The sequence below is a fragment of the Thermoactinomyces daqus genome (assembly GCF_000763315.1).
GTDB lineage: Bacteria > Bacillota > Bacilli > Thermoactinomycetales > Thermoactinomycetaceae > Thermoactinomyces_A > Thermoactinomyces_A daqus.
The window spans coordinates 1-56,924 of sequence record NZ_JPST01000030.1; the positions used below are offsets into that span (position 1 = coordinate 1).

The following is a 56,924-nucleotide window of genomic DNA, read 5'->3' on the forward strand; positions in this document are numbered from 1 at the left end:
CCTTCCTTCTGAATGTTTTTTATACCTTTTCAACAAAAAAGGCTGTTGACCTTCTTTGTCAACAACCTCAGGCGAACATCTCGTTCGCCTCAACGTCCTTTGAAGGAAGGAGCGCGTTTGCTGAAGAAGGCGGCCACTCCTTCAATGGCATCTTCCGTTTGCGCCACTTTCAGCATATTTTCCTTTTCGATCTCAAGCCCTTGCTTCAGTAATACTTCCTCTCCGCGAATCGTGGAATCCAAGATTGCTTTGAGCGCAATCGGGGGGCCGGCTGCCAACTGTTTGGCCTGAGAGAAAGCTTCCTCGTAAACCCGTTCTGCCGGCACCACCCGGTTGATCAACCCGTACTCTGCCGCCATTTGTGCGGAAATCCTCCGTCCGCTCAGCAAGAGTTCCAAAGCACGCCGTCGTCCGATCAAGCGGGGAAGGCGCTGGGTTCCCCCATAGCCCGGGATCAGGCCCAGGCGGACTTCGGGCAATCCCAGTTCGGCCGTGTCGGCGGCGATGGCCAAATGACAGGCCATTTGCAATTCATTTCCGCCGCCCAAGGCATTGCCGTTGATGCAAGCGATGACCGGTTTGGGGAACCGTTCGATCCGATGAAACAGCTCATGGGCGCGGCGCAGCGTTTCTGCTGCGGTTTCCGGATGCCCGATGTCACCGAACTCGGAAATATCCGCGCCGGCGGAAAACATCTTGTTTCCGGCGCCGGATATGATGAGACATCCGACCGATTCATCCGTTTCCATCCGGTTCAAGATTTCTTCCAATTCCCTTAATGTTTCCCGGTTTAAGGTGTTCATCGGGGGACGGTTTATTTTCAGGGTGCAGACGCGATCCTTAATCTGAACCAGCCAATTTTTGTTCCCCATCATTCGCCCTCCCGCTCGATGATGATCGCGGACGCCATGCCAAAGCCGATGCACATGGCAATCAGGCCGAAGCGTTTTTCCTGCCGTTCCAGCTCGTTCAGCAACGTTGCGACGATTCGGGCTCCGCTGGCTCCAAGCGGATGGCCCAGGGCGATTGCACCGCCGTTGGGATTAATTTTATGGGATGGAACCCCCAATTCGCGCTGCCAGGCCAGAACCACGGAAGCAAATGCTTCATTCACTTCAAACAGGTCAATATCATCCAGGGTTAACCCCGCCCGTTTCAGCACTTTTTGTGTGGCCGGAATAATGCCGGTTAACATGATTTCCGGGTCTACACCGGCAATGGCGGTGGCTCGGACTTTTGCCCGGGGTTTCAATCCCAGCTCTTCCGCTTTTCTCCGCGAGGCGAGCAAAACGGCGGCAACGCCGTCACTGATTTGGCTCGAATTGCCCGCAGTGATTTTCCCGTCGGGGAGAAAGGAGGGAGGCAGGGATAACAAGGCTTCAAGATTCGTGTCCGGTCTTGGCGTTTCATCAGTCTGAAGCTGTATGGTTTCTCCGGAGGGGGTTTGTGCCTTTACCGGAATAATTTCATTTTGAAAACGGTTTTCGGACTGGGCTTTCAGCGCTTTTTGATGGCTGCTGAGGGAAAACTGATCGAGTTCTTCCCGGGAGAGCTGCCATTTTTCCGCGATCAGTTCAGCTGAGATGCCTTGCGGGACAATGTTGAAACGGTTTAACAGTTGGTCGCTGAAGCTGCCTCCGTCGCTGCCCATCGGAACCCGGTTCATGCTTTCGACACCGGCGGCAATGACGCAATCGGACATACCGGCCATAATCGCATGGGCCCCCTGAGCCAATGTTTCCAGGCTGGAGGCACACATGCGGTTGACGCTCACTCCGCATACTTCCACGGGAAATCCGGCAATCAGGCCGGCCAGCCGCCCGATGTTATACCCTTGTTCACCTGTTTGTGTCACACAGCCCATTTTGATATCCTCAATTTCCGCAGGATCGAGTTGATTTCGTTCAACCAGTTTTTGAAGCAGGAAGGCGGCCAGCTCGTCCGGCCTTATTCCGGAGAGGGAACCTTTCTTGCGTCCGATCGGCGTCCGGGCGGCATCAATGATAACCGCATCCTGTTCGTTCATCGGCTTCCCTCCCTTTCAGAAAGTGAATAAATCGAGGCCGCCCGTGACGGGAAGGCCGATCCCCGTGATGTAGCTCGCATAATCGGAGGCCAGGAATACGACAGCGTGAGCGATATCTTCCGGCTTACCGGGTCTTTTCAGTGCTGTTCGCCCAATCATGCGTTCACGGAGGTCGGGCTTGGTCATTTGAAACGATTCAGTATTGATGATGCCCGGAACAATCGCGTTAACGGTGATCTCATAGCGTGCTCCCTCCAGGGCAAGGGTCCGCGTAAGCCCCAAAATGCCCGCCTTGGTCGTGGCATAGCTCGATTGCCCAAAGCCCCCCATGATGCCGGTGATCGAAGCCATGTTGATGATCCGGCCCCCTTTTTGTTCCTGCATGTAAGGCCACACAGCCTTGCAGCAGTTATAGGTGCCGGTCAAATTGATCTGCAGATCCCGCTCCCAAAATGCATCGTTTTGATGTTCGAGACGCGCTGTATGATCGACCGTTGCCGCATTGTTTACCAAAATATCGATTCGCCCGAACTGTTCGATGACTTTGGCCATGACGGATTTGACTTCTTCCCGGTCGGTCACATCCATGCGAAACGCGGCGGACCGGCGTCCCATCGCACAAATTTCCTTAGCTGTCGACCGGGTGTAGATCTGCTTCGATTGTGCCATGATCTGCGCCAATGGTCCCATTTTCTCCGTTGTCTCTTCCAGATTGCCGTCTTCCTCCAACAGAATGTCGGTCACGATCACATCGGCACCGGCTTTGGCCGGCATCAAGGCATCCATCCGGCCCAAGCCGCGGGAAGCCCCTGTGACAAGGGCCACTTTTCCGGCCAGGGGTAAATTCATCTTTTTTCCTCCCCCTTTTTTTGAATTTCGATGGCAACAGCTGCTTCATCCTTGTCCAGGTTCCATTCGCTTACCCCGGTATCCCCGTAAAGCTGATCGAGCAGCGCTTCATACTTTTCTTCAACCCGTTTGGCCCGCACTTTCAAGGTGGGGGTGAGTTCTTCCGCTTCAATGGTCCATTCCCGGGAAAGAATGATTGCTTTTTCGGCTGTTCATGAGGAGGGAAGGGGGAAATGGCTTGCTTGATCTCGCTCCGGATCAGGTTTTTGACGGGGGGTTGCCGGATCAGACGGGATGCAGGACCCGCCGGTAAGCGATTTTGCCCGGCCCATTCCGATAATACTTGGAAATCCGGGACGATAAGAGCGGTTACATATTTGCGCCGGTGGCCGACCAGAACAGATTGTTCGATATACCGGCTTTGGTTGATGGCGTTTTCAACAGGTTGCGGAGCCACATTTTTTCCGGTGGTTAAAATGAGAAGGCGTTTTTTTCGATCGATGACACGCAGATAGCCCTCTTCATCAAGTTCACCCAGATCGCCTGTGTGCAGCCACTCCCCGCTTAATTGGGCTGCGGTGGCTCCTTCATTCTGATAATACCCTTGCATCACATTGGGTCCGCGGACCAGAATTTCACCGTCCGCAGCGATTTTGACTTCGAGATTGGGGAGCGGTTTGCCCACGGTGCCAATTTTGACCCGCGCCATCGGGTTGGCGGAAATGACCGGAGAAGTTTCTGTCAATCCGTACCCTTCCAGAACTGGGATATTCACAGCCCAGAAGAAGCGTGCGATTTCGGGATTAAGAGGGGCTCCGCCGGAAATCAGACCGCGAAGCCGGCCGCCAAACGCAGCTTTGATTTTCCGAAATACCAGCCGTTCGGCGATGTTCCATTGCCAGCGGAGTTTGAGTGGCCATTGATGAAGGAGCAGTTGATCCAGCGGCATCTGTGAATAGTAGTCATAGCGTTTTAAGCCAACGTTGACGGCCCAGTTTGCAATCTTTCTCCTTAAGGAGGTACCTGCAAGGATTTGGCTTTGAATGCGGGCATACACTTTTTCAAACAGCAGAGGGACACTGGTCATGACTGTCGGTTTGATTTCCAATAAATTTTCCGGAATTTTCTCGATGCTCTCGGCATAAGCGATCGTGGCTCCGACGGATAATGGCATGAAGTGTCCGGCCATCCGCTCAAACACATGGGAGAGCGGAAGATAGGAAAGCAGGCGGTCATCGGCGCGGGCTTCCAAACACCAGAATTGAACGCCTTCGATATTGGACAAAAAGTTTCCGTGGGTCAGCATGACGCCTTTCGGTTCACCGGTCGTTCCCGATGTGTGGATAATGGTGGCGAGATCACTGCGCTTCAGCTGCCGCCATGTCTGTTCCCAATCAGGGAGAGGGTGTTCCCGGCCGAGATTGGTCAGTTTTTTCAGGGTCAGGCTCATCCCCGATTTTTCATCTGTTTCATCGGGTTGCATGATTATCGCGAGGATGTCTGCGCCGGCTTCCGTTACTTTGGCAAGCTGTTTTCCATTTTGCACGGCGATCGCTTTACAGTCGCTTTGGCGCAAAATCCAACCCACCTGTCCGGCGGGAAGGGTGGGGTAGATGGGAACGGTAACCGCTCCCAGACTGCAAATGGCGAAATCGAAAACCGCCCACTTCGGATTGTTTTCAGAGAGGATGGCCACTTTATCATCGCGGCCGATCCCCAGATGTGCCAGACCGGAGGCAACCAGTCGGATTTCCTCCCAAAACTGGCGGTAGGTGATTGGTTCATAACAATCGGTTTTTTTCCATAAGAAAGCAGCTTTATCCGGGTAACGCTCAACGGATTGACACAGCATTTCCACCAAATTATTTGGTTTCATCGCGATCACCCCGGAAGAATTACTGTTGGGCCCGGACGGATTATGATAGGTATTGGCTCGGATCATACTGGCGCAAAATGTTTTCCAATTTCAGCGCCAGTCCGATATTTCCCTTCACTTTCAATTTGCCGGTCATGAAAGCGGCTGTTCCGCTGAGATTTCCCAACAGCAGTTCTTTGAAATTGTCGACGCTCATCTGCAAAATGCAATCAGCCTTGGCTGAAGCTCCTTTTTCGACTTTGGCTGTACCGTTGTTCAGATGAAGCTGGTAGGTTCCGCCATCATCCCCTGACAGATCAAACTGGTAAACCACGTTCAGATCCTGCACGGGCTTGGGATTGTCTTTTAAAGCCTTTTCGACCAATTGGAAAATTTCATCCACAGAAATCGCTTTTGTCATATAGATTCTCCTTTCATTTTTGGAAAATGCAGCGCTTTCCGTTTACAAACCGGCTGCAATCGTTCTTTTTTGGATTTGCGTCGTCCCTTCGTAGATCGATAAAATTTTGGCGTCCCGCATCCATTTTTCGACGGGATGATCCCGCATGTAGCCGTATCCGCCGAGGATCTGGACAGCATTGGTGGTCACTTCCATTGCAACCTCTGCCGCAAATGCTTTGGCCATGCTTCCTTCCACCACACATGACTCTCCCAGATCGGCCAATTCCGCTGCTCTCCAAGTTAACAGGCGCGCTGCGTCGATTTTGGTTTTCATATCAGCCAGCATGAATGAAATGGCCTGGTTTTTGATGATGGGACGACCGAATTGCACACGTTGTTTCGCGTAATCAAGCGCATACTCGTAGGCGGCGCGGGCAACGCCGACCGCAGCTGCGGCAACAGCCGGGCGGGAGTACTCCAGCATCTTAAGAGCGCCAAAATATGCCATGTTTTCCTCGCCGAGCAAGTGGTCAAGCGGGACGCGCACATCTTCCAGAATGACATCGCCCGTATGGGAGGCCCGGATGCCCATTTTGCGTTCTTTTTTGCCTCCCGAAAGGCCCGGTGTGTCTCCCGGAACGATAAATGCAGATACGCCTTGAAATCCTGCCGCGGGGTCGGTTTTCGCGAACACGATATAGAGATCGGCAATCCCGCCGTTGGTGATAAAACATTTGCGCCCGTTGATCACCCAATGATCTCCGTCGCGGACCGCTTTTGTCTGAATCGCTTTCACATCCGATCCGGCGTTTGGTTCTGTCAGTGCCATTGCTCCGAGGCGGGGGTGATCCGGATCACACAGGTAGGAGATCCATTTCCGTTTTTGCTCTTCATTTCCCATATAGTAGATCGGCAACCCGGCCAGGCCGACGGCGGAAAGGGAAGTGGCGATACCGGCGCAACGCCAGAACAGCTCTTCGCCGATCAGGCAGGCGGCCATGACGCTGGTAAGACCGCCTCCGCCGTATTCCTCCGGGGCGGCATAACTGGTCAGGCCCACTTTTGCTGCTTTTTTAAGGACTTCCATCGGAAATTCCTCTTTTTCGTCGTATTCTGCGGCTACGGGACGAATCTCTTTTTCAGCAAACCCGTGGGCCCATTTGCGCAATGCTTCCTGTTCGTCGGAAAGCCTGAAGCATAATCCTGATGTCGAGGGGGGGTTTTCCGGCATATCGATCCCTCCTTAATACTGATACGTATCGGTACTCTGCGTTAAGCCTTCAACAGGGACAGATTGACAAAAGAGCCGACTACGATCCGATTGAGCAAGCGGGCGAGCGCATCGATTTCCACGCTCTTTTCGGAGGAAAACAGGTTTTGCACAACCACTTCGTTAATCGCTCCGACCATCGCTTGGGATATGATGCGGATTTCCTCTTTGGAGAGAGATTCCGTGACCACGCCTTGCACCGTTTGAAAAATCTGCCCGGCAAAGATCTGGTGAGCTTCGCGCCGCACCTTTTCCACCGTCCGGCTGATTCCCACGGATTCCACCAGCAGCAATTTGGCGGCCCGGGATTGGCTGATGCAGATTTCGAGATAACGGCGGATTCCGGCGTACGCTTTATAAGTGATTTTTTCTTCCCGCTCTACCGCGTCTGCAATTTCTGCGATGATTTCTTCGGCCAGTTGTTTAAAGAGGTGGACGAGCAGTTCTTCTTTACTGTTAAAATGCTGGTAAAACGTCGTTTTTGAAACGCGGGCCAGTTCGACCACTTCAAGAATCGTCGTGTTTTTGTACCCTTGTGAAGTGAACAGTTCAAGAGCGGCAAACAAGATTTTGTCCCGTGCTTCAAGCGGCATTTCCTGCAAAAATAACAAGTTCATCATTCCATTCAGATCAGTATGAGTACCAATTGGTACTCTGGAACAATTATATTTTACAACATAATAGAATGCTAATTCAATATTTTTTGTCAATTTTATTTAAAATGAATTGCTTTCTTTGCGCTGGTATTCTACATATAAAAGATTGATTTTTTTAGAATTAAACGAATACAATACAAAATAGAGGGAGTATTCCATCATTTTAGCTTTAACGAATCCGTAGGAGGATGATACATGAAATTAATCCCTCGCATCGACAGCATTTTGATGAGAAGGCGTGAAGAAGGATGGAAGATCGCGGGGAAGAAACCGAGTCAGACTTCATTGGCGAGGGCGCTGGGAGTGCGCAAGCAACAAGTCTCTTTATGGGCTCGTGGAGGGGCGATCCCAAGGCCGGAGACGATTTTTCATATGGCCTTGCTCTTGGGGGTAAAGCCGGACGAGCTTTATGAGTTTGTTGCGCCGACCGAAGCAGAGCAAAAACGCCTGATTGAAGAATTTGATAAAAAGGAAAAGGAAGATATTTTGCGCCGTAAGGAAAATAAAATCAAGGAATTGCGGGAAAAAGGATTTACTGAGGAAGCCATTTACGAACAGATCCGGATTATGGGATTGACGAAATATGACCGGAGATAATGGATCCTGTTTCTTTCATCTGTGCAAAACCAACCACCTTCCTGATGCGGGGTGGTTGGTTTTGCTTTGTTGTTCCATTCTTAAAATAAGATGCTTGCTCCGACGGCAAGGAGATAAATTCCGGTGGCTGCGGCCAGCCCCAACAGCCAGGGCAGGATGGGCCGATCAAGCAGGACGGCGCGAATGGCCAGCACGGTAAAAATGAGAATAGAGAGGAGAACCAGGAGATAGAGTACGCTAAAAAACATGAAAATACCCCTCTGCTAATGACTTTTTCTGTGAAAGTGCCGTAGGACGGGGCGATGGGCATCCTTCGCTCTTTGCGTTTCGGATGGTTGCCCGGTGCTCCCGCACGACCCTCACCATTTTGCTGAGTTTCACCCCCAGATCGTGCCGACATGATGTCAGGGCAGCAGACTCAGTAGCAGCAGCTTTTCATTCAGCTCGTGCAATTCAGCGATCGAGGTGGTTGTTAATTTGCCAATGGCGTTGATGGTTCTGTTTTCCTGGTCAGTCTGGCTGGCCATCGACTGGGTGAGCGGGTCCAATTCCTGATTGGCCAAGGAAATTGACCGGAGCCGTTCAAGAACTTCGGAGGTATCTTTGTTTAACTGGTCCAGCCCGGAGATGATTTTCTGCTCGCTGTTGTTGATACTGGCAACGCTTTGATTCATCCGGATCAGCAAATGATGGGTGGTTTCCAGTTTATGATTCATCTCACCGATGGTGGAGGCGCTTTCTTCCAACGGTTTTAGCTGTTCATTTGTTTGCTGTGTCAGCCGGTGAGAGACGGTGATGTTTTGGGACACCTCTTCCATCAACCGGTTTGTTTCCTTCTGATTGTCAATCTGCTGCCACGTGCCGTATCCGAAGAGGGCGAACAAGGTCAAATTGACGATGAGCCAGGTGATTTTCACTTGTGATTTCCCCCCTTATGGCAACAAAAAGTCCAAGAGACCTTTCTTGTCTTTTTCTTCAGTTTGCCCCTGTTTCGATCGCTCCGTGCCGGAAATGATTTGTTTCGGCAGCCCGGTGACACCATTGACGATTTTCTTCACGGGTGATGGCTCCCCGCCGGTGGGAGGTTCCTGTTGCGTGCCCCTTGGAAATGGAAGATGAATTCCGATGAGCCGTTGCAAGCTGTCAAGCAAGCTGGTGATATGGCCCAGGAAGCGAAAGTTTTTCTCCGATTGGCTGAGTTCGGCCAGAAGCTGGTCCAACAGGCCATTTACCTGATTGCTGTTTTCACCGATCTGACCGGTGGTGTTCGCTACATCCTGAAGATGGGAGATGGTGGAATTCATTTGGCCTGAGATGGCGGAAGCCGTGGAAGCGACATTGCTCGTTATTTGATAGGTATCGGCCTGACGGGACAAAATTTGTTCCATTTTCTCACGGGCGGAGATGTTCCCGTCCAATTGTTTGCCCAATTCTGTTTGAATGGATCCGCTGGTTGCGATTTGCGCGTCCAGCAAGCGCTTTTGATCATCCAGAGCGGACAGTGATTGGCCTGCTTTCTCCACCTGTCCCTTCAACTTGTCTGTTTCGCTGATCATATCGTCAGTCAAAGTAACCAATTGGCTGGTGATGGAAAAAATATTCATATTGGATAAAGCCGGCAGAACGATTCGGTCGCTCCAGGAGGCCAAGGTGGGAATGAACAGGATAAAGATGAGCAATCCGAATGCAACCAGCAAGAGCCGCCATTTCAGCAAGAGGTTTTTCCAACAGCCTTGCACTGGTGTTTCCCTCCCAGCCGCCGATTGCTGTTTTGCATGGATTGAAGCGCCTTTGTACTAAGATTGACCGAATTGAGGATGCTTTCCAGCGATTTTGTCGTCGCTGCCGTGTTGCGGTCGATGGAGGCCACATGGCTGGCAATCGAGGCAACCACGTAATCTAACCGGGCAAGTTGCGCCTTCAGCCCGTTGGTATTGGATTCCACTTGAGAGATTTTAAGATTTAACGCCGCTGTTTTCTTGTTGATCGTCCGGATTTGAGCAAGCTGTTGATTCATGGTCTTTGATTTGGCCGCTGATTGTTCCAGTTTTTCCTTCAGTTGGTTCGATTTTGCGGCGATTCTGTCCTGAATGGCCAGTTGCAGCCAGGTATTCCCGACCAGAACAATGAGAAGCATGCAAATGATGGCAGAGAAACTGGAGGCGATTTTGGTCACGGCAATTTCACCCCCGGCGTTTTTTGGTTCAGTTCTCTTGTTGAATGATAGATATCGTTCAAATGCTGCTCATCTTTTTTGGCGGTGGCCGCCAATTGTTTCAAAAGTTGATCGAGATCGGACAGATATGGGGCTAACGCCGACATTGACGAATCGACGGCGGAAATTTGAGTCCCGGCGTTTTTTGATGACTTTTCCATCTGTTCATTAAGGGCTAAACTGCCGCTGTTGTACCGGACGACTTCGGTTAAAAGGGCAAGGGTTTCTCCGGTCTTGCCGATCACTTGATCCAGATTTTGATCCAGCTTGTTCAGGGTGTTGCTCATTTGTCCCAGTTCTTCATTTTTTCGGATGATGCTGGCCTGAACCTGATTCAGTTTTTGAATTGATTCCAGATTGTCTTCCAGACTTGCTTCGATTTTTTTCATTTGCTGGGTCATCGTGATGGAATTGATTAAAAGACCGCTTAACACCAAAATAGCCAAAATTTTGAGAAACTTCAAAGTTCACCCTCCTTTACGGCATAGAACGGTTGACCTTCTCGGCTTTATCGGCAGCCTGTTTTAATTTTTGTTCCAACAGGTCGTTCTGTTTGAGGACTTCCGCCAATTTGGATCGGGTGGAGGTGGTGACCGATTTCAAGTCTGCCGCTTGATCCACTTGCTTTTGTCCTGAATTGGAGATCAGCTCCATCTGTGTGGACAACTGTTTGCTCAAACGGTTCAGGTTTTGGCTTAAAGTCACTTGTTGGCCGGTAACCCGGCGGATCTCCTCCAGCGTGGTTCCCTGCTTTCGGACGCCTTGGTTCACTTCAATCAACTCCTGACTGACTGTTTGGGTTTTGCCCGATTGTTCGTCCAGCTGAAGCAGTCCGTTGTAAATATCCTTGTTGAGCAGCCCCAGTGTTTTTGTCTTTTCATTGATCTCCTTCAACATTCCGTTCAGGTCAAACTTTTTCAACTGCCCGGGGGTGAAACTTTCCGGATGGGTGAAGATGTAAATTCCCGGTACAGCAACCAACAAGATCGGGACGAGTGCCGTCACCGCTTTGCGCTTTAGACTCACAAGATCACCGCCTTTTTTACGTTCAACTGTCAAACTCGGATTTTTCGCGCAGAAGTTTGCTCATCATTTTTTCCAGGACGCCGGCGAGTTCGACCGGGGATGGAAGTTCTTCTTCCAAAAGGGAGCGGATCACGATTTGGTTGATCGCTCCCACCATGGCATGGGAGAGAATCCATTGTTCTTTTGTCAGCCGATGGCAAGTGAGGGAAGATAACTCCCTTTGGAAGATGGAAGCGAATTGATCAATTACCGCTTGCCTCTTTTTTTCAAGTGAAGGAACCAATCCCACAGTATCCACCATTAACAATTTTGCCGCATCCCGGTGAGTAAAACAGGTATCGATATAGGTTTTGATGGCTTGAAAGGTGCGTTTGGAAGTGGGAGGAACTGAGCGGAGAACATCTTCCACTTTTCGGATGAGTGCAGTTGACAGCAAGTCGAACAGATGGATTAAAATGGATTCTTTGTTTTTGTAATGTTTGTAAAAGGTCGACTTCGAAGTGCGGGCGTTTGCCACGATCATGCTGACGGAGGTGGACGGGTAACCGCTCTTCGAAAACGCTGCCAAAGAGGCGGACAAAAGACGGTATTGCTGATTGGACAATGGAAAATCCTCTTGCAAAAGAGAGAAGAGCGGTAACATGGCTTGCATAATCACCCCTCCATCATTTGGTACGCTGACGTACTCTCTTTAATTATAATGGAAAGTATGAATAATATAAATAATATTAAGAATAATATTACGAAATGTTGGGCGGAAGAATATTTTAACTTTCGATGAATCCATGTGAAGATAGTCGGAAAACGCAAGGTAAAGAAAAAACGGGATCTTCCGTTGCCGCCGGCAAAGAAAGAACCCCGTTTGTTTCAGCCGCATCATCTTATGCATTTATTGATTTTGAAGCCGGTTATTCCGTTTTCGGACAAACTGGTAACTGATGGCCAGAATGCCGAACCAGACCGGTGCGACATACAAAGCAATCCGCGTATCCGGACTAAATGCCAGCAGGACGGCCACCATCACGAGGAACAGGATGGCAATCCAGTTGGTGACGGGATAACCCGGCATTTTGAAGGAATCGTTCTTTGTTTGTTTGCTTTTCCGGTATTTGAGATGCGCATAAACGATTACTCCCCAAACCCACAGGGCCCCGATCGTTGCCACACTCGTGATGTAGGTGAAGGCCTGCTTGGGAATGAAATAGTTAAGCAAAACGCCGATCAACAGAACGATAAATGAGGCGGTAATCCCGCGGGCGGGAACTTTTCGCTTGCTCACTTCCTTAAAGGTGCCGGGAGCCTGGTTTTGATGGGCCAGCGTATAGAGCATGCGCCCGGTGCTGAACATGCCGCTGTTGCATGACGACAAAGCCGCCGTCAGCACGACAAAGTTGATGATCCCGGCAGCTGCGGGAATTCCGATTTTCGCGAAGGTGAGGACGAACGGGCTTGTCTTTCCGTCAAGCTGATCCCACGGATACAGGGACATGATGATGACCAATGCTCCGATATAGAAAATCAGAATTCTCCATAAGATCTTATTGATGGCCGAAGGCAAGGTTTTCTCCGGATCGCTGGCTTCACCGGCCGTCACTCCGACCAGCTCCACACCCAGAAAGGCAAACATCACCATCTGGAGGGCAAACATGACTCCACTGAATCCATGCGGCATAAATCCGCCGTGGGTCCAGAGATTTGAAAATCCGACCGCTTGCCCCTGGTTGCCCCAGCCGGTTGTGATGATCACGAGGCCGATGACGATCAGTGCGATGATCGTCACGATTTGACCGCTATGAGATTGACGAGGTAAACGGCGATCAGCGCGATCAGAGCCGGCAGCCATTGGGGAACAGACGGGAACCAGTAGCGCACATAAACACCCACGGCCGTGATTTCCGCCATACCGGTAACCACCCACATGAACCAATAGGTCCAGCCGGTGATAAAACCGGCCCAAGGCCCGATATATTGCGTTGCATAAGTGCTGAATGAACCTGTGACAGGCTGATCCAAAGCAAGCTCTCCCAATGCGCGCATTATGAGAAAAATGATGATTCCTCCCAATACATAGGAGAGGATCAAGGCAGGTCCCGCGGCTTGAATTGCTTGAGCCGAACCCAAAAACAAACCTACTCCGATCGCTCCTCCGATGGCGATCAATTGAATATGCCGATGACCCCCTTGCAATTATTCGCCTAGACGCATTTTCATTAAATCAATAATAAAGAACCAACTCTATATTACTGAAGAGGTGATAGCGTTTTCAAGTTCAAGAATGTTCTTATTAATGAAAATGATGTAGAAAATCCCCTTTTGAACAGGGGACAAGCGGCCGGGACGAAGCCGCTCTCCCGGTTTATTTAACTGCATACATGCCATTAATCGAATAATGGATTGCGCAATGCACCTGATTTAACGGGATGAAGTTGCTTTTTTCAGCATTTCGATTTCTTCATCCGATAATTCCCTGTATTCGCCCGGTTCCAGATCCGGATCGAGGCTTAAGGGGCCCATTGCAATCCGTTTGAGGAACTTGACCCGTTTGCCTACAGCTTCAAACATGCGCTTAACCTGATGATATTTCCCTTCATAAATGGTTACTTCCACTTCGGAGACCGGACCGGAATTGAGAATGCGGAGTTGGCCGGGCAAGGTTTCATATCCATCGTCAAGCGTAATTCCGCTTGCAAATGCTTCGCGATCCGCCTCGGTAACTGCTCCCTCAACCAAAGCATAGTAGACTTTGGGAACGTGTTTCTTCGGAGACAGAAGCTGGTGCGAAAGTTTTCCGTCATTGGTCAAAAGGATTAACCCTTCTGTGTCCTTATCCAGCCTGCCGACCGGGAAAGGATCGAAAACGCGATGTTCGGGCTCGAGCAGATCGCTGATCACCTCATTGAAGCGGTCTTCGGTGGCGGAAATGACTCCCTGCGGCTTATTCATCATTAAATAGATATGTTCCCGATAGTGAATCGGGATCCCGTCCACAGTCAGTTCATCCTGGTCAGGATAGACATGGATGCCCGGGTCGTTTGCAGTGATTCCGTTGAGGCGAACCCGTCCGGCCCTGACCAGTTTTTTGATCTCTTTGCGTGTTCCGATGCCCATATGAGCCAATATTTTATCCAAACGCTGGCTTTTTTGTGTTCCCATCTTTTGTTACACTCACTTTCCGTTAAGTTCAAATGACATCATAGCACAAGAGAGGGAAAAAGATAATGAAAATGCCTGATTTTATCAATAAGAAAAACTAGTTTGCAACACAAACGAGGAGTTTTCAGATCGGGAAGCCACAGGCGGAGTTGATGGATGAACAGAATGGCGGGTGCGAATAAGATCAGAAAACACCGATGTATTTTCAGTCAAACCCGGAGATGAAAAGAAAGGCGGAAGAGAGGGGATGGAAAAAAGTTTGATTTCATATTTGAAGGGGAATGATAAAATTCGTCATTACCCTCAAGTTTTATCCACTTGTCTGTTTTCTATTCTGGGTATATAAAATATAAAGACAGAACTGGTTATTTTTTATTTACATAGACCGGTATCGTCTTAACTTAATGGAGGTGTCAACATGGAGAAAGTGATTGTATTGGGAACGGGACCTGCTGGTCTGACCGCGGCGATTTATCTGGCACGGGCCAATATGGAACCTTTGGTGGTGGAAGGTCCGGAGCCTGGCGGACAGTTGACGACCACAACAGAAGTTGAAAACTTTCCGGGATTCCCGGATGGCATCATGGGACCGGAACTGATGGACAACATGCGCAAACAGGCGGAGCGTTTCGGGGCCAAATTCAAGCGCGGATGGGTACAAAATGTTGATTTGTCCGGTCGCCCGTTTAAGCTTTATATCGGGGAATCCGAGGTTCTGGAAACGGAAGCCCTCATCATTTCCACAGGTGCTTCGGCGAAATTGCTGGGGATCCCGGGAGAAAAAGAGAATATCGGCATGGGTGTGAGCACTTGTGCCACATGCGACGGATTCTTCTTCCGCGGAAAGAAAATCGTCGTGGTAGGCGGCGGGGATTCGGCGATGGAAGAAGCAACATTCCTGACGAGGTTTGCCACCGAGGTGACGATTGTCCATCGTCGCAATGAGTTGCGCGCATCGAAAATCATGCAGGAACGTGCACGTGAAAACGAAAAAATCAAATGGTGCCTGAATCGCACACCGGTTGAAGTGATCCGAGGGGAAAACGGCGTAACCGGCCTTAAAGTGAAGAATAATGAAACCAACGAGGAAGAGATTCTGGAAACGGACGGTATTTTTGTTGCCATCGGCCATAAGCCGAACACCGACTTTTTAAGCGGACAATTGGAAATGGATGAATTGGGCTATATCAAGGTACAGCCGGGTTCCACCCGAACAAGTGTCGAAGGGGTATTCGCTTGCGGGGATGTACAGGATCGTGTTTACCGTCAAGCAATTACAGCAGCGGGAAGCGGATGTATGGCTGCCCTTGATTGCGAACGTTTCCTCGAAGGAAGCACGACACAGGATTGGAGCAAAACATTGTAATACAGAATGAGGCAACCCCGGAGAGCAACCGGGGTTGTTTTTTATTCGGGGCGAACGGCGATCCAGACTGACCAGCGATCCCTGTCCGTGACAGGGGTTTCGGTACCGACTTTTGCCGCGATATACCGGATGAGTTCCTCTATCTCCCCGTCAGTCAATTCATGCAAAATCGACCGGCCTGAACGGTTTCGCATTTCATCGGCAAACTGCTCAAATGTTGCATAGGTTTTTCGGGTTTCCCATAATGACTTGGAAACAATCCCGGTAAAACCGGTTTGCAGCAAAGCCTGAACCACTTTGTCATGGTTATGTCTCCTGTCTTTTTCAATTTGCTGCAAGCGGGGAAATTTTTTGAAAAAATAGCCGCGGAGATGATCGGGACTTCCCGGAAGATGGCAATCTGCGACTGTGCGGTTTTGCGTAATGATGATTCCACCGGGTTTGAGAATCCGATAAACTTCCCGGAAATATGCCGGCAAATCGCGGAGATGATGGATTAAAGCGCGTGAAAAGACAAGATCAAACGAGCAATCTTGCAATCCGGTTGCATAGGCATCTCCATTGCGAAATTCAATTTCCTTATGTTCCGATTTCGCCACTGACAGCATTGCCTCTGAAAAGTCAATGCCGACAACACTTTTGGCGCCGAGATTTAATAATTCGCTGGTGTAGATTCCTCCGCCGCAACCGATATCCACTACCCGTTTTCCATGCCAGGAGATCTCTTGCTCCATAAAGCGGATCCAGGCCGGATCGATGTTCCGGTTGGCATACGTAAAACGGTTCGCGCGATCGTGAAAATTGATCGGCATCCGATATGCTCCTCTCTGGTTTCATATAGTGAAACTTTGTTTCTTTTTTTATTATAACATACCAAAACGATGGTTGTAAGATGCGTGAAGCGTAATTTTACAGGCGGATGATGAGCGGGGGATTTTGGAGCTTGTTCACCTGTTTTGGCCAAAGAAGCATTCGCGGGAATGTCGATGTCCCTTGATCGAAGCGCACGGGGGAGAGACCGGGGGGGCAGCGTTCCGGTGAAAGGGATGACCATTCGCCTGACATTTCCACTGGCAGGGGATCAACGGGTTTTCGGGTTCTTAATATTCAGTCTGAAACTCCGAGCAGATGTTTTTTCTTGAGCGGTGGTAAGGGAGAAAGGATGGAATACAAAACATGAAGGCGGAAGAGGGAGGTTCAATGGTTCCCCTTCCGCCTTCCCGAGAGATTACGCGGGAGCATGCCGGTTGCTCTTTTTATGTTTTTATTGCCATAAAACGAAATTTCACAAATCGAATTCTGGAGATCAGGTGACTGTTTCGCTGGAAATATTGATGATCACGCTTCCGATCAATATCAAAATAATGCCGGCCAGTTGGTGAGGTTGAATTTTTTCATCCCAGATATAGTAACCGATCAGAATCATTCCGACGGTTCCGAGCCCGGACCAGACGGCATAGGCCACACCCAAAGGAATGTGGCGCAGACTGAGAGTAAAAAGATAACTTGCGGCAACATATCCGATTATGACAATCAGTGTCGGGAGCAAACGCCTGAACCCGTTTGACTCCTTGAGGGCGGTTGTCGCGATGATTTCAAGAAGGATTGCAGAGATGAGTAATATAAACGGTTTCATTATCCCACCCCAAAACGAATTGAAAAACCAGTGACGACAAATACGATCAAAAAGAAGATTATTTATTATAATTATACAATAAATTCCAATTAGAATAAAGGCCTGCAAGAAAAGATTCGTGTCTTGCCGGCGGAGCCCGGGGATGAAAAAATCTGGAGACGAGGAAGAATGCTGCTTCCCGGTCGGTTATCACACTTTTACAGAAAATAAAGCGAAAAGTGAGTCAACACTTGCTAGCAAAAATTTAAACGGAATGCTTGGCAGCGGATTTGGGTTATGCGAGAATATCGTCTGGGTTTCTTCTTTTTAATCTATTTGGTTTTATTTCATAAGAACTGAAGAGGAACACGGAGAATAAGGCTTTCTATCCAAGCGTTTCTATTAATCTATTTGTTCCCCCGTCAAATACAAGAATAAGGCGATTGAAAGAGAAAAAAAACAAAATCGGATGGTAACCTCCTCTTGAATAGCTGAATCTGCCCATAGCCCTTTTTTTTGTATTTGGCACAATATGTTGTATTAGCTATACTACAAAAGCAACTATATATTGAGAACGGACGTGATAAGATGTTAAGTGTACTGCCAGAGAAAATGGCACCCTATGGGGCATTAATCGATGACATCTGCGGTCGTTTTCCCCACCTGGACAAAAATGAATGGCTTGGGGATGCAGCGGCCCAGATGAGAGAAAACATGTCAGAGGATGAAATGTTGCAAACCTTTATCCAGGCTGCTGTTGAAAAGACCAGCGTCGAAGAGCCGGATTGGCAATTTGTTGCGTCGCATCTGCTCGCTCATTACCTGTACAAAAAAGCGGCAGAGAACCGCAATTACGACGCTGACCGGAAATACGGGGATTTGTATGTGCTCATACATACGCTTACGGAAAAAGGGTTGTATGGAAAATATCTATTGCAACATTACAGCAAAAGTGAGATCGATGAGTTGGGAGCTTATCTGATTCCGGAACGGGATTATCTTTTTAACTACATCGGTCTCAAAGTGTTGTCTGATCGCTACATCGTCCGGGATTACGATGGCAAGGTCATGGAGTTGCCGCAAGAGCGCTTCATGATCATCGCCATGCACCTGGCGCAAAAAGAAGAAGACAGGCTTGGCTGGGCGAAGAAATTTTATGATGTGTTGTCCAAGCTGGAAATGACGGTGGCAACCCCGACATTGAGCAATGCCGGAAAGCCGCTTCACCAGTTGTCCTCCTGCTTTATCGACACCGTGGATGATTCGCTTTGGTCGATCTACAATACCAACTCGGCCACGGCGCAAGTGTCGAAGCACGGAGGCGGCGTGGGCATCTACCTTGGAAAAGTGCGCTCCAAAGGCTCGAAGATTCGTGGCCATAAAGGAGCTTCCGGAGGTGTGATCCCATGGATCCGCAACTATAATAACACAGCGGTCGCGGTTGATCAGTTGGGAGTTCGCCGCGGTGCCTTTGCCATTTATCTGGATGTATGGCATGCCGACATTTTGGATTTTCTCAACCTGAAAACAAATAACGGGGATGACCGGCTCAAGGCACATGATATTTTCCCCGGGGTCTGCATTCCGGACATTTTTATGAAACGCGTGAAAGAGCGGGGAATGTGGTATCTGTTCGATCCGCATGAGGTGCGGGAAGTGATGGGTTATTCCATCGAAGATTACTGGGGCGAAGAGTTTGAACGCCGCTATCTGGAATGCGTCAACCATCCGGAACTGAACAAAACGGAGATCCCGGCCATCGAGATCATGAAGCGGATGATGGTCAGCGCATTTGAAACCGGAACCCCGTTCATGTTCTTCCGGGATACGGTAAACCGGGCAAACCCCAACAAACACAAAGGCATGATCTATTCTTCCAATCTGTGTACCGAGATCTGCCAGAACATGTCGCCCACGGAATTGATCAGTGAAGAGCTGGAAGACGGCGTCATCGTGACCAGGCAAAAGCCGGGGGATTTCGTCGTTTGCAACCTGTCTTCGATCAATCTGGGACGGGTCAAAACGATGGATGATATTGAGCGCGTTGTTTCCGTGCAAATGCGCATGCTGGACAATGTGATCGACCTGAACATGTATCCGGTGAAGCAGGCGGAGGTCACCAACAAGAAGTATCGTGCCGTCGGCCTGGGAACAAGCGGGTATCACCAGTACCTGGCCGAACGGAAAATCGCCTGGGAATCGGAAGAGCATGTGGAAGAAGCTGACCGTTTATTTGAGGAACTGGCTTATCAGGCGATTCGCGCCTCGATGGAAATCGCCAAGGAAAAAGGTGCTTATCCGCTGTTCGCGGGAAGTGAATGGGAATCCGGCGAATATTTCGAGCAACGCGGCTATACGAGCGAACGCTGGCAGAGATTGAAAGAAGACGTGAAAAAATACGGCTTGCGAAATGCTTGGGTGTTTGCCGTGGCTCCGACCGGTTCCACCTCCCTCATCGCCGGTTCGACCGCGGGGATTGATCCGGTGTACGCCAAATTCTTTGTCGAGGAGAAGCGGGGAGCTGTCATTCCGCAGACGGCGCCGAATCTTTCGCCGGAGACAACCTGGTATTACAAGGAGGCGCACCTGATCGACCAGCATTGGAGCATCCGTGCTGCCGGGAAGCGCCAGCGGCACATTGATCAGTCGCAATCGTTCAACCTCTACATTACGCCGAATACAACGGCCAGGGAATTCCTGGATCTCTATCTGGCGGCTTGGGAAAACGGATTAAAAACCATCTATTATATTCGCAATCAGTCGCTTGAAGTGGAAGAGTGCGTCAGCTGTTCTTCCTAATCAGTCGGAAAGGTGATGAAAAGTGGCAGAATTAAAGCGGAAAAAGATTTTTAACGAACACGGACAGCGCGGAACCCAGCGCCTGATCAACGGGAATACAACCAATCTGCGCGAGTGGAACCGGATCAAATACGATTGGGCGCATAAACTTTACCGGGCCATGTTGAACAACTTTTGGATTCCGGAAGAGATTCCGCTGGCCGGCGATGCGAAACAGTTTATGGAGCTGTCGCCGGAAGAGCGCCGCGCATTTGACAAGACGATTTCTTTCCTTAACTTTCTGGATTCGATTCAGGGAGAAAACCTGCCGAATATCAATGAATACACAACGGCCCCGGAGGTTTGCTCACTGCTGAATATCCAGGCGTTTCAAGAGGAAATTCATGCGCAATCCTACAGCTATATCCTTGACAGTGTCTGCTCTCCGGAAACGCGCGAAAACATTTACGATGAATGGGTGCGCCCGTAAGAGGATCTGGGGAATCTGCCCTGACAAGGCAGTAGGCGAAGGACGCTGGCAAAGCCTATCACCGACGAACTGATCCCGAAGGGAAACCGGAGGGGGAGTGCAGCATGTTCGGAAAGCCACAAGTTGGTCAACTGCCGGATCACGACTGAGTGGCGAGGTGAAAGGATACGGACGAGGATGAAGGCTAAACTGCTTGAATGACAGTCTGAGCGGGCGAATCGTAGCCGGTGACGAAAGGCAGTTGGTACGTTGCCGAGTCTTATGGGAGATGGGAGTGCCATTCGCCAATCTCCGGAGCGTCCCAAGACTCCGCATCTTCAATCAGAAGAAAAGGACGAACGTCACATCCGACACCGTATCATGTCAAGTCTCCAGATTCGTTAAACGGGGATCACCTAAAGCGGAATGCCTCCTGCAGGCTATGGCTGATCGAGCCTGAATATCCGCCAGGGTGACGGAGTTCCCGTAGTAGTCCGAGGCAGGGAAAGCCTGCTGCATGGCGAAGGGGAACAGCTTATCTTGTTTAATACAGCGAGGGAAGGAGCGCGAGGCTCTGTGAGAAATCCTGAGAACGTATTAAACAGTCTGGCCTCCAAAGCGCAGCATGACGGGTACAAATACCGCAGATTGTACCGTAACCTGTATAACAAGGAGTTTTTTCTTCTGGCGTACAAGAGAATCAAGGGGCATCCGCCCGATGATCGGAGCTTGGAGCGGATTGATTGTTTAATCGAGAGTATGAAGGACGAAAGCTATCAACCCAATCCGGTGAACAGTGTTTCCTCTCCTGGGGCCAACGGAACGAAACGGCCTCTTGGAGTTCCGTCATTGACCGATAAACTCGTTCAGGAAATCCTGAGGATGATGCTGGAAGCGATCTACGACCGGTCATTCTCTGATCACTCGCACGGCTTTCGTCCACGAAGGAGCTGCCACACGGCGTTAACGGAAGTCCGGAAGACCTTTACTTGGGTAAAATGGTTTGTCGAAGGAGATATCAAGCGTTTTTTTGGACAGATGGATCACCATGTTCTGGTCAACATCCTCGGAAACAGAATCGATGATGAAAAGTTCCTCCGGCTGATCCGGAAATTTCTGAGGGCAGGGTACCTGAATGATTGGAAGTACCATCGTACATACAGCGGTACTCCGCAAGGCGGCATTATTAGTCCTGTTTTATCGAATATATATCTGAATGAACTGGATCAATACATCGACAAGTTGAAAGAAAATTTTACCCAAGACGACAGGAACATTCCGGACTCAAGATACAAAAGGCTTTACTATGTAAGGTATGCGGGTGATTTTCTGATCGGGATCATCGGAAGCAAAGATGATGCCAAGGGAGTGAAAGAGGAGCTGGCGGAGTTTCTAAAAGAAAAGCTGAATCTCCAACTCTCCGGGGAGGAGATGAAGATCACCCACTCGGAAAAGCCGGCAAGGTTCCTCGGATATGATATTCGCGTATCAAGGAAACACAAGGGGCCGGCCGGTTCAGGGGGCGGTTCATCGGGCAGCCCGTTAAAATGCAAACTTTATGTACCGCATGAAGTATGGAAGAAGAAACTCCTTGAGAGCGGTTCGCTTGAAATTGCAAAAAACGGAAAATGGAAATCAAAACACAGATCATCTCTCATCAGGCTTGATGATTGTGCGATTCTCGACACGTACAATGCAGAGATCAGGGGACTCTACCATTACTACCGATTGGCGTCAAATGTGAGTGTACTCAACAAGTATTACCACATCATGAAGTACAGCCTGTACAAAACCTTAGCCGGCAAATACCGGACGACGACCAGGAAGATCATCAAAAAATACGAAGTGAACAAGGTCTTTACGGTTACCTGCGAAACGGGAAACGGAATAAGAACGCGAACGTTGTACCATGAAGGTTTTGCCAGGCAAGCTGATCCGTCGGAAGACAACAGGGTGGATTACCTCCCGAAGGCTGCAAAGTACATCAATAAGTAAACATTCATCTCTTGACTTGGAAAGATGATTTTACGGAGGCTGGATTCGGATAAGTGGAGAGCCGGATACATGGAGACATGTACGTCCGGTTCGGAGGGGAGTTCTTGGAAACCTCCCGCTGCAAGGCGGCAAGGCGCCGGGTTCTTACCCTACCGCAACGATGAGCATCTGCTCCGCCGGAATCGGTTTATCGCCGATTTGTACCAGCGGTTTGTCGATGACAGAAATGATGAAAACTATGTCCGAACCTGCATGGCCAACTTCTTGCTGGAGTCGCTTTACTTTTACAGCGGATTCTCCTTTTTCTACGCTTTGGCGCGGCAGGGAAAAATGACGGCAACCGCGACACTGATCAAATATATTCAGCGTGATGAATTAACCCATGTGGTCTTGTTCCAAAACATGATCAAGGAATTGCGCCGGGAAAATCCCGATCTCTTCACACCGGAATTTATCGAGGAATTGCGGGAAATGGCCCGTACGGCGGTTGAACATGAGATTCGCTGGGGTCAATATATCACCAACAACAACATTCAAGGACTGACCAATGATATTATCGACCGCTATATCAAATATTTGGCCAATGAACGCATGACCCGTCTCGGCTTTGATATTTTGTATCCGGAGATTACGACGCATCCGATGAAATGGGTTGAGAGTTTCTCCAACCTGAATGCGACGAAAACGGATTTCTTTGAACAGAAAGTGACCAATTACACCAAAGCGAGCACACTCGATTTTGGCGATCTTTAATCAAAACACCTCCCTGAATCGGGGAGGTGTTTTAATCGCTATAACTGTTGTAACAGAAACCAGAGGGCGGCAACGGCAATTGCAAGTTGGTAGACAAATTCAAACCAGTTTTGTTTCGGTGCTTGCAGGATTTGAATAGCTGTGACGACTGCATGAACAAGAATGAGAACGAGCGCGATCGAAAAAAGTAAGACTGGCATATTTTTCACCTCCTACAGTTGAAAAATATTCAAATTAAGCTAGTACTACCCCAAAAATGGGCCCGGACTTTTTAATCATTTTGCTAATGCGAACGGGGGAAAGTTGATGGATCAGGCTTGGGAAAAAGTAAAAGAGTTTCATCGCTGCTTTGGGGTTCCCCATAAGGAAAAACCCGAAAAACTGGCGATGGAGCGGGTGCAAAAGCGGGCGAAATGGATGGAGGAAGAAATCGGGGAATTCAAACAGGCAAGGACGATTGAAGAGCAAGCGGATGCGATGATCGACACGATTTATCTGGCCTTGGGAACTTTGGTTGAAATGGGAGTTCGCCCGCAAGCCCTGTTTGATATTGTCCACACGGCCAATATGGATAAACTCTGGGAAGACGGAAAACCCCGGTACCGGGAGTCTGACGGAAAAGTGATCAAGCCTTCTTCTTGGCAGGATCCCGGGCCGCTTCTCAGAGAGGAAATTAATCGGCAAACTGATACGCATGAATAATATTTTTTCACGGATGGGAGAGGCGTTTTACGCCTCTTTTTTTTCGGGCAGTGATTCAACATCGCAAAGGAATCCGTGCTCAGTTCTTAATCGAGGATTGGTATAGACCATTATAAATAGGAATGCTAAACTAAATACAATGGAGAAATTTTGCAAAAAGGGGCGCAACAAATATGAATAAGCCGTCAGTTTTATTGACCAACGCACAGATCTGCACAGCAAATGGTACGGTTGATCCGGGCTATGTATTTATTGAGAATGGGAAAATCGCTGCGCTCGGGTCGATGGAACAACTTTCAGGCATTGAGGCCGGTGAGGTGATTGATCTCAGCGGAAAAAAGGTGATTCCGGGCATGGTGGACGTCCATATTCACGGAGTAGCCGGAGCGGATACGATGGATGCAACGCCGGAAGCCTTAAAAACGATGGCCGAAAATCTGCCGAAGGAGGGGACGACGAGTTTTTTGGCCACTACGATCACGCAATCGCACGAAAAAATTGAGAAAGCGTTGGTCAATGCCGCCGACTTCATTGAAAATCATCAAGTTGCGGGGCAGGCTGAATGCATTGGGATCCATCTGGAAGGGCCATTTATCAATGTGAAACGCGCGGGAGCGCAACCTCCGGAATACATCGTTCCTCCGGATGTGGATCTCTTTCGCCGCTGGCAGGAGCTGGCGCGGGGGCATATTAAATTGGTGACACTTGCACCCGAGCAGCCGGGCGGGCCGGAGTTGGTCCGCTATCTGAAGGAAACAGGAGTCATCGCTTCGATTGGCCATTCGGACGCCACCTATGATGAAGTGGTCGAAGCGATTGGGAACGGAGCGAGCCATGTGACGCATCTGTTCAACGGGATGCGCGGCTTTCATCACCGTGAGCCGGGGGTGGCCGGAGCGGCCTTTTTGCGCGATGAACTCAATGTGGAAATCATTGCTGACGGGATTCACATCAATCCTCACAGCGTGCGTGTTGCCTATAACCAGATCGGCAGCGGGAGGATTATCCTGATCACGGATGCGATGAGAGCCAAATGCCTCAAACGGGGAGTTTATGACCTCGGCGGTCAGGAAGTGATCGTGAGCGAACGAGATGCAAGGCTCGTAGACGGAACGTTGGCGGGAAGCATTTTGAAGATGAAAGACGCTTTGGCCAATATGGAGCGGTTTGCAGGTTGCTCAATGGAGCAACTGGTTGAAATGACATCGTTAAATGCGGTGCAGGAATTGGGATTTGCCAATCGCAAGGGCGCACTCGCTCCGGGAAAAGACGCTGATATCGCCGTGCTTGATGACCAGCTTGAGATCTTTATGACTTTTTGCCGGGGTGTACTGGCATACCAAAGATAAGAAAGGTTGTACCTGCTTTCCGGGTACAGCCTTCGGCGCTGCGGACAATCCCGCCCCGGAATCAGGCTCTTTGCGGAAAAATTCCAAGGGAAAGGAAATCAAGTTGAACGATGAAAAAGGTATCCAAAAAAAGTCCAGTTCCCCTATACTACCAACTGAAAGAGATCTTGCAGGAAATGATCGAAAATGAGGAATTAAAACCTGGAGATGCAGTCCCGCCCGAGCGTGAATTGTGCGAAGTTCATGGAATCAGCCGGATGACTGCGCGCAAAGCGGTGATGGCTCTGGTGAATGAAGGCGTGTTGTTCCGGGAGCAGGGAAAGGGAACATTCGTGGCCGAGCCAAAGCCCAAGCATCTGCTCACCCGCCTGCGAAGTTTTACCGAAGAGATGGAAGAACAAGGTTTTTCCGTGCGTTCGGAAATTTTGTCATTTTCCATTGTCGAAGCGACTCTGCAATTGAAAAAAATTTAAAAATGCTGCCCGATCAGTCAAAAGTGGTGGAAATCAAGCGGCTTCGCTATGTGGATGAGTTGCCGTACGCGCTGGAAACAGTCTGGCTCAACCATGACAAAGTTCCCGGTCTTACCCGGGAAAAGCTAGAAGGCGAATCATTGTATACGGTTTTAAAAAATCAATACCAATACCATCCCGCCTATGCCCGGCAAACGATTGAGCCGATCAGCCTGAATGATTATGAAAGCAAACTCCTGGGTGTTCCCAATCATTCGCTGGCCATCCTGTTCAGCAGAACCACCTATCTGGAAAAAGGGGAAATCATGGAGTTTACGAAGTGCATTTATCGTACGGACCGGTACAAATACGAGATTGTGTTGCAGCCTTAAAATTGGTTCGGGTGGACGGTTGAAATTTTTTATTTGCATATGGATGAATTATTTGATTAGATTTAATTATTATGAATAAAAATGAAAGAGTGAGGCCGGATGTTGGAATATGACAAATTGGAAAAATACGCGGAACTGGCAGTCCGGATTGGGGTAAACATTCAAAAAGGGCAGACCTTGTACATTTCAGCTGCGCTGGAAGCCGCTCCTTTCGTACGAAAGATCACGGAAGTCGCTTATAATGATGGAGCAAAAAATGTTGTCGTTGACTGGTTTGACGATGAAGTAAACCGCATCCGCCTGTTGCATGCACCGGAGGAGTCGCTCTCCAACATCAGGAAGGGCAAACTGGAAGATCTCCGCAAGGATCTGGAAAATGGAGCCGCGATGTTGACAATCCATTCCCCCAAGCCTGATTACTTCCACGGGGTTGAAACCAAACGAATTACCGCGGTCAGCAGGGCGAACAATGAAGCGATGCATTTTGCCCGGGAACTGATTCGGCAAAATAAGATCAGCTGGTTGATTGTCGCTTATCCCACGACAGAGTGGGCTAAAAAAGTCTTCCCGCATCTGCCTGAAGAAGAAGCGATGCAAAAGTTATGGGAATGCATTGAAAAGGCGACGCGGCTGGATGCGACTGATCCGGTGGAGCGCTGGCAGGAACATCTGAAAAAGATCGAGGATCGGGTGCAGTTGTTGAATAACCTTCGCCTGAAAAAACTTTCTTATCGTGCGCCGGGTACCGCGCTGACGATCGAATTGCCAAAAGACCATCTCTGGGTGGGAGCGGGCCAGCAGAATGAACAGGGCGTGTTGTTTGTCCCCAACTTGCCCACTGAAGAGGTGTTTACCGTTCCGTTGAAGACCGGAGTCAACGGGGTGGTGAGCAGCACACGGCCGCTGAGCTATAACGGGCAAATGATCGATCGCTTCTCCTTGACCTTCAGGGAGGGAAAAGTGACCGAAGTAAGGGCGGAAACAGGTGAAGAGCTGTTAAAATCGCTGGTCGGGTTGGATGAAGGGGCCGCTTATCTCGGTGAAGTGGCACTGGTTCCCCATACATCTCCCATTTCGCAATTGGGTGCGATTTTCCACCAGACCTTGTTTGATGAAAATGCTTCGTGCCATCTGGCTTTGGGCTTTGCTCTGCCGTTCTGCCTGAGGGGGGGAACCGGATTGACAAGAGAGGAGCTGGCCGAGCGGGGCATTAATCAAAGTATGGTTCATGTCGATTTTATGATCGGTTCATCCGAACTGGATATTGACGGCGAGAATTGGGAGGGAAAAACGATCCCCATTTTCCGCAACGGAGATTGGGTAATCTGAGTCAGTTTCATTTGCCCCGATAAAAATGTCCGGCGATCGCTCCCGTGGCCAATCCGGGAACGATCGCCGGCAATTTTGCTGGTTTTATCAATTAAACCCAGTTATCGTCGTCACCGCCGCCAAAAAATCCCCCATCATCCCCATCGTCAAAAAATCCGCCGTTGTCATTGTTGCCGAACAGACCGGCATCGTGATTCTGATTATCATCTCCGTCCAGCAGTTCATCAAGCAGAACGCCTCCGATCAGCCCCGCTGCAAAACCGCCGATCGCCCCTGTCATTCCAGACAAATGGGAGTGGTGATGGTGACTATGCCCGTAATGACCATGCCCGTAATGACTTTGACCATGGTGATAGGAATGAGGGATATGGTAGTGACCATGTCCGTAATGGGGAGTTGACATCGATTCGGTGATCAGATTTTGCCAAAGCATCATCAGTGCATCCGGATCCGAAATTTGATCCTGCGGGATGAATACTTCCCGTTTTACCTCATGATGATGTCCGAATGAATAATACTCCACTTCGAGCAGTAAGCGAACCCCGTTTGGCTCAATTGCCGCTGCAAATTCCACTTCTTTTACCTGCTCGCGGAACAATTCCGTCGGAACCAGTTCAAATTCTTGCACATATCCGTTAAACTTGCGTGAATGATGTGTTTCCCGGAAACCGAGACGGCTCAGGGCTGCCAGGATATTGCTGAGCGGAACCGGCGGAACGATCTCGATATAGTCCCGGTCGGATTGATCGACGGCACCGGCAAGATCGAGTTGTGTATCAAAGTAGTAAGAAACCGATTGTCCGGTAACCAGCAGGTTTCCCGGCAACTGAAAATGAAAAGGAAGTTCCTTTTGTTCGCCGGGCCGGATGACGAACGACTGGTAAAAAGGCACGGATGCGACCGGATGCGTGTGCACGTGTCCTTTTGCATAGATACTGAGCATGAAACGGACATCGATTTTATTGATGCGTTGCTCCACACTTCCACCTTTGATCAACACTTTTCCCGCAACGGGATCACCGGGAGCAAATCGGTTTTGTTCCAGAATCAGATCCACTTTTGCGGCTCCATGACCAAGTCTCGCCATGAAATCTTTAAACATTCAATGCTTCTCCTTTCAACTGACAAAACGATCTTCCCTTTAATTTCACTATATCGGAAAATTGAAACCTGTTTTTTTCAGTTTTGTGTGCAATTTGTTAACAATGGATTTTAGATGACAGAATAGAAATGTAATTTATTATAGATGAAATGATTACATTATTAACAGGAATTGAATATGCATAAAAGTTGCATGGGACGAAAAACAGCGGATAGGTAAAGGAGGCCGGAATCAATGCTGACTCCTGCCCATTGGCTTTATGGTGCGTTTACTCTGCTGGTGATTCTCGCTGTGCTTTTTCGCCGCGGGGTCGTTTTGCTCTCCCTGGTTGGCACCCTTTTGGTTGCCTGGGTGTACAAGGGGAGTTTTGTAGACGGATTGCAGGCGATTTTTAATGCCAACCTGGTAGCCGCCAATGAGCTGTTCAGCATTTTCCTGATTATTACCTTTATGGTGGCCCTGCTGCGGGCCTTGAAGGATTTGGGGGCTGACCGGCAGATGATCGCACCGATTCAACGACTCATGGTTAACGGACACGTTTCTTTTTTTATTCTTGTCGTAATTACTTATGTCATTTCCCTTTTTTTCTGGCCTACACCAGCCGTGCCGCTGATCGGTGCCCTGTTGATCCCGCCTGCGGTCCGGGCCGGTCTTCCGGCGATGGGGGCGGCGATGGCCGTCGCTGTGGCCGGACAGGGAATGGCTCTCTCATCTGATTATGTCATGCAAGTGGCGCCGATGCTGAGTGCCAAGTCAGCCGGAATCAATACGGCGGCGGTAGCGGACAAAGCTCTGATCCTGTCGCTGGTCACGGGGGTGATTGCCAGTGGTTCCGCGTATTTGTACCTGTTCAGGAAAGTGAGAAATCCGGATTTGTACGAGGATGACGCCTTGAACCAGATGGCGGTCATGTCGGCGGAAGAAGATATATCCCGGTGCAGCGGAGCAGAAGAGAAGTGGGGAAGAGTCTTCGCCGTATTGGTTCCGTTCTCCTTGCTTGGGGTAATGCTGTATATGGTTTACACCAAAATCCACGGTCACGGCAGGCTGGAAGGAGCGAACGGAGCCGCCTTTATCGGGGGTGTGGCTGCCGTCCTGTTGATTATGGCTACTTTTGTTCATGGCCGGTTTCGAGCTTTGGAACGGATCAGCGAGCATATCGTGGAGGGATTTTTGTTCTCCTTTAAAGCGATGGGGCCTGTTGTTCCAATCGCCGGATTCTTCTTCCTTGGCAATGGGGATTTTGCCGGAGCCATCCTCTCTGTGCATAAAGGTGCCCCCGCCTTTCTGTTTGACATTGTCAAAACGATGCAAGCCTTTATTCCGGCCAATCGCATCGTGACCTCTTTCGGTATTTTACTGGTCGGCATGGTAACCGGGCTGGAAGGATCGGGTTTTTCCGGATTGCCTTTAACCGGAGCCTTGTCCGGAGCTTTGGCAAGTTCTTCCGGATTTGACCCGTCCACGCTGGCTGCCATTGGGCAGATGGGGTCGGTTTGGACGGGAGGAGGGACTCTGATCGCCTGGTCATCGCTTGTGGCGGTCGCCGGTTTTGCAGGTGTTCCCGTCATGGAGTTGGCCCGGAAAAACGCCATCCCCGTCATCATGGGATTAGTCGTTTCCACTCTGGTCGCCGTTTTCCTGTGGTAGACATCTTTAACATTTCATGTGCGGAAGTGGGGTAAACTGTAGCAAACAGGAGTCATCGAAGAGGGGTTTTCAGGATGCCGCTGACACCGATCATTCCATTTGAGCCAACGAGCACTGACATCATTCCGGATGAGGATAACTGGGTTGCCCAAGTGAAATGGGATGGTGTAAGGGTTTTAACCTATTGGGACGGGAATCAGGTGAAACTCTACAACCGCAAAAAAAACGAGCGTACTTTTCATTATCCGGAGTTACTTCCGATTCAAACGTACTGTAAGGCAAAATCCGTAATTTTGGATGGTGAAATCATTTCGTTGGGTTCTGATGGAAAACCATCGTTTCACGAAGTGATGCGCCGTGATGGAGTTCGGCGTCTGGAACGGGTTAAACAGGTGCGGAAAGATGTGCCGATCTGCTACATGATCTTTGACGTGATTTACTGCGATGGCCAATGGCTGACTGAGCGCAGTTTGCTGGAGAGAAGTGAGATACTCTCTAGGATTATCGTTCCCGGGGAGCATGTGCAACTGGTCACTTCACACGAAGATGCGGAAGCGCTGTTTCAGGTGATAAAAGAACATGAGATGGAAGGAATCGTAATCAAGGACCTTTCCAGTACATATTTGATCAACGGAAAAGACCCGCGCTGGCGCAAGAAAAAATTTTACAGAGACTTAATCGCTGTGGTGGGCGGTGTCACACTAAGAGATACGATTGTGAATTCACTTTTGCTCGGTCTTTTCGATCGTGACGGCCGGTTATGGTATATTGGTCACGCCGGTACGGGACGTTTAACCCGGAAGGACTGGCTTGAACTAACCCGGGGGATCAAGCCGCTTATTATCTCAACCATGCCATTTGCAAACAAACCGTCAAGATGGAAAGAAACCATCTGGCTGAAACCTGAAATCACGGTGAAAGTGAATTTTGCGGAATGGAGCGTTGGCCATACCTTAAGACAACCAAGCATTCAGGCTTTTGTTGATGTTCCGCCTCACGAATGCCTGCTTCCATAAGCGGTCGGAATGTGAAAACGCGACCATCCAGTCAAAAATCTGGCAGGCCCAAGCTCTTCCTCATGCCTAAAGAGGCAGCGTTGGACGGAACCAAATCACTGCCTGTGAATGCGTGAAAAGGCCGACTGACCATTCTGGTTATGGATGAACTTTTCTGGCGATCATGATATTCATCGCGTGTTTGTGCGGAACACCACTGGAATTGCAATCGAAGATGATTTCTTCAAATGAAATGATTTCCCAATCCCAATAGTAGTTGAGCAAATCCCCGGAACGATAAAAATATTCGTCCGTTCCCCAGTCCGGAGCGGTTTCAATAAACGGCTTTTCAACAAATACATTGAAGACGTTTAATCCGCCGATGTTGGTATGTTCCTTATAGTTTTTGAATTTTTCTTCCCGAAGAGACGGAGACAGATAAGTCAGGGTTCCGCTTGAATATACAATATCAAACATCTCCGTCAGGTTTAATTCATTAAGATTGGCTTGAACGGTTTTGATTGTCAGTCCTTCTTGGTGAGCCCATTTCTGTGCCTTTTGCAAACCGGGTTGGGAAACATCAACGCCAACCGTATCAAATCCGTTTCGGGCAAAATGGATAATGTCCTTCCCTTCTCCACAGCCAAGATCGATGATTTTTCCTTTATTTTCAGACGTAACCAACTCTACTGCGCGTTTGCAGAGTTGGTTGGGTTCGCGTCCCCAGTAAAACTCGTCCTTGCTGTATACTTCATCGTAACTCTTCATTGCCACTTAACCACCTTCTCTCAAAACAGTTTGAATGAATCTATTTTATCAAGGGAACATTTTGAATTACAATTTTTTTCATTATCTATTGGTGAAGCCTTGACTCAACTTTTCCGATTCATGGATGACAGTCCGACTGGTATCCGGTCACGAGAAAAGGGGGTGGGAGGCGTATGGAGCAAACGGGTCTGTCTGGAAGACTTAGGCGGTTGAAAGCTTTGTGTCGCATGTTTCATGGGAATGCCGGGGATAATTTAATTGCAAACAACGAAAGGAGGATAAGGATGGAAGATCAGTCCCGGCAATACGAAATTCCTGATCTCCGGAATCATCGACAGGTGATGAACAAAATAACGGAACTGGAAAAGGAAATAGCAGACTTAATAAATAAAGAAGTTTCGCTTGTTGTGTATGCAAAAGAAACGTAGGCAGCAAAAGCTGGTGTCCGGCAGTACGGAACCAGCTTTTGGATGTTGCCGGTCAATTCGCGCCGCAAGCCTGTTTTCCGAGCAAGAGCGAGCCGATAATCCCGGAATCTTCTCCCAAGTCCGGAGGAACAATATACCGGTTCAGTGGAGATGGAAAAGATAAATATTGGTTCAGCATTTTCTCCAGCTTTGCATAAATGGAAGGAAAGAGCTGTTTCTGATTCATCACGCCTCCGCCTAAAATGATTTTTTGCGGTGCCAGAATCAGGATATAATGCATCAGTGCCTGTGCGATGTAGTAGGCCTCAAGTTCCCACACTTCGGGGTTGCCCGCGAGTTCGCTCCCTTTTTTGCCCCAGCGCTCTTCAATCGCTGGTCCGGAAGCCAAACCTTCAAAACAGTCTGCATGATACGGGCACTTCCCGGTGTACGGGTCATCCGGATGCCGCCTGAGCAAGAGATGGCCCATTTCCGGATGTGAAAATCCTTGAAGAAGTTTTCCGGATATGACGGCTCCTGCTCCGATTCCAGTTCCCACGGTGATATACAAACAGCTGTCAAGCCCTTTAGCGGCGCCAAAGGCTGATTCGCCCAGAGCTGCTGCATTCACGTCCGTATGAAAACCGACAGGAACGGACAATGCTTCTTGCAGCGTCCGAACCATCGGAAAATTCCTCCACTTCTTTTTGGGTGAGGTTGTGATGTAACCATAGGTCGGACTGGCCGGATTGATATCGATCGGTCCAAACGAACCGACGCCGATTGCTTTTAACGTGAATTTTTTGAAAAAGTCAATCACTTGCTTCATCGTTTCCCCCGGTGTTGTGGTGGGGAATTGAATTCGTTCCGTCACATTTCCATGTTCGTCTCCGACAGCGCAGATAAATTTGGTGCCGCCTGCTTCTATTCCCCCGATGACCATAATGTTACCCTCGCTTATAAAGAATATTGATGATATTGAATTTATTTTCTATTATAAACTTCTTCGCGGTTCCGGGCGAACCGAAACCGAAATAAACTGAAATAGATCACTTGAATGACTCTGCGAAAAAGGGAGATAGGCTCATGTATTGGTGCTGGTGTATCATTCCGGTGGTTTATTACATCGCGGTTCCGTTTGTTTATCCGTACCCGGAAACAGACCCGCCGAATCCGAGGCCACCGCGGCCGACAAGACCGCCGACGCCACCGCGGCCCATCCGGCCGATCAGACCTGTCCGCCCGCCAACTCCTCTGACTCCCGGGCCGGGAAGACCCGTCCGCATGCCGCCGGAGCGAAGACGTCCGCGCAGGGGATTTTACGGATAGATCTCTTAAGAAGGCAGATAATAAACAGAGTGATTCCTTCAGCCGAAAGGTGTGAAGAAACGGTGGCAGACGAACGATATGTGCAAGTGGAAGGAGTCGAACTGAAAATTTCCAATCCGGATAAAATGCTGTTTCCGCAGGCGAGAATTCGCAAATGGGATTTCATCATGGCGTGCGCCCGGCTGGCTCCTTATTTGCTCAAGTATTGCCGCAATCGGCTGCTTACGACGATTCGTTTTCCCGACGGGGTGGGCGGAGAATCTTTTTTTCAAAAAAACGCCCCGTCTTTTCGGCCTTCCTGGATTGAAACATATCGTTCCGGTGAGATTGATTATATCCTGCTGAACCAGGTTCCGTCCTTGATTTGGTTGGCTAATCTTGCCGCCCTGGAGTTCCATGTCTCTTTTCATACTGCCGCGGAAGAATCCTTTCCGACGGAGTTGGTGTTTGACATTGATCCGTCCATCCCTGACTTTTCCAAAGTGGTGGAAGTGGCACTGCTGACACGTCAGGTTCTGAACAAGTTGAATCTGGATGGCATTGCGAAAACATCGGGAGCGACGGGATTGCAGATCTACGTACCGATTGAACCGGTTTATACATATGAACAAACGAGAAGAATCGGGGAGATGATCGCCCGTTATTTAACCGAGCAGCATCCGGCTTTGGTGACGATTGAGCGCAGAGTGGAGAAGCGCGGGGACAAAGTCTATTTTGATTACTTGCAACACTGGCATAATAAAACCTTAATCGCTCCCTATTCACCGAGGGCGGTTCCCGAAGCGACGGTGTCCACCCCGTTGCAATGGGATGAGGTCACGGAAAAGTTAAGTCCGAAAACGTGGACTCTCCATACGATTTTCTCCCGGCTGGAGGAAAAGGGGGATTTGTTTGCCCCGATCTATGGTGGTGAGCGTTACCGCCTGGATGAAATTTTGCGCTTTTTGGAGCAACACAGGCTATGAAGATTGAATTTGTTCATGTTATGCTTAACTGGTAAAAGGAAAGAGAATGGAGGAAGCTCCTTTGAAACGCATTTTTATCCATGCAGCTTTACTGCCGATGGTGGAAGGTCAGGAAGATGTGATCCGGGACGGTGCCCTGGGAATCGAAGGAGATACGATTTCTTATCTCGGTCCCGTACCAGAAGAGTCTGTACTTGCACAGTATGATGAAGTAATCGATATGAGCGGGAAAGCGATATTGCCGGGATTGATCAATACGCACGGTCATGCGGCAATGTCGCTTCTGCGGGGATATGCGGATGATCTTCCGCTGCAAACATGGCTTCAGGAGAAAATTTGGCCCCTTGAAGCGAAATTTACGGCAAAACAGGTCTTCGACGGGACGGCATTGTCTGTTCTGGAAATGATCAAATCGGGTACAACCTGTTTTCTCGATATGTATGATCACATGGATCAGGTAGGGAAAGTTGTGGAGGAATCGGGCATCCGTGCACGCCTGTGCCGCGGGGCCATCGGGTTGTGCAGCGAAGCCGAGCAAGAAGCGAAACTGCAGGAAACAGTTCAATTTGCCATCGATTGGAACGGACAGGCGGATGGTCGCATTACGACGATGTTGGCGCCGCACTCGCCCTATACCTGTTCGCCGTCGTACATTGAAAAGTTTGTCGAAAAGGCTGCTGAACTGAATTTACCCATTCATACCCATATGTCGGAAACCAGAGCCGAAGTGGAGCAAAACGTAAGAGATTACGGATTGCGCCCGGTTGAACATCTTCGCCGCCTCGGCTTTTTTGATTTGCCGGCATTGGTGGCGCACGCCGTGCATTTGACGGATGAGGAAATCGATATTTTGGCAGAATATAACGTGAAGGTAGCCCACAATCCCGGGAGCAACTTAAAGCTGGGGAGCGGAATCGCGCCGATCCCGAAAATGCTGGAAAGAGGGATTCGACCGGGCTTGGCGACTGACGGGGCAGCCAGCAACAACAACCTTGATATGTTGGAAGAGATTCACCTGGCTGCGATGATCCACAAGGGAGCCAATCAGGACCCGATCGCCGTTCCGGCCTTGACCGCTTTGAGGATGGGAACCAGTTACGGAGCTGAATCCCTTTTTCTCGATCAGCAGATCGGTACCCTCGAGACGGGAAAAAAAGCCGATTTTATCACGATTGATTTAAGCGGTCCCCATATGCAGCCGCTCCACGATATCGTCTCGCATCTTGTTTATTCGGCCTCGCGGGGAGATGTATGCGATATGTACGTTGATGGCCGGCCGATCATGCGAAACCGTGAAGTATTGACGCTCGATGAAGAAAAAATTTGTCATGAAGCGATGAAGTCATTTGAAGCGATGACCCGCTGAAAATCATCATACCTGCCCTGCGACAGACAGAGAACAGCCATCTTTTGGCATAAACGGCTGCCCCGCAGAAAAAAAGCTGCCAACATATGGCAGCGACAGTGGGACGGTATAAGGAATAGGCAGGAGTTTCTAAGTCATACTAAAGGCAGGTTATATTTTCATATCAATATCCAAATGAAAGCGAAGGGGAATATCGGTGTTTTCCTGAAGCCAATAACGTTTTTGGGCAGATGGGGATGCCCATGTTTCGGCATGGATAAAGGGAGAAAGTTGCCGAAGTTCTTCTTCGCTCAAATGAGTTTGGAGAAACTCATGTACCCACCCCGGGTAAAGGTAAGAGGTTGACATTTGCCATCACCTCCCTTGTTGCTTTTAGTATCACCTAAGCTGTACCCAATATGATTTACACTTTTTTCACGTATGAGGGTTTGAACCAGGCTGTGTTGCGCAGTCTGGTTTTATCATTGGGTGCTAAAATCCGGTGAGGCGACGTAAATATGGGAAAAGGGGAGTGAAGGTACATGTACTGGGTATTATCTTTGCTTCTTTTTATTTTTCTGGGTGTTTGTTCCGGGGATTACCTGGATCATACGGGTCGTTCGGATCACCAGGCCGTACAGGAGCGGGAGGATCAACGGGTGATCAGCGCAATTAACCGCAAATTAAAGGAATCCGCCTACTCCTATCGCCTCACCGTCAAACAGTCGGGACAGGTTCGGGCGTTCACCGGTCAACAGCAGGGTGAGAACTGGATGATCCAGGAAAGCGAAAAAAAGCTGAAGATGGAGAGAAAAGGAAATCATATCCTGATTCATGTTGCCGGGAAAGAAGAGGAAATGACTGCCAAACAAGCGGGTGTCATCTCTCCGCGGGATCATTTGCAGTTGATCAAAGAGATCGCCAAATCGTATCATCCGGTAAATGGCGGTGCGTTCAATGTGGAAATCGACCAGCACAAATGGTTGGAAAAATTAAAAGAGCGGCTCTACCTAGAAGAGGAGACACCACTTTTCGCCCTTTCGGAAAAAATGCAGGTCAATTACCGGCTCCTGCTTGCCCAAAATGGGACGAAATTAAAAAAGATTACCCTGACCATCAAAGGATATGATCCTGATCAGGAACAAGTGCTGACTTATTCGTTTTAAAGGGAACGGATTCGTTCCCTTTTTTTGTTTTTAATTGCGGAATAATGACAACGAACTTGTAAATTCATAAAATTTTATAAAATATCAGCCTGATCCAAGCGGACGATGTCGGGATTTACCTTTATATTTAAGCATTGTTTGTACATTTTATTAAAGAAAGAAGTAAAATCAAGAGGAGATTTTCGGAAAATGTTAAAGAAATATGATCAAGAACCTGTTAAAATATACAAGGTTAATGGAGTGAAAGGAGTTTGAACGGAAGTGGCAAACATTCAACATATTGCGGTCATCGGTGGCGGCACCATGGGCCAGGGGATTGCCGAACTGATCGCTTCCAAAGGATTTGAAACCACCGTAATTGAACAATCAGACGAATTGGCGAAAAGCGCCTATCAACACATAGAGATGAGTCTGGATAAAAAGCTGGCCAAATGGGGAATTACACCGGCGGAGAAAAAATTAACCCTTTCCCGAATCAAGGTGACGTCTGATTTCTCTGCCCTTAAAGACGCAGACTTGGTGATCGAATCGGTCTATGAAGATCTCAACACCAAGATCGAAGTATTTAAGCGCTGTGACGAATTATGCCGGCCGGATGTCATCATCGCCAGCAATACTTCTACGCTCAGTTTGACGGAGATCGCTGCGTCTACAAACCGCACGGACAAGGTGATCGGCCTTCATTTTGTCCACCCGGTTCCCAAAATTCCATTGGTTGAAGTGGTGCGCGGCTTGAAAACTTCGCAAACGACTGTGGAAACGGTACTCAAATTGCTTTCGGATCTCGACATCAAGGGAATTGAAGTATATGAGTCACCGGGGTTTGTGACGACCCGACTCATTATCCTGTTGATAAACGAAGCTCTTTATACACTGATGGAAGGGGTTGCCACCGCGGAGGATATTGACCGGGCGATGAAGATCGGTTATCAATTTCAAGCGGGCCCCTTGGAGATGGCGGATCATTTCGGATTGGATTCGGTTCTCGCGGCGATGGAACGGCTTTATCGCGAATTCGGGGATACCAAATATCGTCCGGCACCTTTGTTGAAAAAAATGGTGCGCGCAGGGCATCTTGGCGTAAAAACCGGCGAAGGGTTTTACCGTTACAATGAAGATGGTGAACGGGTGGATCGCAAGGAGGAACAGTCATTATGAAAATTCTCGTTATTAACTGCGGAAGTTCATCGATTAAATACCAATTGTTTGATATGACTGACGAGTCAGTTTTGGCATCGGGGCTGGTCGAAAAGATCGGGACGGAAAGTGCCATTATCAAACATGAGCCTGCAGGAAGGGAAAAGAAGGTTATTATCAGTGAAATCCTCGATCATCGGGTGGGGCTGAAAAAAGTACTCGATCTGCTGATGGATGAAAAAGAAGGCGTAATCAAAAGCGCCGACGAAGTGTCGGCTGTCGGCCATCGCGTCGTTCATGGCGGCGAAACTTTTGCCCGCTCCGTCGTGGTTGACAGCGAGGTGCGCCGGGCGATTCGTGAAACATTTGACCTGGCACCCCTGCACAATCCCCCGAACTTGATCGGGATTGATGCGGCACAAGCCAACTTGCCGCACGCTGTTCACGTGGCGGTATTTGATACGGCATTTCACCAAACGATGCCGGACTATGCCTATATGTATCCCTTGCCGCGGATTTTGTACCATAAATACAAAGTTCGCCGCTACGGATTTCACGGCACGTCCCATAAATATGTGTCCCAGCGCGCTGCCGAATTTTTGGGCAAACCGCTGGAAGAGCTTAAAATCATCTCCTGCCATATCGGGAACGGTGCCAGCATCACGGCTGTACAAGGCGGAAAATCGGTTGACACCAGTATGGGGATGACGCCGCTTGAAGGTTTGATGATGGGAACGCGCTGCGGGGATATTGACCCGGCCATCGTGCCGTTTGTTATTGCCAAAGAAGAACTTACCTTAAGTGAAGTAAATTCGATGATGAACAAGCATAGCGGACTTCTGGGCGTTTCCGGCATTTCCAGCGACATGCGCGAAGTGATGGAAGCAATGTTCGACGGAAATGCTAATGCCCGACTGGCCATTGATATGTACGTATACAAAATCAAAAAGACGATCGGCGCTTATGTGGCAGCAATGGATGGAGTTGATGCCATCATCTTCACGGCCGGGGTTGGCGAAAATGCAGCCCAGATTCGTGAAAAAGTGTGTGAAGGATTAACATTCTTCGGCGTCGATCTCGACAGGGATAAAAACGGGATGCGCAGTAAAGAGATTCAACGCATCAGCACAGAAAAATCCAAGGTGGAAGTGCTGGTCATCCCGACCAATGAAGAGTTGATGATTGCCCGGGAGACACTGGCACTGGTCTAACCCGGCAGGGGCGTGTTAAGATAAAAAGGAAATGGCTAGAAAATGTGGGGGAGGGGCTCGATGTTTAAATTATCGAAACGAGTTCAACAATTGTCACCATCACCGACCCTGGCTATCACAGCAAAAGCAAAAGCGCTCAAACAGGAAGGATACGATGTGATTGGGCTCGGTGCCGGGGAACCCGATTTTAACACGCCTGAACATATTCTGGATGCCGCCAAGCAGGCGATGGACAGCGGTAAAACCAAATATACGCCTTCCAGTGGTGTTCCGGAGCTGAAACAAGCGATTATCGCTAAACTGAAACAGGATAACGGGCTGGAGTATACACCCGGTCAGATTATCGTGACGGTCGGAGCGAAACACGCTTTGTACAACCTGTTTCAAGTTCTTCTCGACGATGGGGATGAAGTGGTTGTACCAGCGCCTTATTGGGTAAGCTATCTGGAGCAAGTCAAGCTGGCCGGCGGCAACCCGGTCGTAATCGAAGGAAAAGAGGAAAACCAATTTAAGATTACGGCCGAACAATTGCAAAATGCGATTACGAAGCGAACCAAGGCCTTGATTCTCAACAGCCCATCCAACCCGACGGGTATGCTCTACTCAGAGGAAGAATTAAGAGCCATCGGGGAAGTCTGTGTGAAAAACGGGATCTTAATCGTGTCCGATGAGATCTATGAACATCTTATTTATGATGAAGAGAAGCATCATGTGAGCATGGCCAGTCTTGGCCCTGAATTTTATCAACATACCGTCATCATCAACGGTGTATCCAAAACCTATTCCATGACCGGATGGCGAATTGGTTTTGCTGCCGGGCCGGAGCCGATTATCAAGGCCATGTCCGGTTTATCTGATCACAGCACTTCCAACCCCACTTCGATTGCTCAATATGCTGCAATTGCCGCACTTACCGGAACGCAGCAACCCGTCGAAGAGATGAAAAAAGCATTTAAAAAACGCCGCGATTATGTGGTTGAAAGGGTAAATGAAATCCCGGGATTCTCCTGTCAAAAACCCGATGGCGCTTTTTATGCCTTTATCAACATTCGGGAAGCGCTGAATCAATCGGGCAAATACCGCACACCGGAGGAATGGGCGGCCGCTCTCCTCGAAAAAGAGCTGGTTGCTGTTGTTCCGGGGGGCGGTTTTGGCTCAAGCGATCACATTCGCATCTCCTATGCCACTTCACTGGAGCAATTGGAGCAGGCACTTGACCGGATTGAACGATTCGTCAAGGAAAATCGCTGAGCAAAAAAGCAGCAGCCAGGGTCATTGGTTGCTGCTTTTCCGTTTCATGTGAATTTGACTGGGACAAAGATCGGTGCTGCTGTTCAGCCGAAGGGTTGAACGGTGACGGCGATCATTTTGAAAGTGGCAGCAGTCCGGGCCGGAAAAGACTGAATTACGGAATTTAATATATTCTAAAAACAAGGAATTTAAAGATAATTACCGAAGCTGAAGGATAGGGCGGTTGTTGAAAAAACCCTCACCGGATTGTGAGGGTTTTGAGTGTACGGGTGAGTCCTTCTGAAAAAAACGGGGTGCCTCTATATCACTTCGCGTATTAAACTGATCACTTTTCCCAGAATGGTTACCTCAGGGAGACGGATCGGTTCCAAACGATCATTTTCCGGTTGCAGGCGAATATGGTCTGCTTCTTTGAAAAAGCGTTTTACCGTCGCTTCTCCGTCAGGAGTCATGGCGACCACGATATCCCCGTTTTCTGCTACTCGCTGCTGACGGACGACGACATAATCCCCGTCGAGGATTCCTGCGTTGATCATGCTGTCGCCCCGGACGGATAACAGAAAGACGGTTTGATCCGGACCGACGAGACGCAACGGAAGCGGATAGTAATCTTCTATGTTTTCGATCGCCGTAATCGGTTCGCCGGCCGTCACTTTCCCCACCAGGGGAACCATGACCGTTTCTACCTGATTTTTAACGGATAGATCAGGGCGATTTAAAAGTTCGATCGCGCGTGGTTTGGTTGGATCCCGGCGTATGTACCCCTTTTTTTCCAGGCGGGCCAGGTGACCATGAACCGTTGAGCTTGAAGCCAGCCCCACCGCTTCCCCGATTTCGCGAACCGATGGCGGATATCCTTTTTCCAGTACCTCTTTTTGTATGTATTCCAAGATCGCTTTCTGTCGCGGCGAGAGTTTTTTCATGGTTTTCTCATCCCCCTATATGTACTGAGACACGTTCCCTCTTTTTTCTATTTTAAGTATACATGAAAACAGAAAAAAGAACAAACATTTGCCAGAATGTTTGTTCTCGAAACGGGAAGGCGATCAAATATTCAATCGGTCTAATGCGTCATCTTTTTCGGAATTGATGACGTGGGTATAGATCTGGGTGGTCTGAATGCTGGAATGGCCGAGGATCTCCTGAACCACGCGCAAATTTTCCCCGTTGGACAGGAGCAGTGTCGCCAGCGTGTGCCGCAGCTTGTGCGGGGAAATGTTGGCGGCTTTTGGGGGGAGATTGGCTTCGGCGACATATTTTTTGATGATTTCAGAAACCCCTTTACGGCTTAAGCGCTGAAGATTTTTATTTAAAAACAAGGCCTCACGGTCAGAGGGCGGAACCCCTTCTTCCGGCCTGAGCGCAAGATAATCATTCAGGGCGGACACCGCTGATTGATTCAATTTAAGCATCCGTTCTTTGCCGCCTTTACCGATAATGATGACGCGAATCAGATCCCCGTCGGCCTGAATGCTGTTGCGGTTGAGTCCGATCAATTCGGAGACCCGCATCCCGGTGTTGAGAAACATGAGAATAATCGCCAAATCCCTCACTTCCATCCAGTCGCGGCTTTTTCTGTTTTTTTTCTGATGATAGGAATAAACCGCTTCGATCAGCCGCAAGGCTTCTTCACGGGTCAAAAAGACCGGTACCTTCTGTCGGGAACGTGATTTTAAAGTGGCATCCTCATATTCTTCCATCGGGTCCCGTTCCAGGACATGCGTTTTCACCAGATAGCGGAACAGCGAGCGTAAAGAGGCCCGTTTCCTTTGTTTACCGCTGCGTGAGTTTTCGCGAAAATGCTTCCGCTTGACCCATTCTTCATTTATTTCCCCTGTTTTGGGGTCCTTTTTCTTCAATTTGACATAGACCGTTCGTTCATAACCGTTTTCAATATGGCGAAAGAATCGCTTGATAGTCATCGGATCCGTTTGGTATATCGTTTTGTTCCGCGACTTGAGAAAATCGAAGAACAGGGAGAAGTCATAAGCATAGTTGGCGATCGTTTGTTTGGAACGGTCCGCACTGATCATTTCCAAAAAAAACTCCTGCACTTCTTCGGGAAATTGGGCGACAATCCGGTTGATATTTTCCGGCAGGCGCCGTGAGACAATGACGGGTTCCAAATTGGCACCTCCTTCGGCAAGTGGAATTCGGAACTTGGTCTATTCATTACTAAATCACTTATGTAGAAAACGGGATGAAATGTCATATAAAAAGCCCGCCAAGGTCATGAGAGACGGGTTATGTCCATTTTAACACGGATTGCAAAAAGCGAAACGCCTCGCAAAGTCGAAAAATTTTTTTCATCCACTGTATTTTGCGTCTTTATCTTCGGCGTGTACGAACATATTTTCGTCTTGTCGCCTCCCTGGCAGGAAATTATAACCAATACCGAGAAATAAAATTAAATACAAAAAAAGGAGGGAAGCAGATGAATCGGGTATCAAAAGAAGAATTGAATGAATTTGATTGTTTCTATGTCGAGACAAGGTTAAGAGAGCAATATAAAATAGAAAAAATTGAAACGGGTTTCCGTTTATGCCGGGTGGCCCCCTCCTCATTTACAGTGCCGATCACGGATTACGGCAGTCGGAAAGCGAACGGAAAGCATCTTTCCCAATCCGGGGAGTCTTTGATCGACGGAATTGTGAAAGGAGCTTTTTTCGCTTTTAGGTCATCTTCGGATTCACGAAGCGGCTGGACGGAATCAAAAGGGAAAATCGAACGTTGCTTTGTTAAACAACGGATCGGAAAACTGGAGATGATCGTTCATCTGCTCCGGGTTCCGGGACGAAAAGTGCCGCTTGCCGACTATATGGGAGATGATTTTACCATTCATACAAAAAACGGATCATATCCTTTCAAAATCAAAGGAGAAGAATGCTTCTTTGAAGGCTTAAAAGTTCACTCCATTTTAACCATTCTTCGTCCCATGAAACTGGAGATGGATCCGCTGGAACTGATATTGGGAGAGAAGAAATTGGAGAGGGCATTGGAAGTCGTGATGCCGACTCATCTTTACTATAACCGTCCTTTTTTGGTGATTGCAGAAAAGGCAGATGGGAAAGCCGATTTCCGCTTTGTGTTTGAGGAGATCAAGGAGATTCGCGTCAATCAGCCGGAAAAAGCGTTCATATAACTTTGTTTTGTCCGCTTTCATCTTTTTTTTGAAGCGGACCATTTTCTGCTGAAGGCATAAAATATGATAAGCAATCCATGCTAATAAAAAAGAGACTGTCGGGTTGGAAATAGTCGGATTTTGTCCGTTACATAAAGACATTTTGCGGAAGATGTGTTAGAATGTCTTTAAAATCCTTTACATATCAATATTTTCGCTCTGGCTGATTGTCTTTCTATCACGGACAGATGTGTATTTCCTTAAAAGGGGGATCTGCTTGTGGCAAGCAAAAAATTAGCTGCTTTTTTACAGGAGAATTTGGAGGATCTCAAGAGCAGGGGGCTTTACAATGTGATCGACCCGCTGGAAAGCCCTAACGGCCCCGTGATCAAGATTGGCGGCCGTGAGTTGATCAACTTGTCTTCAAACAACTATCTGGGGTTGGCGACTGATGAACGGCTGAAAAAAGCGGCCATTGAAGCCGTCAAAGAATTCGGGGTGGGTGCTGGCGCTGTTCGCACCATCAACGGAACATTGGAAATCCATGTGAACCTGGAGAAAAAGATTGCCGAATTTAAACACACAGAAGCTGCGATCGCCTTTCAATCTGGATTTAACTGCAATATGGCAGCGATTTCAGCAGTGATGGATAAAAACGATGCCATTCTGTCCGATGAGTTAAACCATGCTTCGATCATTGACGGCTGTCGCCTTTCCAAAGCGAAAATCATCCGCTTTAACCATTCCGATATGGATGATTTGCGGGCAAAGGCCAAAGAAGCGAAAGAATCAGGCCAATTCAACAAAATCATGGTCATCACTGACGGTGTGTTTTCCATGGACGGCGATATCGCCAAACTCCCTGAGATTGTCGAGATTGCCGAAGAATTCGATTTGATCACCTACGTTGATGATGCACATGGTTCCGGCGTGCTCGGGAACGGTGCCGGCACGGTGAAGCATTTTGGCTTATCCGATAAAATCGATTTCCAGATCGGTACTTTATCCAAAGCCATCGGGGTCATTGGCGGTTATGTGGCCGGAAAACAGGATCTGATTGATTGGCTGAAAGTGAGAAGCAGACCGTTCTTGTTCTCCACCGCGTTAACGCCGGCGGATGTGGCTGCCTGCACGAAAGCGATTGAAATTTTGATCGACAGCACGGAGTTGCAGGAAAAGCTGTGGAATAACGGCGATTATTTGAAAAAAGGATTGAAGGAACTGGGCTTTGACATCGGCCACAGCGAAACGCCGATTACACCGTGCATTATCGGAGACGAAGTATTGGCACAGCAGTTCAGCAAACGTTTAAACGAAGAAGGAGTTTACGCCAAGGCGATTGTTTTCCCGACGGTACCGAGGGGAACGGGCCGGGTGCGCAACATGCCGACGGCGGCACACACCAGGGAAATGCTGGATCAAGCGATCTCCATCTATGAAAAAGTGGGGAAAGAGCTGGGAATTATTTAAATCGAATTCGCAGGTTGGGTTGGTGGAAGTGTTATGAAGAGAATTCTTGTTACAGGTGCATTGGGGCAAATCGGATCTGAACTCGTCCTGAAGTTGCGCAAGTTGTACGGGGCGGACAATGTGATCGCGACCGATATCAGAAAAAACGATACGGAGATTGTCCATTCCGGTCCGTTTGAACTTCTGGATGTGACCGATGCCGACGCCATGTATCAGATTGCGAAAAAAAATCAAGTGGATACGATTATTCATCTGGCTGCCTTGTTATCGGCCACGGCTGAGTCCAAACCGCTGATCGCCTGGAACTTGAACATGGGCGGACTCGTGAATGCGCTTGAAGTGGCCAGGGAACTGAAGTGTCAGTTCTTTACCCCCAGTTCGATCGGGGCATTCGGGCCGACCACGCCAAAAGATCATACTCCGCAGGATACGATCCAAAGACCGACGACAATGTACGGGGTAAACAAGGTGGCGGGCGAGTTATTGTGCGACTACTATTACCATAAGTTCGGCGTCGATACGAGAGGGCTTCGCTTCCCGGGGCTGATCTCCTACATGACCCCGCCGGGAGGGGGAACCACGGACTATGCAGTGGAGATCTATTATGAAGCGCTTCGTTCCGGGAAATATACTTCTTATATTGCCAAAGGGACTTATATGGATATGATGTACATGCCGGATGCACTCAATGCAATCGTTGCGCTGATGGAGGCCGATCCTGCAAAGTTGAAACACCGCAATTCGTTTAATGTGACGGCGATGAGTTTTGAACCTGAGGAGATTGCTGCCGAAATCAGAAAACATCTTCCGCACTTTCAATTGGATTATGATGTTGACCCTGTTCGGCAGGCGATTGCAGACAGCTGGCCTAATTCGATTGATGCCACTGCGGCAAAAGAAGAGTGGGGATTTAAGGCGGAGTACGATTTGCAGAAGATGACGGAAGACATGCTCGCCCGGCTTGAACAAAAAATCAGTCCGGTGGGCACGTGAAAGAAATGAAAACCACAGGTGAAGGGTTAAGAGGCAAATCTCTTAACCCTTTTTCTGTTGCCGTGAAAGAGAAGCCGCTTTCACTTGCGAAGAAAGCCGCCTTCTGAATGAATCGTTTGTCCGGTGATCCACCCGGCCTGATCGCTGGCCAGAAATCCGATGAGCCGGGCCGCATCTTCGGGAAGGCCGATTCGTCCCATCAGAAATTGGGGGCGCAACTGTTCTTTTATTTCTTCTGTCATCCACCCGGTATCTGTTGGGCCGGGATTGACTGCGTTCACGGTGATGCCAAGCGGAGCAAGTTCAGCGGAGAGAGTAAGGGTGAAGGCCTCGATGGCTCCTTTGCTGGCGACATAGGCCAATTCGCCGGGCATCGGCCCCTGTCCTTGTCCAGAAATGAGGTTGATAATTCGTCCCCAGTTTTGCTTCGCCTGCTGCAAGCGGCGTGCAAACTCCACAGAAAGCAGACAGGTGGCCCGCACATTTACATAGTAATGGTCATCCAGTGTTTTTGCATCCAGTGCCATAAAACCGTCCCGGGTGGAATGAGCGGCATTGTTTACCAAAATGGACGGAAGGCCTAAATTTTCTACCACAGCATCCAGAAGGCGGTCCGGTGCATTGGGATCAGCCAAATCCAGTTCCAAATGGCGGCATTTGACTCCGAGGGATTGAATCTCGCTGCACAAGCGATCGGGCCATTTTTCAGACTCCATACCATCATGATCCTGCCAGTAAGTGAAAAAGATATCTGCTCCCTGACCGGCCAATTGGCGGCATATCGCGGTTCCGATGCTTTTCTTACGTCCCGCACCGGTGACGAGGGCAATTTTTCCATTTAACTTAAGATTCATGATTTTCACCTCATTAACCTAGGAACCGGCTATCCACATTATAATCGATTGATGCAGATAAAAACGAGAGACGGAACAAAAGAACCTGCTTCGCCGGGAAGCAGGCTCTCGCTTTATCCTTCGTATTTGACCAAATCTTTTTCCTCGCACTCTTTGGAACAGTAACCTTGATATTTTTCTTCGCAGTCGGGGCAGCAGATGTGCTGCTTATGGCACATGTCATATTCACAGTTGATATAGCGGTCAGCCGGTTGGCCGCAGTGATAGCATTTGCCGACCACCACTTGTTCCGTTTGGTTGATCGGTACGGAAATCCGTTCGTCAAAGACATAGCATTTTCCGTCCCACAACTTTCCTTTGACTTCGGGATCCTTACCGTAGGTTACAATGCCCCCGTCCAGCTGGTAAACATCCTGAAAGCCTTCTTTCAGCATAAAGGCAGTCAGTTTTTCGCAGCGAATTCCACCCGTGCAATACGTGATAATCGGTTTATCCTTGTACTGGCTCATGTTCTGGCGAATCCATTCCGGAAATTCGCGGGTGGTTTTTACTCCGGGACGAATGGCCCCGCGGAAGTGCCCGATATCATATTCATAATCATTGCGCCCGTCCAGTACGATCACATCATCCCGTTGCAGCATTTCATAAAACTCTTTGGGCGACAGCTTTTTGCCCGTTAATTGATTGGGATCAACGTTGTCCTCAGGATTGAGTCTCCAGGTAACCAGCTCTTTCTTGGGGCGGACAAATAATTTTTTGAAAGCATGTTTTTCATGCTCGTCCACCTTAAAAGGCATGTCGTGGAACAAGGGATGCTGTTTCATATAGTCCATATATTTTTGCGTCTGTTCGACCGTGCCGGAAAGCGTGCCATTAATCCCTTCCTTGGCGACGAGGATCCGCCCCCGTACCCCCAATTCCCGGCAAAAAGCCCGATGTTCATCGGCAAATTTTTCCGGGTCTTCAATTGGAACATATTTATAATATAAGAGGATGCGATATGGTTTTGTGTTTGGTGTGGTCATCAGATCCACCTGCTTTCTTATCTGATCTCAAGTTTTGGAAAAAGTCCTGCCTTATAGTATAACAACATCGCAAGTGGAAAGCAAAGCAGAATGGAAGGAAGAGGCAGGAACATGCATAAAGAGAATGAACATTTATGCAAACGATCTTTGCCGTCGTCTCTATCATGGGAATTTCATGCATGAACGTTAAAAAGACCGGACCAACAGGGAGAAAGACAGAACATCGTGGGACTTCTATCCGGGGGGTTAGACTGAATGGTTATAACAGTAACAATTGCAGTTGTGGCAGGGAAAATTCAGCCCGGTTGCGAATGCTAATCCCTGTCATAAAGATTATTATTTATTAAAATATAAGAATTCGTTAAAATAGGGGTGAAAACGTTTTCCTGTTCCTGTTTGAATATTCATAAGGAAATCTGAATCATGGTCAGGGAGGGAAGATTTTGGCAAAGATCAAAACAGGAATCATTGGCACAGGTTTTTCGGCACAGTCCCATATGGAAGCATTGAGCCGGGTTTCGGATGCAGAGGTAATTGCCATTGCTTCACGCAACCGGGAGAAGGCGGAAGCGCTTGCTGAACGTTACGGCATAAAGAAAGCGTATGGCCGGTATGAGGATTTAATTCATGATCCGGAAGTGGAGGTGATTCATAATTGCACCGCAAACCACCTTCATTTTTCGTTGAACAAAATGATTTTGGAAGCGGGAAAACATCTGTTGTCTGAAAAGCCGCTGGCCATTTCCAGCGAAGAATCAGCCGAATTGGCACAGTTGGCGGAGCAAAAAAAGAAGGTTCACGGTGTTTGCTTCAATTACCGTCATTACCCGATGGTGGAGGAAGCAAGACAGGCGATCCAAAGTGGACACCTCGGGGAAATCCAGCTTGTTTTCGGAGGTTACTTACAAGATTGGCTTTTATATCCGACTGATTATAATTGGCGTCTGGATCCGGAAAAAAACGGGCCTTCCCGGGCCATGGCAGATATCGGGTCACATTGGTGCGATACCGTGCAACACGTATTGGGCCACAAAGTGACTGAAGTGTTTGCTGATCTGAAAACCGTACATCCGATCCGGAAAAAACCGAAACGGGATGTGGAGACTTTCCATCAGCCAGCAGAAGCGGATGTGGAGGATGTCCGCGTAACAACCGAGGACTGCGGAGTCGTACTGGTTCATTTTGCCAATGGAGCCTTGGGATCCTTTACGATCTCCCAAGTAAATGCCGGGCGGAAGAACAAATTATTTTTTGAAATAGCCGGAACAAAATCGGCGCTCGCCTGGGATCAGGAAAAACCAAACGAATTGTGGCAGGGTTTCCGCAATGAAGCCAACCGGCACTTGCTGAGGGATCCTGCACTGCTCTCCGGCTCCGCCGCGTCTTTGGCTCATTATCCGGGCGGACATCAGGAAGGGTGGCCGGACGGTTTGAAAAATTTATTGATCCGGTTTTATCAGTCTGTGCAGATGGCGAACAGGGGAGAAGATTGGAAACGGAGCCGAACTTTTGCCGATTTCCATGATGGTCATCAAATCATGAAGATCATTGATGCCATCCTGAAAAGCGATCGGGAAAAACGTTGGGTTACCGTAAGTGAATAGAAATATGCATTTTATCAGCCATGAGCCGAGGAATTTCAGCCTCATTAAACGCTCATGGCTTTCTGGCAAATTTGCAATCTGTTGTGTTACCGGTTTCATAGAGGTATAATCAGAGAAGTGAATGATGGTGTGATTTGTATTTAGCAAGGAGTTGTTTTTATGTCATATGTATTAGGGGTAGACATCGGTACAACCAGTACAAAGGCGGTCTTGTTCGATCTGAACGGGCGGGTGATCGCCAGTCATTCTGTGTCTTATCCGCTCAATCAACCGCACCCTTCCTGGGCAGAACAAGATCCCGAAGAAATTCTCCACGCCTTTGTTCAATCCGTCAAAACGGCGATTCTTAAAGCGGGTGTTTCTTCTGACGCTATTATTGGAATCGGTTTCAGTACCGCGATGCATTCCCTGATGGTGATGGATCAGGATCATCGGCCGCTCACCCCGGTGATCACCTGGGCAGACAGCCGCAGCGTCGAACAGGCGGAACGATTAAAACAAATGACAGAGGGAACCCTTTTTTACCGCCGCACGGGTACGCCGATTCATCCAATGTCGCCGCTCACCAAGATTATGTGGCTGAGGGAGCAACAGCCCGATTTATTTCAGCGCGCGGCAAAATTTATCTCTATTAAGGAATATGTGCTGCATCGTTTGTTCGGAGAGTATGTGGTTGACCATTCCATCGCTTCAGCCACAGGGATGTTTCACTTGGAGCGGAAAGAGTGGGATGAGGAGATCATTGACTTCTTGGGCATCCGAGATGATCAATTGTCCCGCCTGGTTCCCACCACAACCGTATTAAAAGGCATGGATCAAAGCCTTGCTGCGGAAATGAATTTGCATCCGGACATACCGTTTGTCATCGGTGCGAGCGATGGCGTTTTGGCCAATGTCGGAGTTGGAGCAACCCGGCCCGGTGAGGTGGCCCTGACCATTGGGACGAGCGGAGCGGTTCGCACAAGTACTGATCGGCCGGTAACCGATGAAAAGGGACGGATCTTCTGCTATGCCCTGACCGAGGAAAAATGGGTGATCGGTGGAGCTACCAATAACGGTGGAATCCTGATGAATTGGTTCCGGGATCAATTTGTCAAAGAAGACTGGGAGAAAGTGAAGCAGCAAGTCGGAAATCCTTTTGACCTCATCCTGATAGAGGTGCAAGGAATTCCGGCCGGAGCGGAGGGCCTTCTCTGTCTGCCGTTCTTTACAGGGGAACGCGCTCCATATTGGGATGCGGACATGCGCGGCAGTTTCTTCGGAGTAAATTTGCGACACGGCAAAGCCCATTTTTTACGCGCGATTCTCGAAGGAATCTGTTTCAGCCTGCATTCCGTCACCTCCGTTTTGGAAGAACTGGCGGGTTCCATTCATGAAGTGAGGGCATCCGGCGGGTTTGTCCGCTCTTCTGTCTGGTTGCAAATCCTGTCCGATGTTTTGGGCAAAACGGTATTTGTCCCGCAAAGTCCGGAAGCCTCGGCGCTGGGGGCGGCGGCTTTGGTTCAATTGAGTCTGGGTGAAATCTCTGATCTTGAAGAAGTGAAGAAAAGGATATCCGTATCGAGCGAGCTTTTGCCGGACCAGAACAATCACGAGGTTTATCGGTCTCTTTACGCCATTTACGATCAGCTGGCTCACAAAATGAAGGATGAGTTCCGCCAAATTGCCGATTTTCAACGCAGTCATGAGAAGAGAGGTTGATTTTAACAATGTTGTTAGTCGTCGTATTCGTAGCAATCGTTGCCCTTTTATTGATGATCACATGGCTTAAGCTCAACCCGTTCATCAGCTTGATCATCACCGCGGTCGGTGTCGGTCTGGCTGCGGGTATGCCGTTAGATAAAGTGATTGATTCGATCAAGACCGGATTGGGGAATACCCTCGGTTTTATCGCCATCGTTTTGGCCTTTGGCACGATGCTGGGAAAAATGATGGCGGAATCAGGTGGAGCCGAGCGGATCGCCCAAACGCTGATTAAGCGCTTTGGACAAAAAAATATTCATTGGGCTATGATGTTTGTTGCTTTTATTGTAGGTATTCCTGTATTTTTTCAAGTTGGATTTGTCCTGTTAATTCCGCTTGTTTTTACCATTGCCGTTGAAACCGGAATGTCTCTCGTTCCCATCGGACTTTCGCTTGTTGCAGGACTTTCGATCGTCCATGGGATCGTCCCTCCCCATCCGGCTGCGATGGCAACGGTGGGAATCTTCAAGGCAGATACGGGTCTGACCATTTTGTACGCTTTGATCGTCGGTTTGCCGGCTGCGATGATCGCAGGGCCCCTTTATGGTAAATGGATTGGGAAGCGCATTCATAAAACGGTTCCGGAATCGATGGCCAAACAATTGGTGACGCGTGAGCAAAAAGAATTGCCCGGATTTGGCAATACGATTTTCACCATTATCCTTCCGGTTATCCTGATGCTCTTATCCACTTTTGCCGATCTTTGGATCTCTGCCGGCAGTCAGCTCCATCGAATTTTGAAATTTATCGGGGACCCGGTGGTCGCCCTCCTGCTCGCCACGCTTTATTCCTTTGTCAGCTTGGGTAAACTGCGAGGATTTAATCGCGATCTGATTTTGAAGTTTTCCAATGATTGTCTGGCCCCGACAGCAAGCATTCTCCTGGTGATCGGTGGAGGGGGAGCCTTTAACAAGGTCCTGCTCGATTCGGGCGTGGGTGATTCGATTGCCGATGTGGCCAAACACTCCCATCTGTCCCCGATCCTGCTCGCCTGGCTGGTTGCGGCTCTTATTCGAGTCTCTACGGGATCCGCGACCGTTGCCATGCTGACCTCGGCTGGAATTGTCGCACCAATCGCAGCGGCCATTCCGGGAACCAGTCCGGAGCTGCTGGTGTTGGCGACAGGGGCCGGATCATTGATTCTGTCTCATGTAAACGATTCCGGCTTCTGGATGATTAAAGAGTACTTTGGCATGTCGGTAAAAGAAACCTTATTGACCTGGACGGTGATGGAAACGATCCTCTCCGTCGTCGGCCTGATTATAACTTTGTTGCTTTCCCTGGTTGTATAAATTTTTGCTCCCCCATCTTCCTCGGTGAAGATGGGGATTTTTTCTTGGAAAAATATTTGTCTATCGAAATATCTCTCTATATAATAGTCGTAACCATACAGAAAAGAGGTTGAGGAGGGGGGGTTTGTGAAAAAAGAATGGTCTTGCGTCATCCGGGAGGGAAGGGCAGACGATGCCGGCCGGATTCTTTCCTACATCCGGAAAATGGCGGGTGAAAGTGATTTTATTACATTTTCCCCGGACGAGTTTTGCATGAGCATGGAGGAAGAGCGTGCGTTTATCGAGGAATGTGCCAACAGCAGGAATCATTTGTTTTTGATTGCGGAAGTTGAGGGAGAAATTGCAGGCAACCTCGTATTCCGCGGAGGAAAATATTCACGTACTGCACACGCGGGTGAATTTGGGATCAGTGTCTTGAAAAAGTATTGGGGATGTTCGATTGGCAGGCGTTTGCTCCAGTATTTGATCGATTGGGCGAAGAAATCACATGTAGTCCGGAAAATCAATCTGAGGGTACGGGTCGACAATGAGCGGGCCATCCGCCTGTATGAACGAATGGGATTTGCCATAGAGGGACGATTGAAACGGGATTTTTACATAGGGGGAAAATGGTTCGATTCTTATCTCATGGGAATGAGCATCGACCCGGATGATGGTTGTGCAGAATTAAAGGAGCTGAAGTAAATGGATTCAATTGCCAAAACTCCTGAGCCTCCATACTATGCCGTGATTTTTGTTTCGGAGCGAACCGGAGAGGAGCGCAGGTATCAGGCCATGGCTGCCAAGATGGCAGAGCTGGCTCAGGAAATGCCGTGATTTTTGGGGATCGAGAGTGCACGTGATGCCGAGGGTTTCGGAATAACGGTCTCTTATTGGGAATCGGAAGAAGCGATCCGCAGATGGAGGGAACATTCTTACCACCGAATCGCCCAGGAACGGGGGCGGATGGAATGGTATCTTCGCTATAAGACACGGGTTTGCAAAGTGGAAAGAGAAATGGATTGTCAACGGTAGAAATAATCAGGAAAAGTAAAATCTGGACTCTGAATAAAGGAGAGGAGATGGACAGGAGTGGAATCGGTTGGGCAAGGAAAGCGCATCAGCGCCCTCACCTTGCAAAAAGCGAAGGTATGGACGTTCAGTTTTACCCATATGATCAATGATCTGGTTACGACCGGAATCGTGCCGGCCCTGTTGCCGATGTATCGTGACGCTTTCTCCCTGAGTTATACGCAGACTGGATTTATTGTGCTGTTTTCGTATATTACCTCTTCCGTGATGCAGCCTCTGTTCGGAGCGTGGACGGATCGAAAGCCGAAGGTGTGGATGTTGCCGTTCGGTGTCTTTTTATCCGTTCTCGGTCTTGCCTTGACCGGCATTGCTCCTTCCTACGGATGGGTATTATTTTTGATTGCCTTGTCGGGTTTGGGTTCAGGAGCTTTTCACCCCGAGGCTTCCCGGGGAACGCATTATGCATCGGGGAATGCAAAAGGATTGGCGCAAGCGATTTTTCAAGTCGGCGGCAATGCCGGGCAAGCGCTGGGCCCGCTCATGATTCCTCTGTTTTTGATTTCAACCGGGCGCAGCGGCCTGCTTTGGTTTGTGCTCATCGGTCTGATCGCGTTTTTGTTGGCAGCCCGCCAAGTTCCGTGGTATCGGGAGCGCCTGGAAGATCATGGGCGAAAGCAACAGCAGATGACCGGAAAAAACCATTGGTGGGGCGTATTTTTGCTCGTTTGTGTGATTATTCTGCGGTCTTGGTGCCAAATCGGTGTATCCGCCTTTTTGCCTTTTTTCTTTTTGCATCAAATGAACATGTCTTACGGCCATGCTGAATTATTAAATTTTCTGTTCCTCGGTGCCGGTGCTCTGGGGACGTTTATCGGCGGAGCGATCTCGGACAAAATCGGGATGAAACAGTTATTGGTCGGTTCCATGCTCTTTTCCATTCCTTTCGCTCTGCTGCTCCCTTATGCAAAAGGGGGCTATGCGTGGCTGATCCTGTTATTGTTCGGTTTTTTTGTTTTGTCCTCATTTGCCGTCACCGTCGTCTACATGCAGAGATTGCTGCCCCGCAACATCGCGATGGCTTCCGGATTGGCGATCGGGTTTGGTGTCGGTGCGGGCGGAATTGGTGCGACCCTGATGGGGTATTTAACCGACCTGTACGGGATCATGAGCATCATGTCGGTGATCTCGGTTTTGCCCATTGTTGCATCAGTGCTGGCCTTTCTGTTGCCAAGTGATCGAAAAGCTGTATGATGAACATGAAAAAGAGCAGGTTCCGAATGCGGAAGGCCTGCTCTTTTTTTACTTCGTTGTTCAAACGTCTCTCTCCATTTTCCTACGGAGGTTTATCGAATATCGGGGGTTTTGTCGTTCAGCATGGAGGAGAGCATTTCATTTGTCAACCTGCATCCGACATAAAAAGAGCCAAATTCTCCAAAACGGGCACTTACTTCATCAAACCTCATTTCCGTAATCAATTTCTTAAAGTACAATGGATCGTCGGAAAACAGGGAAACCCCCCATTCCCAGTCATCCAGGCCGATTGATCCCGTAATGATTTGCCGAACTTTTCCTGAGTAAGAACGTCCAATAACCCCATGGCTTTTCATCATTTTCTTCCGTTCATCAACGGAGATCCTGTACCAATTGTCTTCTCCAAGCCTTCTCTTGTTCATGGGATAGAAACAGGTATATTGGGTTTTTGGCAAGATTGGCTGGAGACGTTCCCGGAAAGCGGGGTCACTTAGGGGGTCCGTATCTGGATCGATCGTGTAAGAGCTGAGTTCCACGACAGAAAGATAGGAATACGGATTGGAAGTGATACCGGCAAAGCCCAGTTTATTAAACTTCGTTTTGATATCATTTAATTCGTCGATATTCGGGCGAAGGTGGAGAAACAACAGATCCGCTTTATGACCAAGAATGGCGTATTGCCCAAAACTGCCCTCATTATTGTTTTCCACCGATGAAAACTCCGCGATCGCATCAAGCAACTCCAGAATGATTTCCTGCCTCCCGGAAGGGGAGATTGATTTCCATTTGTTCCAGTCTATTTTGCGAAAATCGTGATAGGCAAACCATCCTTCGTAAGTTTTTACAGCTTGGCTCATTTTTTTCACTTCCTCTTCAACGATTGATTTTCCCATAACCCCTTTAAAGGTTATATTCCTTCATCCTCTCTTTTTCTTGAAAGAAGGATGTTTTTAATCCCAGCAAACCTAAAGAACCCACCATTAAGGTTGCGATCGATACATGGAGAAGAAAGGCAACCAGGTTTAACTTCGTCATAATGAGCAGCGCACCGCTCAACATCTGAAAAATCACGAGAATGAGGGTTTGAAGGCTTACTGCCCGTAAATCCTTTCTTTGCCCGCGCAACCGGGAGGTGAAGAGATACAGCTTCAGAATCAAAACAAACAACACCAAAGCCATGAACCTGTGTGTCAAATCAATCAATAAAGCAGACCCGGCCTGAGTGTAAGCTTCGGTTGGAAAGGGCCATCCCTGGAAATAGCCTCCTGCCCCGGTGAACGTAACATAGGATCCAAAATAAACAACCAAAAAACTGTAAATGAGTGTTCCCCATGTCCATCTTTTCATCTGTTTGACAGGGGCGGCATCTTGGAGGTCAAATCGCCGGTATTTGCCGGTTTCGATTTGCCGGAGTGTGGCTGTCCACAAATACAGCGAGGTAAACGCGATGAGTGACATTCCCATATGGAGAGCCAGCACCGAAGGGGGATTGTCAGTCAAGACACTGATTGCCCCCAGAAACCCTTCCCCGGCAAAGGCCAAAAAGCTGATGCCCATCAAAATCCGGATATCTTTTCTTCCCCGATATCTCCGGTATGTGGCTGCGATCAGGAAGAGCAGCAAAAGAAGATCAGCGAGTACAACCAATCGATGGATAAACTCGATCGCGATATGAGTGTTCCACACTTCCGGAATGATCTTCCCGTTGCAAAGAGGCCAATCCCTCCCGCAGCCAAATGCGGAACCGGTTTGGGTATCAATAAAACCCAGGAGATTGACCAAAAACAACCCCAAGAGTGTGGCAAAAGCGAGCGGATAAATGTTTGTTCTCCTTATGTCGGGCTTTGCCATATCTTAACACCTCTCCTTCTTTGAGGAGAAAACCAATACTAAATAAGAGAATCAACGGCCATAGAGGCAAATAAAACAGTCAAGTACATAAGGGAAGCATAAAATGCTCGTCCTGCCCACTCCGTGCGATCGTC

The 56,924-nt window shown here is 48.8% G+C and carries 60 protein-coding genes and 2 pseudogenes (1 of these 62 running past the window's edge); 30 read left to right on the plus strand and 32 right to left on the minus strand.

Annotated elements, in window-relative coordinates:
- Nucleotides 1–89: 89 nt before the first annotated feature.
- The 8 genes from JG50_RS0112875 to JG50_RS0112905 are packed head-to-tail and all read right to left on the minus strand — an operon-like array spanning nt 90 to nt 7,019.
- Nucleotides 90–872 (minus strand): enoyl-CoA hydratase/isomerase family protein, encoded by a 783-nt coding sequence (locus JG50_RS0112875; protein WP_033101534.1) that lies wholly within the window; start codon nt 870–872, stop codon nt 90–92.
- Nucleotides 872–2,026, minus strand: a complete 1,155-nt coding sequence (locus JG50_RS0112880) for a thiolase family protein (protein ID WP_033101535.1) — start codon at nt 2,024–2,026, stop codon at nt 872–874. The genes JG50_RS0112875 and JG50_RS0112880 overlap by 1 nt, the downstream gene beginning before the upstream one ends.
- A 15-nt stretch (nt 2,027–2,041) precedes the next feature.
- A complete protein-coding gene (locus JG50_RS0112885) occupies nt 2,042–2,875 on the minus strand; it encodes an SDR family NAD(P)-dependent oxidoreductase (RefSeq protein ID WP_033101536.1) in 834 nt (277 codons plus the stop codon).
- Nucleotides 2,872–3,021, minus strand: a complete 150-nt coding sequence (locus tag JG50_RS20710; protein ID WP_235281680.1) for a hypothetical protein — start codon at nt 3,019–3,021, stop codon at nt 2,872–2,874. The genes JG50_RS0112885 and JG50_RS20710 overlap by 4 nt, the downstream gene beginning before the upstream one ends.
- Nucleotides 3,018–4,751 (minus strand): AMP-dependent synthetase/ligase, encoded by a 1,734-nt coding sequence (locus tag JG50_RS18315; protein WP_235281681.1) that lies wholly within the window; start codon nt 4,749–4,751, stop codon nt 3,018–3,020. The genes JG50_RS20710 and JG50_RS18315 overlap by 4 nt, the downstream gene beginning before the upstream one ends.
- A 40-nt stretch (nt 4,752–4,791) precedes the next feature.
- The gene (locus JG50_RS0112895; protein ID WP_033101537.1) at nt 4,792–5,151 is read right to left on the minus strand and encodes an SCP2 sterol-binding domain-containing protein; all 360 of its coding nucleotides are present in this window, start codon (nt 5,149–5,151) and stop codon (nt 4,792–4,794) included.
- A gap of 42 nt (nt 5,152–5,193) precedes the next feature.
- Complete coding sequence (locus JG50_RS0112900) at nt 5,194–6,363, minus strand: acyl-CoA dehydrogenase family protein (RefSeq protein ID WP_033101538.1); 1,170 nt, start codon at nt 6,361–6,363, stop codon at nt 5,194–5,196.
- A gap of 41 nt (nt 6,364–6,404) precedes the next feature.
- Nucleotides 6,405–7,019 (minus strand): TetR/AcrR family transcriptional regulator, encoded by a 615-nt coding sequence (locus JG50_RS0112905; protein ID WP_160173872.1) that lies wholly within the window; start codon nt 7,017–7,019, stop codon nt 6,405–6,407.
- A gap of 234 nt (nt 7,020–7,253) precedes the next feature.
- On the opposite strand from JG50_RS0112905, the gene JG50_RS0112910 reads away from it, so the two are divergent.
- Nucleotides 7,254–7,655, plus strand: coding sequence for a helix-turn-helix transcriptional regulator (locus tag JG50_RS0112910; protein ID WP_033101540.1), 402 nt, complete (start codon nt 7,254–7,256; stop codon nt 7,653–7,655).
- Nucleotides 7,656–7,735: 80 nt separating this feature from the next.
- Here JG50_RS0112910 and JG50_RS20140 read toward each other — a convergent pair whose 3' ends face one another.
- The 9 genes and pseudogenes from JG50_RS20140 to JG50_RS0112950 form a co-directional block, all read right to left on the minus strand.
- Nucleotides 7,736–7,903: a hypothetical protein gene (locus JG50_RS20140; protein ID WP_160173873.1), complete on the minus strand. Its 168-nt coding sequence runs from the start codon at nt 7,901–7,903 to the stop codon at nt 7,736–7,738.
- A gap of 156 nt (nt 7,904–8,059) precedes the next feature.
- A complete protein-coding gene (locus JG50_RS0112915; protein ID WP_033101541.1) occupies nt 8,060–8,572 on the minus strand; it encodes a hypothetical protein in 513 nt (170 codons plus the stop codon).
- Nucleotides 8,573–8,587: 15 nt separating this feature from the next.
- The gene (locus tag JG50_RS0112920; protein WP_033101542.1) at nt 8,588–9,394 is read right to left on the minus strand and encodes a hypothetical protein; all 807 of its coding nucleotides are present in this window, start codon (nt 9,392–9,394) and stop codon (nt 8,588–8,590) included.
- Nucleotides 9,364–9,831, minus strand: coding sequence for a hypothetical protein (locus JG50_RS0112925; protein ID WP_033101543.1), 468 nt, complete (start codon nt 9,829–9,831; stop codon nt 9,364–9,366). The genes JG50_RS0112920 and JG50_RS0112925 overlap by 31 nt, the downstream gene beginning before the upstream one ends.
- A complete protein-coding gene (locus tag JG50_RS0112930; RefSeq protein WP_033101544.1) occupies nt 9,828–10,334 on the minus strand; it encodes a hypothetical protein in 507 nt (168 codons plus the stop codon). The genes JG50_RS0112925 and JG50_RS0112930 overlap by 4 nt, the downstream gene beginning before the upstream one ends.
- Nucleotides 10,335–10,347: 13 nt before the next feature.
- Complete coding sequence (locus JG50_RS0112935; RefSeq protein ID WP_033101545.1) at nt 10,348–10,896, minus strand: hypothetical protein; 549 nt, start codon at nt 10,894–10,896, stop codon at nt 10,348–10,350.
- A 22-nt stretch (nt 10,897–10,918) separates the two neighbouring features.
- The gene (locus tag JG50_RS0112940) at nt 10,919–11,548 is read right to left on the minus strand and encodes a TetR/AcrR family transcriptional regulator (protein WP_033101546.1); all 630 of its coding nucleotides are present in this window, start codon (nt 11,546–11,548) and stop codon (nt 10,919–10,921) included.
- Nucleotides 11,549–11,785: 237 nt separating this feature from the next.
- Nucleotides 11,786–13,083, minus strand: a pseudogene (locus tag JG50_RS18320) (amino acid permease).
- A 225-nt stretch (nt 13,084–13,308) separates the two neighbouring features.
- Nucleotides 13,309–14,049 (minus strand): pseudouridine synthase, encoded by a 741-nt coding sequence (locus JG50_RS0112950; RefSeq protein ID WP_033101547.1) that lies wholly within the window; start codon nt 14,047–14,049, stop codon nt 13,309–13,311.
- A gap of 418 nt (nt 14,050–14,467) precedes the next feature.
- On the opposite strand from JG50_RS0112950, the gene trxB reads away from it, so the two are divergent.
- Nucleotides 14,468–15,415: a thioredoxin-disulfide reductase gene (trxB, locus tag JG50_RS0112955; RefSeq protein ID WP_033101548.1), complete on the plus strand. Its 948-nt coding sequence runs from the start codon at nt 14,468–14,470 to the stop codon at nt 15,413–15,415.
- Between the two features lie 41 nt (nt 15,416–15,456).
- On the opposite strand, the gene JG50_RS0112960 is transcribed toward trxB, so the two are convergent.
- Both JG50_RS0112960 and JG50_RS0112970 read right to left on the minus strand, forming a co-directional pair.
- Nucleotides 15,457–16,227: a class I SAM-dependent methyltransferase gene (locus JG50_RS0112960; RefSeq protein WP_033101549.1), complete on the minus strand. Its 771-nt coding sequence runs from the start codon at nt 16,225–16,227 to the stop codon at nt 15,457–15,459.
- Between the two features lie 494 nt (nt 16,228–16,721).
- Nucleotides 16,722–17,051, minus strand: a complete 330-nt coding sequence (locus JG50_RS0112970; RefSeq protein WP_033101551.1) for a DMT family transporter — start codon at nt 17,049–17,051, stop codon at nt 16,722–16,724.
- Between the two features lie 142 nt (nt 17,052–17,193).
- On the opposite strand from JG50_RS0112970, the gene JG50_RS20145 reads away from it, so the two are divergent.
- From JG50_RS20145 to JG50_RS0112990, 5 genes are all read left to right on the plus strand, one after another.
- Nucleotides 17,194–17,361 (plus strand): hypothetical protein, encoded by a 168-nt coding sequence (locus tag JG50_RS20145; RefSeq protein WP_160173874.1) that lies wholly within the window; start codon nt 17,194–17,196, stop codon nt 17,359–17,361.
- 257 nt (nt 17,362–17,618) lie between these two features.
- Nucleotides 17,619–19,829 (plus strand): ribonucleoside-diphosphate reductase subunit alpha, encoded by a 2,211-nt coding sequence (locus JG50_RS0112975; RefSeq protein WP_052154300.1) that lies wholly within the window; start codon nt 17,619–17,621, stop codon nt 19,827–19,829.
- 22 nt (nt 19,830–19,851) lie between these two features.
- Nucleotides 19,852–20,298: a ribonucleotide-diphosphate reductase subunit beta gene (locus JG50_RS0112980; protein ID WP_309485176.1), complete on the plus strand. Its 447-nt coding sequence runs from the start codon at nt 19,852–19,854 to the stop codon at nt 20,296–20,298.
- 555 nt (nt 20,299–20,853) lie between these two features.
- Nucleotides 20,854–22,272, plus strand: a complete 1,419-nt coding sequence (locus tag JG50_RS0112985; protein WP_052154301.1) for a reverse transcriptase/maturase family protein — start codon at nt 20,854–20,856, stop codon at nt 22,270–22,272.
- A 69-nt stretch (nt 22,273–22,341) separates the two neighbouring features.
- Nucleotides 22,342–23,025: a ribonucleotide-diphosphate reductase subunit beta gene (locus tag JG50_RS0112990; protein ID WP_232331008.1), complete on the plus strand. Its 684-nt coding sequence runs from the start codon at nt 22,342–22,344 to the stop codon at nt 23,023–23,025.
- A 38-nt stretch (nt 23,026–23,063) separates the two neighbouring features.
- Here the strand turns inward: JG50_RS0112990 and JG50_RS20150 are convergent, their stop codons facing one another.
- Nucleotides 23,064–23,225, minus strand: coding sequence for a hypothetical protein (locus JG50_RS20150; protein ID WP_160173875.1), 162 nt, complete (start codon nt 23,223–23,225; stop codon nt 23,064–23,066).
- A 106-nt stretch (nt 23,226–23,331) separates the two neighbouring features.
- On the opposite strand from JG50_RS20150, the gene JG50_RS0112995 reads away from it, so the two are divergent.
- The 5 genes from JG50_RS0112995 to JG50_RS0113010 all read left to right on the plus strand — a co-directional run bounded on the left by JG50_RS0112995 (nt 23,332) and on the right by JG50_RS0113010 (nt 27,249).
- Entirely contained in the window at nt 23,332–23,727 is a 396-nt protein-coding gene (locus JG50_RS0112995) for a pyrophosphohydrolase domain-containing protein (protein ID WP_033101552.1), read from the plus strand.
- Between the two features lie 173 nt (nt 23,728–23,900).
- Complete coding sequence (nagA, locus tag JG50_RS0113000; protein WP_033101553.1) at nt 23,901–25,076, plus strand: N-acetylglucosamine-6-phosphate deacetylase; 1,176 nt, start codon at nt 23,901–23,903, stop codon at nt 25,074–25,076.
- A 110-nt stretch (nt 25,077–25,186) separates the two neighbouring features.
- Nucleotides 25,187–25,549, plus strand: coding sequence for a GntR family transcriptional regulator (locus tag JG50_RS20510; protein WP_200880762.1), 363 nt, complete (start codon nt 25,187–25,189; stop codon nt 25,547–25,549).
- A gap of 2 nt (nt 25,550–25,551) precedes the next feature.
- Nucleotides 25,552–25,920, plus strand: a complete 369-nt coding sequence (locus JG50_RS20515) for a GntR family transcriptional regulator (protein WP_200880763.1) — start codon at nt 25,552–25,554, stop codon at nt 25,918–25,920.
- Between the two features lie 99 nt (nt 25,921–26,019).
- A complete protein-coding gene (locus tag JG50_RS0113010; RefSeq protein WP_033101554.1) occupies nt 26,020–27,249 on the plus strand; it encodes an aminopeptidase in 1,230 nt (409 codons plus the stop codon).
- A 91-nt stretch (nt 27,250–27,340) separates the two neighbouring features.
- On the opposite strand, the gene JG50_RS0113015 is transcribed toward JG50_RS0113010, so the two are convergent.
- Nucleotides 27,341–28,351, minus strand: a complete 1,011-nt coding sequence (locus JG50_RS0113015; RefSeq protein ID WP_033101555.1) for a sporulation protein — start codon at nt 28,349–28,351, stop codon at nt 27,341–27,343.
- A gap of 234 nt (nt 28,352–28,585) precedes the next feature.
- Between JG50_RS0113015 and JG50_RS0113020 the strand changes: the two genes are divergently transcribed.
- Complete coding sequence (locus tag JG50_RS0113020; RefSeq protein WP_033101556.1) at nt 28,586–30,001, plus strand: hypothetical protein; 1,416 nt, start codon at nt 28,586–28,588, stop codon at nt 29,999–30,001.
- A 74-nt stretch (nt 30,002–30,075) separates the two neighbouring features.
- Nucleotides 30,076–31,017 carry an ATP-dependent DNA ligase gene (locus JG50_RS0113025; protein ID WP_033101557.1) on the plus strand — a complete coding sequence of 314 codons (942 nt, stop codon included), beginning with the start codon at nt 30,076–30,078 and terminating at the stop codon, nt 31,015–31,017.
- A 138-nt stretch (nt 31,018–31,155) separates the two neighbouring features.
- Here the strand turns inward: JG50_RS0113025 and JG50_RS0113030 are convergent, their stop codons facing one another.
- Nucleotides 31,156–31,764 carry a methyltransferase domain-containing protein gene (locus JG50_RS0113030; protein ID WP_033101558.1) on the minus strand — a complete coding sequence of 203 codons (609 nt, stop codon included), beginning with the start codon at nt 31,762–31,764 and terminating at the stop codon, nt 31,156–31,158.
- A 173-nt stretch (nt 31,765–31,937) separates the two neighbouring features.
- Between JG50_RS0113030 and JG50_RS19740 the strand changes: the two genes are divergently transcribed.
- Nucleotides 31,938–32,192 carry a hypothetical protein gene (locus JG50_RS19740; protein WP_152568581.1) on the plus strand — a complete coding sequence of 85 codons (255 nt, stop codon included), beginning with the start codon at nt 31,938–31,940 and terminating at the stop codon, nt 32,190–32,192.
- Nucleotides 32,193–32,244: 52 nt separating this feature from the next.
- Here the strand turns inward: JG50_RS19740 and JG50_RS0113035 are convergent, their stop codons facing one another.
- Entirely contained in the window at nt 32,245–33,114 is an 870-nt protein-coding gene (locus JG50_RS0113035) for an ROK family protein (RefSeq protein ID WP_033101559.1), read from the minus strand.
- 199 nt (nt 33,115–33,313) lie between these two features.
- Entirely contained in the window at nt 33,314–33,457 is a 144-nt protein-coding gene (locus tag JG50_RS20155; RefSeq protein ID WP_160173876.1) for a hypothetical protein, read from the minus strand.
- Nucleotides 33,458–33,562: 105 nt separating this feature from the next.
- On the opposite strand from JG50_RS20155, the gene ligD reads away from it, so the two are divergent.
- Entirely contained in the window at nt 33,563–34,465 is a 903-nt protein-coding gene (gene ligD / locus JG50_RS0113045; protein ID WP_033101561.1) for a non-homologous end-joining DNA ligase, read from the plus strand.
- Nucleotides 34,466–34,562: 97 nt separating this feature from the next.
- Nucleotides 34,563–35,831 (plus strand): amidohydrolase, encoded by a 1,269-nt coding sequence (locus JG50_RS0113050; RefSeq protein ID WP_152568582.1) that lies wholly within the window; start codon nt 34,563–34,565, stop codon nt 35,829–35,831.
- 150 nt (nt 35,832–35,981) lie between these two features.
- Here JG50_RS0113050 and JG50_RS0113055 read toward each other — a convergent pair whose 3' ends face one another.
- Nucleotides 35,982–36,179, minus strand: coding sequence for a hypothetical protein (locus JG50_RS0113055; RefSeq protein WP_033101562.1), 198 nt, complete (start codon nt 36,177–36,179; stop codon nt 35,982–35,984).
- A 173-nt stretch (nt 36,180–36,352) separates the two neighbouring features.
- Between JG50_RS0113055 and JG50_RS0113060 the strand changes: the two genes are divergently transcribed.
- The 4 genes from JG50_RS0113060 to JG50_RS0113075 all read left to right on the plus strand — a co-directional run bounded on the left by JG50_RS0113060 (nt 36,353) and on the right by JG50_RS0113075 (nt 40,575).
- A complete protein-coding gene (locus JG50_RS0113060; RefSeq protein ID WP_033101563.1) occupies nt 36,353–36,976 on the plus strand; it encodes a hypothetical protein in 624 nt (207 codons plus the stop codon).
- A gap of 261 nt (nt 36,977–37,237) precedes the next feature.
- Nucleotides 37,238–38,134: a 3-hydroxyacyl-CoA dehydrogenase family protein gene (locus JG50_RS0113065; protein WP_033101564.1), complete on the plus strand. Its 897-nt coding sequence runs from the start codon at nt 37,238–37,240 to the stop codon at nt 38,132–38,134.
- Complete coding sequence (locus JG50_RS0113070; RefSeq protein ID WP_033101565.1) at nt 38,131–39,324, plus strand: acetate/propionate family kinase; 1,194 nt, start codon at nt 38,131–38,133, stop codon at nt 39,322–39,324. Before JG50_RS0113065 ends, JG50_RS0113070 begins: the two co-directional genes overlap by 4 nt.
- Before the next feature lie 60 nt (nt 39,325–39,384).
- Complete coding sequence (locus tag JG50_RS0113075) at nt 39,385–40,575, plus strand: pyridoxal phosphate-dependent aminotransferase (RefSeq protein ID WP_033101566.1); 1,191 nt, start codon at nt 39,385–39,387, stop codon at nt 40,573–40,575.
- Nucleotides 40,576–40,874: 299 nt separating this feature from the next.
- Here the strand turns inward: JG50_RS0113075 and lexA are convergent, their stop codons facing one another.
- Together lexA and JG50_RS0113085 are read right to left on the minus strand one after the other, a co-directional pair.
- Nucleotides 40,875–41,498, minus strand: a complete 624-nt coding sequence (gene lexA / locus JG50_RS0113080) for a transcriptional repressor LexA (RefSeq protein WP_033101567.1) — start codon at nt 41,496–41,498, stop codon at nt 40,875–40,877.
- A 123-nt stretch (nt 41,499–41,621) separates the two neighbouring features.
- Nucleotides 41,622–42,701 (minus strand): tyrosine-type recombinase/integrase, encoded by a 1,080-nt coding sequence (locus JG50_RS0113085; protein WP_033101568.1) that lies wholly within the window; start codon nt 42,699–42,701, stop codon nt 41,622–41,624.
- A 308-nt stretch (nt 42,702–43,009) separates the two neighbouring features.
- On the opposite strand from JG50_RS0113085, the gene JG50_RS0113090 reads away from it, so the two are divergent.
- From JG50_RS0113090 to JG50_RS0113100, 3 genes are all read left to right on the plus strand, one after another.
- Nucleotides 43,010–43,717, plus strand: a complete 708-nt coding sequence (locus tag JG50_RS0113090) for a hypothetical protein (RefSeq protein WP_033101569.1) — start codon at nt 43,010–43,012, stop codon at nt 43,715–43,717.
- A 258-nt stretch (nt 43,718–43,975) separates the two neighbouring features.
- Entirely contained in the window at nt 43,976–45,166 is a 1,191-nt protein-coding gene (locus JG50_RS0113095) for a glycine C-acetyltransferase (protein WP_033101570.1), read from the plus strand.
- A 33-nt stretch (nt 45,167–45,199) separates the two neighbouring features.
- On the plus strand, nt 45,200–46,159 hold the full coding sequence (locus tag JG50_RS0113100; protein WP_033101571.1) for an L-threonine 3-dehydrogenase: 960 nt from the start codon (nt 45,200–45,202) through the stop codon (nt 46,157–46,159).
- Nucleotides 46,160–46,239: 80 nt separating this feature from the next.
- Here JG50_RS0113100 and JG50_RS0113105 read toward each other — a convergent pair whose 3' ends face one another.
- A complete protein-coding gene (locus JG50_RS0113105) occupies nt 46,240–47,013 on the minus strand; it encodes an SDR family oxidoreductase (protein WP_033101572.1) in 774 nt (257 codons plus the stop codon).
- 113 nt (nt 47,014–47,126) lie between these two features.
- Nucleotides 47,127–48,038 (minus strand): oxygen-dependent tRNA uridine(34) hydroxylase TrhO, encoded by a 912-nt coding sequence (trhO, locus tag JG50_RS0113110; RefSeq protein ID WP_033101573.1) that lies wholly within the window; start codon nt 48,036–48,038, stop codon nt 47,127–47,129.
- Nucleotides 48,039–48,481: 443 nt separating this feature from the next.
- Here trhO and JG50_RS0113115 point away from each other — a divergent pair, with 443 nt between their 5' ends.
- From JG50_RS0113115 to JG50_RS0113140, 6 genes and pseudogenes are all read left to right on the plus strand, one after another.
- A complete protein-coding gene (locus tag JG50_RS0113115; RefSeq protein WP_033101574.1) occupies nt 48,482–49,642 on the plus strand; it encodes a Gfo/Idh/MocA family protein in 1,161 nt (386 codons plus the stop codon).
- 159 nt (nt 49,643–49,801) lie between these two features.
- Nucleotides 49,802–51,343, plus strand: coding sequence for a gluconokinase (locus JG50_RS0113120; protein ID WP_033101575.1), 1,542 nt, complete (start codon nt 49,802–49,804; stop codon nt 51,341–51,343).
- Between the two features lie 8 nt (nt 51,344–51,351).
- On the plus strand, nt 51,352–52,677 hold the full coding sequence (locus tag JG50_RS0113125) for a GntP family permease (RefSeq protein WP_033101576.1): 1,326 nt from the start codon (nt 51,352–51,354) through the stop codon (nt 52,675–52,677).
- A gap of 126 nt (nt 52,678–52,803) precedes the next feature.
- Complete coding sequence (locus JG50_RS0113130) at nt 52,804–53,361, plus strand: GNAT family N-acetyltransferase (protein ID WP_052154303.1); 558 nt, start codon at nt 52,804–52,806, stop codon at nt 53,359–53,361.
- A pseudogene (locus JG50_RS18330) lies at nt 53,362–53,691 on the plus strand (antibiotic biosynthesis monooxygenase family protein).
- Between the two features lie 57 nt (nt 53,692–53,748).
- Nucleotides 53,749–54,939 carry an MFS transporter gene (locus tag JG50_RS0113140; RefSeq protein ID WP_052154304.1) on the plus strand — a complete coding sequence of 397 codons (1,191 nt, stop codon included), beginning with the start codon at nt 53,749–53,751 and terminating at the stop codon, nt 54,937–54,939.
- A gap of 92 nt (nt 54,940–55,031) precedes the next feature.
- On the opposite strand, the gene hemQ is transcribed toward JG50_RS0113140, so the two are convergent.
- The 3 genes in view from hemQ to JG50_RS0113155 are tightly spaced (at most 43 nt apart) and all read right to left on the minus strand, a layout consistent with a single transcriptional unit that may run on beyond the window.
- On the minus strand, nt 55,032–55,796 hold the full coding sequence (gene hemQ / locus JG50_RS0113145) for a hydrogen peroxide-dependent heme synthase (protein ID WP_033101592.1): 765 nt from the start codon (nt 55,794–55,796) through the stop codon (nt 55,032–55,034).
- 43 nt (nt 55,797–55,839) lie between these two features.
- A complete protein-coding gene (locus tag JG50_RS0113150; RefSeq protein WP_033101577.1) occupies nt 55,840–56,790 on the minus strand; it encodes a COX15/CtaA family protein in 951 nt (316 codons plus the stop codon).
- Nucleotides 56,791–56,828: 38 nt separating this feature from the next.
- Nucleotides 56,829–56,924 carry the 3' portion of a heme o synthase gene (locus JG50_RS0113155; RefSeq protein ID WP_081943923.1) on the minus strand. It continues 828 nt past the right edge of the window, so 96 of the gene's 924 nt are visible here — the last part of the coding sequence; its start codon lies off the right edge, out of view; it ends in the stop codon at nt 56,829–56,831.

Excerpts from the sequence above, each read along its gene's own strand:
- JG50_RS0112875 (WP_033101534.1), bottom strand. The coding sequence starts at position 872 with ATGGGGAACAAAAATTGGCTGGTTCAGATTAAGGATCGCGTCTGCACC.
- JG50_RS0112880 (WP_033101535.1), bottom strand. The coding sequence starts at position 2,026 with ATGAACGAACAGGATGCGGTTATCATTGATGCCGCCCGGACGCCGATC.
- JG50_RS0112885 (WP_033101536.1), bottom strand. The coding sequence starts at position 2,875 with ATGAATTTACCCCTGGCCGGAAAAGTGGCCCTTGTCACAGGGGCTTCC.
- JG50_RS18315 (WP_235281681.1), bottom strand. The coding sequence starts at position 4,751 with ATGAAACCAAATAATTTGGTGGAAATGCTGTGTCAATCCGTTGAGCGT.
- JG50_RS0112895 (WP_033101537.1), bottom strand. The coding sequence starts at position 5,151 with ATGACAAAAGCGATTTCTGTGGATGAAATTTTCCAATTGGTCGAAAAG.
- JG50_RS0112900 (WP_033101538.1), bottom strand. The coding sequence starts at position 6,363 with ATGCCGGAAAACCCCCCCTCGACATCAGGATTATGCTTCAGGCTTTCC.
- JG50_RS0112905 (WP_160173872.1), bottom strand. The coding sequence starts at position 7,019 with ATGAACTTGTTATTTTTGCAGGAAATGCCGCTTGAAGCACGGGACAAA.
- JG50_RS0112910 (WP_033101540.1), top strand. The coding sequence starts at position 7,254 with ATGAAATTAATCCCTCGCATCGACAGCATTTTGATGAGAAGGCGTGAA.
- JG50_RS20140 (WP_160173873.1), bottom strand. The coding sequence starts at position 7,903 with ATGTTTTTTAGCGTACTCTATCTCCTGGTTCTCCTCTCTATTCTCATT.
- JG50_RS0112940 (WP_033101546.1), bottom strand. The coding sequence starts at position 11,548 with ATGCAAGCCATGTTACCGCTCTTCTCTCTTTTGCAAGAGGATTTTCCA.
- JG50_RS0112950 (WP_033101547.1), bottom strand. The coding sequence starts at position 14,049 with ATGGGAACACAAAAAAGCCAGCGTTTGGATAAAATATTGGCTCATATG.
- trxB (WP_033101548.1), top strand. The coding sequence starts at position 14,468 with ATGGAGAAAGTGATTGTATTGGGAACGGGACCTGCTGGTCTGACCGCG.
- JG50_RS0112960 (WP_033101549.1), bottom strand. The coding sequence starts at position 16,227 with ATGCCGATCAATTTTCACGATCGCGCGAACCGTTTTACGTATGCCAAC.
- JG50_RS0112970 (WP_033101551.1), bottom strand. The coding sequence starts at position 17,051 with ATGAAACCGTTTATATTACTCATCTCTGCAATCCTTCTTGAAATCATC.
- JG50_RS20145 (WP_160173874.1), top strand. The coding sequence starts at position 17,194 with ATGAAAAAATCTGGAGACGAGGAAGAATGCTGCTTCCCGGTCGGTTAT.
- JG50_RS0112975 (WP_052154300.1), top strand. The coding sequence starts at position 17,619 with ATGTTAAGTGTACTGCCAGAGAAAATGGCACCCTATGGGGCATTAATC.
- JG50_RS0112990 (WP_232331008.1), top strand. The coding sequence starts at position 22,342 with ATGGAGACATGTACGTCCGGTTCGGAGGGGAGTTCTTGGAAACCTCCC.
- JG50_RS20150 (WP_160173875.1), bottom strand. The coding sequence starts at position 23,225 with ATGCCAGTCTTACTTTTTTCGATCGCGCTCGTTCTCATTCTTGTTCAT.
- JG50_RS0112995 (WP_033101552.1), top strand. The coding sequence starts at position 23,332 with ATGGATCAGGCTTGGGAAAAAGTAAAAGAGTTTCATCGCTGCTTTGGG.
- nagA (WP_033101553.1), top strand. The coding sequence starts at position 23,901 with ATGAATAAGCCGTCAGTTTTATTGACCAACGCACAGATCTGCACAGCA.
- JG50_RS20510 (WP_200880762.1), top strand. The coding sequence starts at position 25,187 with ATGAAAAAGGTATCCAAAAAAAGTCCAGTTCCCCTATACTACCAACTG.
- JG50_RS20515 (WP_200880763.1), top strand. The coding sequence starts at position 25,552 with ATGCTGCCCGATCAGTCAAAAGTGGTGGAAATCAAGCGGCTTCGCTAT.
- JG50_RS0113010 (WP_033101554.1), top strand. The coding sequence starts at position 26,020 with ATGTTGGAATATGACAAATTGGAAAAATACGCGGAACTGGCAGTCCGG.
- JG50_RS0113015 (WP_033101555.1), bottom strand. The coding sequence starts at position 28,351 with ATGTTTAAAGATTTCATGGCGAGACTTGGTCATGGAGCCGCAAAAGTG.
- JG50_RS0113020 (WP_033101556.1), top strand. The coding sequence starts at position 28,586 with ATGCTGACTCCTGCCCATTGGCTTTATGGTGCGTTTACTCTGCTGGTG.
- JG50_RS0113025 (WP_033101557.1), top strand. The coding sequence starts at position 30,076 with ATGCCGCTGACACCGATCATTCCATTTGAGCCAACGAGCACTGACATC.
- JG50_RS0113030 (WP_033101558.1), bottom strand. The coding sequence starts at position 31,764 with ATGAAGAGTTACGATGAAGTATACAGCAAGGACGAGTTTTACTGGGGA.
- JG50_RS19740 (WP_152568581.1), top strand. The coding sequence starts at position 31,938 with ATGGAGCAAACGGGTCTGTCTGGAAGACTTAGGCGGTTGAAAGCTTTG.
- JG50_RS0113035 (WP_033101559.1), bottom strand. The coding sequence starts at position 33,114 with ATGGTCATCGGGGGAATAGAAGCAGGCGGCACCAAATTTATCTGCGCT.
- JG50_RS20155 (WP_160173876.1), bottom strand. The coding sequence starts at position 33,457 with ATGCGGACGGGTCTTCCCGGCCCGGGAGTCAGAGGAGTTGGCGGGCGG.
- JG50_RS0113050 (WP_152568582.1), top strand. The coding sequence starts at position 34,563 with ATGGTGGAAGGTCAGGAAGATGTGATCCGGGACGGTGCCCTGGGAATC.
- JG50_RS0113055 (WP_033101562.1), bottom strand. The coding sequence starts at position 36,179 with ATGTCAACCTCTTACCTTTACCCGGGGTGGGTACATGAGTTTCTCCAA.
- JG50_RS0113060 (WP_033101563.1), top strand. The coding sequence starts at position 36,353 with ATGTACTGGGTATTATCTTTGCTTCTTTTTATTTTTCTGGGTGTTTGT.
- JG50_RS0113070 (WP_033101565.1), top strand. The coding sequence starts at position 38,131 with ATGAAAATTCTCGTTATTAACTGCGGAAGTTCATCGATTAAATACCAA.
- JG50_RS0113075 (WP_033101566.1), top strand. The coding sequence starts at position 39,385 with ATGTTTAAATTATCGAAACGAGTTCAACAATTGTCACCATCACCGACC.
- lexA (WP_033101567.1), bottom strand. The coding sequence starts at position 41,498 with ATGAAAAAACTCTCGCCGCGACAGAAAGCGATCTTGGAATACATACAA.
- JG50_RS0113090 (WP_033101569.1), top strand. The coding sequence starts at position 43,010 with ATGAATCGGGTATCAAAAGAAGAATTGAATGAATTTGATTGTTTCTAT.
- JG50_RS0113100 (WP_033101571.1), top strand. The coding sequence starts at position 45,200 with ATGAAGAGAATTCTTGTTACAGGTGCATTGGGGCAAATCGGATCTGAA.
- JG50_RS0113105 (WP_033101572.1), bottom strand. The coding sequence starts at position 47,013 with ATGAATCTTAAGTTAAATGGAAAAATTGCCCTCGTCACCGGTGCGGGA.
- trhO (WP_033101573.1), bottom strand. The coding sequence starts at position 48,038 with ATGACCACACCAAACACAAAACCATATCGCATCCTCTTATATTATAAA.
- JG50_RS0113120 (WP_033101575.1), top strand. The coding sequence starts at position 49,802 with ATGTCATATGTATTAGGGGTAGACATCGGTACAACCAGTACAAAGGCG.
- JG50_RS0113125 (WP_033101576.1), top strand. The coding sequence starts at position 51,352 with ATGTTGTTAGTCGTCGTATTCGTAGCAATCGTTGCCCTTTTATTGATG.
- hemQ (WP_033101592.1), bottom strand. The coding sequence starts at position 55,796 with ATGAGCCAAGCTGTAAAAACTTACGAAGGATGGTTTGCCTATCACGAT.
- JG50_RS0113150 (WP_033101577.1), bottom strand. The coding sequence starts at position 56,790 with ATGGCAAAGCCCGACATAAGGAGAACAAACATTTATCCGCTCGCTTTT.